Source organism: Kocuria turfanensis (genome assembly GCF_001580365.1).
In the GTDB taxonomy this organism is placed as follows: domain Bacteria; phylum Actinomycetota; class Actinomycetes; order Actinomycetales; family Micrococcaceae; genus Kocuria; species Kocuria turfanensis.
The window spans coordinates 2315461-2373131 of record NZ_CP014480.1 but is presented as its reverse complement, the minus strand read 5'-3'; the positions used below and the strand labels follow the sequence as shown (position 1 = coordinate 2373131).

Annotated in this window: 52 protein-coding genes and 3 tRNA genes (2 of these 55 only partly in view); 26 read left to right on the top strand and 29 right to left on the bottom strand. The window is 71.4% G+C overall.

Annotation, left to right across the window (positions count from 1 at the left end; translation table 11 throughout):
* Positions 1-271, top strand: the end of a protein-coding gene (gene istB, locus AYX06_RS10965) for an IS21-like element helper ATPase IstB (RefSeq protein ID WP_062733518.1). It extends 512 nt beyond the left edge of the window; 271 of the gene's 783 nt are visible here — the last part of the coding sequence; its start codon lies off the left edge, out of view; its stop codon occupies positions 269-271.
* A gap of 521 nt (positions 272-792) precedes the next feature.
* On the opposite strand, the gene AYX06_RS10960 is transcribed toward istB, so the two are convergent.
* The 6 genes from AYX06_RS10960 to dnaB all read right to left on the bottom strand — a co-directional run bounded on the left by AYX06_RS10960 (position 793) and on the right by dnaB (position 7689).
* Positions 793-865 (bottom strand) — tRNA-Gly (locus tag AYX06_RS10960).
* Between the two features lie 166 nt (positions 866-1031).
* Positions 1032-1283 (bottom strand): DUF6458 family protein, encoded by a 252-nt coding sequence (locus tag AYX06_RS10955; RefSeq protein ID WP_062735793.1) that lies wholly within the window; start codon positions 1281-1283, stop codon positions 1032-1034.
* A gap of 144 nt (positions 1284-1427) precedes the next feature.
* Positions 1428-2159, bottom strand: coding sequence for a hypothetical protein (locus tag AYX06_RS10950; RefSeq protein ID WP_062735792.1), 732 nt, complete (start codon positions 2157-2159; stop codon positions 1428-1430).
* Positions 2160-2220: 61 nt separating this feature from the next.
* Positions 2221-2964 (bottom strand): hypothetical protein, encoded by a 744-nt coding sequence (locus tag AYX06_RS10945; protein ID WP_062735791.1) that lies wholly within the window; start codon positions 2962-2964, stop codon positions 2221-2223.
* 16 nt (positions 2965-2980) lie between these two features.
* Positions 2981-5899 carry a VWA domain-containing protein gene (locus AYX06_RS10940; protein ID WP_261775411.1) on the bottom strand — a complete coding sequence of 973 codons (2919 nt, stop codon included), beginning with the start codon at positions 5897-5899 and terminating at the stop codon, positions 2981-2983.
* 434 nt (positions 5900-6333) lie between these two features.
* Positions 6334-7689: a replicative DNA helicase gene (gene dnaB, locus AYX06_RS10935; protein ID WP_047805125.1), complete on the bottom strand. Its 1356-nt coding sequence runs from the start codon at positions 7687-7689 to the stop codon at positions 6334-6336.
* A gap of 141 nt (positions 7690-7830) precedes the next feature.
* On the opposite strand from dnaB, the gene AYX06_RS10930 reads away from it, so the two are divergent.
* Complete coding sequence (locus tag AYX06_RS10930) at positions 7831-9261, top strand: amidase family protein (RefSeq protein WP_062735789.1); 1431 nt, start codon at positions 7831-7833, stop codon at positions 9259-9261.
* A gap of 11 nt (positions 9262-9272) precedes the next feature.
* Here AYX06_RS10930 and AYX06_RS20745 read toward each other — a convergent pair whose 3' ends face one another.
* Positions 9273-10352, bottom strand: a complete 1080-nt coding sequence (locus tag AYX06_RS20745) for a patatin-like phospholipase family protein (RefSeq protein ID WP_062735788.1) — start codon at positions 10350-10352, stop codon at positions 9273-9275.
* Between the two features lie 306 nt (positions 10353-10658).
* Positions 10659-10967, bottom strand: coding sequence for a hypothetical protein (locus AYX06_RS20215; protein WP_062735787.1), 309 nt, complete (start codon positions 10965-10967; stop codon positions 10659-10661).
* Positions 10968-11052: 85 nt separating this feature from the next.
* Here AYX06_RS20215 and AYX06_RS20210 point away from each other — a divergent pair, with 85 nt between their 5' ends.
* Positions 11053-11670 carry a class I SAM-dependent methyltransferase gene (locus AYX06_RS20210; protein WP_062735786.1) on the top strand — a complete coding sequence of 206 codons (618 nt, stop codon included), beginning with the start codon at positions 11053-11055 and terminating at the stop codon, positions 11668-11670.
* 74 nt (positions 11671-11744) lie between these two features.
* On the opposite strand, the gene rplI is transcribed toward AYX06_RS20210, so the two are convergent.
* From rplI to AYX06_RS10885, 6 genes are all read right to left on the bottom strand, one after another.
* A complete protein-coding gene (gene rplI / locus AYX06_RS10910) occupies positions 11745-12194 on the bottom strand; it encodes a 50S ribosomal protein L9 (protein ID WP_047805112.1) in 450 nt (149 codons plus the stop codon).
* A gap of 19 nt (positions 12195-12213) precedes the next feature.
* The gene (gene rpsR, locus AYX06_RS10905; RefSeq protein ID WP_017835048.1) at positions 12214-12450 is read right to left on the bottom strand and encodes a 30S ribosomal protein S18; all 237 of its coding nucleotides are present in this window, start codon (positions 12448-12450) and stop codon (positions 12214-12216) included.
* 81 nt (positions 12451-12531) lie between these two features.
* Positions 12532-13161 carry a single-stranded DNA-binding protein gene (locus AYX06_RS10900; RefSeq protein ID WP_062735785.1) on the bottom strand — a complete coding sequence of 210 codons (630 nt, stop codon included), beginning with the start codon at positions 13159-13161 and terminating at the stop codon, positions 12532-12534.
* Between the two features lie 112 nt (positions 13162-13273).
* Positions 13274-13579, bottom strand: a complete 306-nt coding sequence (gene rpsF / locus AYX06_RS10895; protein ID WP_047805110.1) for a 30S ribosomal protein S6 — start codon at positions 13577-13579, stop codon at positions 13274-13276.
* 186 nt (positions 13580-13765) lie between these two features.
* On the bottom strand, positions 13766-14224 hold the full coding sequence (locus AYX06_RS10890) for a TM2 domain-containing protein (protein WP_062735784.1): 459 nt from the start codon (positions 14222-14224) through the stop codon (positions 13766-13768).
* Between the two features lie 96 nt (positions 14225-14320).
* Positions 14321-14665 carry a GNAT family N-acetyltransferase gene (locus AYX06_RS10885; RefSeq protein WP_062735783.1) on the bottom strand — a complete coding sequence of 115 codons (345 nt, stop codon included), beginning with the start codon at positions 14663-14665 and terminating at the stop codon, positions 14321-14323.
* Positions 14666-14803: 138 nt separating this feature from the next.
* On the opposite strand from AYX06_RS10885, the gene AYX06_RS10880 reads away from it, so the two are divergent.
* Genes AYX06_RS10880 through AYX06_RS10865 form a run of 4 tightly spaced genes read left to right on the top strand, consistent with a single transcriptional unit; the run spans position 14804 to position 21342 of the window.
* Positions 14804-15832, top strand: coding sequence for an extracellular solute-binding protein (locus AYX06_RS10880; RefSeq protein WP_062735782.1), 1029 nt, complete (start codon positions 14804-14806; stop codon positions 15830-15832).
* On the top strand, positions 15829-17520 hold the full coding sequence (locus AYX06_RS10875; RefSeq protein ID WP_062735781.1) for an ABC transporter permease: 1692 nt from the start codon (positions 15829-15831) through the stop codon (positions 17518-17520). The genes AYX06_RS10880 and AYX06_RS10875 overlap by 4 nt, the downstream gene beginning before the upstream one ends.
* Positions 17517-18698, top strand: coding sequence for an ABC transporter ATP-binding protein (locus AYX06_RS10870; protein ID WP_062735780.1), 1182 nt, complete (start codon positions 17517-17519; stop codon positions 18696-18698). Before AYX06_RS10875 ends, AYX06_RS10870 begins: the two co-directional genes overlap by 4 nt.
* A gap of 22 nt (positions 18699-18720) precedes the next feature.
* Positions 18721-21342: an AMP-binding protein gene (locus tag AYX06_RS10865; RefSeq protein ID WP_084271578.1), complete on the top strand. Its 2622-nt coding sequence runs from the start codon at positions 18721-18723 to the stop codon at positions 21340-21342.
* Here the strand turns inward: AYX06_RS10865 and AYX06_RS10860 are convergent.
* The 6 genes from AYX06_RS10860 to AYX06_RS10835 all read right to left on the bottom strand — a co-directional run bounded on the left by AYX06_RS10860 (position 21323) and on the right by AYX06_RS10835 (position 27659).
* Positions 21323-22456 (bottom strand): hypothetical protein, encoded by a 1134-nt coding sequence (locus AYX06_RS10860; protein WP_062735779.1) that lies wholly within the window; start codon positions 22454-22456, stop codon positions 21323-21325. The genes AYX06_RS10865 and AYX06_RS10860 overlap by 20 nt on opposite strands.
* A 114-nt stretch (positions 22457-22570) precedes the next feature.
* Positions 22571-23587 (bottom strand): ABC transporter permease subunit, encoded by a 1017-nt coding sequence (locus AYX06_RS10855; RefSeq protein WP_062735778.1) that lies wholly within the window; start codon positions 23585-23587, stop codon positions 22571-22573.
* Complete coding sequence (locus AYX06_RS10850; RefSeq protein ID WP_062735777.1) at positions 23584-24549, bottom strand: ATP-binding cassette domain-containing protein; 966 nt, start codon at positions 24547-24549, stop codon at positions 23584-23586. The genes AYX06_RS10855 and AYX06_RS10850 overlap by 4 nt, the downstream gene beginning before the upstream one ends.
* A gap of 142 nt (positions 24550-24691) precedes the next feature.
* Entirely contained in the window at positions 24692-25915 is a 1224-nt protein-coding gene (locus AYX06_RS10845; protein WP_062737016.1) for a glycosyltransferase 87 family protein, read from the bottom strand.
* Positions 25912-26250 carry a hypothetical protein gene (locus AYX06_RS10840; RefSeq protein WP_062735776.1) on the bottom strand — a complete coding sequence of 113 codons (339 nt, stop codon included), beginning with the start codon at positions 26248-26250 and terminating at the stop codon, positions 25912-25914. The genes AYX06_RS10845 and AYX06_RS10840 overlap by 4 nt, the downstream gene beginning before the upstream one ends.
* The gene (locus tag AYX06_RS10835; protein WP_062737015.1) at positions 26247-27659 is read right to left on the bottom strand and encodes a CCA tRNA nucleotidyltransferase; all 1413 of its coding nucleotides are present in this window, start codon (positions 27657-27659) and stop codon (positions 26247-26249) included. The genes AYX06_RS10840 and AYX06_RS10835 overlap by 4 nt, the downstream gene beginning before the upstream one ends.
* Before the next feature lie 177 nt (positions 27660-27836).
* On the opposite strand from AYX06_RS10835, the gene AYX06_RS10830 reads away from it, so the two are divergent.
* The 6 genes from AYX06_RS10830 to AYX06_RS10805 all read left to right on the top strand — a co-directional run bounded on the left by AYX06_RS10830 (position 27837) and on the right by AYX06_RS10805 (position 34602).
* Positions 27837-28337, top strand: coding sequence for an NUDIX domain-containing protein (locus AYX06_RS10830; RefSeq protein WP_062735775.1), 501 nt, complete (start codon positions 27837-27839; stop codon positions 28335-28337).
* A 79-nt stretch (positions 28338-28416) separates the two neighbouring features.
* On the top strand, positions 28417-30039 hold the full coding sequence (gene murJ, locus AYX06_RS10825) for a murein biosynthesis integral membrane protein MurJ (protein WP_062737014.1): 1623 nt from the start codon (positions 28417-28419) through the stop codon (positions 30037-30039).
* Positions 30040-30192: 153 nt separating this feature from the next.
* Entirely contained in the window at positions 30193-31632 is a 1440-nt protein-coding gene (locus AYX06_RS10820) for a hypothetical protein (protein WP_147017556.1), read from the top strand.
* A 134-nt stretch (positions 31633-31766) separates the two neighbouring features.
* Entirely contained in the window at positions 31767-32798 is a 1032-nt protein-coding gene (gene trxB, locus AYX06_RS10815; protein ID WP_084271577.1) for a thioredoxin-disulfide reductase, read from the top strand.
* A 145-nt stretch (positions 32799-32943) separates the two neighbouring features.
* Positions 32944-33279: a thioredoxin gene (gene trxA / locus AYX06_RS10810; RefSeq protein WP_062735773.1), complete on the top strand. Its 336-nt coding sequence runs from the start codon at positions 32944-32946 to the stop codon at positions 33277-33279.
* 117 nt (positions 33280-33396) lie between these two features.
* Entirely contained in the window at positions 33397-34602 is a 1206-nt protein-coding gene (locus AYX06_RS10805) for an N-acetylmuramoyl-L-alanine amidase (protein ID WP_147017558.1), read from the top strand.
* An 86-nt stretch (positions 34603-34688) separates the two neighbouring features.
* Here the strand turns inward: AYX06_RS10805 and AYX06_RS10800 are convergent, their stop codons facing one another.
* The 8 genes from AYX06_RS10800 to rpmH all read right to left on the bottom strand — a co-directional run bounded on the left by AYX06_RS10800 (position 34689) and on the right by rpmH (position 42163).
* Positions 34689-35849 carry a ParB/RepB/Spo0J family partition protein gene (locus AYX06_RS10800; protein WP_371860065.1) on the bottom strand — a complete coding sequence of 387 codons (1161 nt, stop codon included), beginning with the start codon at positions 35847-35849 and terminating at the stop codon, positions 34689-34691.
* Positions 35850-37507: 1658 nt separating this feature from the next.
* Entirely contained in the window at positions 37508-38392 is an 885-nt protein-coding gene (locus AYX06_RS10795; protein ID WP_084271576.1) for a ParA family protein, read from the bottom strand.
* A gap of 335 nt (positions 38393-38727) precedes the next feature.
* On the bottom strand, positions 38728-39399 hold the full coding sequence (rsmG, locus tag AYX06_RS10790; RefSeq protein WP_084271575.1) for a 16S rRNA (guanine(527)-N(7))-methyltransferase RsmG: 672 nt from the start codon (positions 39397-39399) through the stop codon (positions 38728-38730).
* Positions 39399-40007: a Jag family protein gene (locus AYX06_RS10785; RefSeq protein ID WP_062735770.1), complete on the bottom strand. Its 609-nt coding sequence runs from the start codon at positions 40005-40007 to the stop codon at positions 39399-39401. The genes rsmG and AYX06_RS10785 overlap by 1 nt, the downstream gene beginning before the upstream one ends.
* An 82-nt stretch (positions 40008-40089) precedes the next feature.
* Positions 40090-41076: a membrane protein insertase YidC gene (gene yidC, locus AYX06_RS10780; RefSeq protein ID WP_062735769.1), complete on the bottom strand. Its 987-nt coding sequence runs from the start codon at positions 41074-41076 to the stop codon at positions 40090-40092.
* Positions 41073-41513 carry a membrane protein insertion efficiency factor YidD gene (yidD, locus tag AYX06_RS10775; RefSeq protein ID WP_062735768.1) on the bottom strand — a complete coding sequence of 147 codons (441 nt, stop codon included), beginning with the start codon at positions 41511-41513 and terminating at the stop codon, positions 41073-41075. Before yidD ends, yidC begins: the two co-directional genes overlap by 4 nt.
* Entirely contained in the window at positions 41510-41923 is a 414-nt protein-coding gene (gene rnpA / locus AYX06_RS10770; RefSeq protein ID WP_062735767.1) for a ribonuclease P protein component, read from the bottom strand. Before rnpA ends, yidD begins: the two co-directional genes overlap by 4 nt.
* A gap of 102 nt (positions 41924-42025) precedes the next feature.
* The gene (gene rpmH / locus AYX06_RS19305) at positions 42026-42163 is read right to left on the bottom strand and encodes a 50S ribosomal protein L34 (RefSeq protein ID WP_019181680.1); all 138 of its coding nucleotides are present in this window, start codon (positions 42161-42163) and stop codon (positions 42026-42028) included.
* 653 nt (positions 42164-42816) lie between these two features.
* Here rpmH and dnaA point away from each other — a divergent pair.
* The 10 genes from dnaA (at position 42817) to AYX06_RS10725 (ending at position 54278) form a co-directional block, all read left to right on the top strand.
* A complete protein-coding gene (gene dnaA, locus AYX06_RS10765; protein ID WP_062737010.1) occupies positions 42817-44364 on the top strand; it encodes a chromosomal replication initiator protein DnaA in 1548 nt (515 codons plus the stop codon).
* 620 nt (positions 44365-44984) lie between these two features.
* Positions 44985-46109, top strand: a complete 1125-nt coding sequence (gene dnaN, locus AYX06_RS10760; RefSeq protein WP_062735766.1) for a DNA polymerase III subunit beta — start codon at positions 44985-44987, stop codon at positions 46107-46109.
* 36 nt (positions 46110-46145) lie between these two features.
* Positions 46146-47366 carry a DNA replication/repair protein RecF gene (gene recF, locus AYX06_RS10755; RefSeq protein WP_062735765.1) on the top strand — a complete coding sequence of 407 codons (1221 nt, stop codon included), beginning with the start codon at positions 46146-46148 and terminating at the stop codon, positions 47364-47366.
* Positions 47363-48046 (top strand): DUF721 domain-containing protein, encoded by a 684-nt coding sequence (locus tag AYX06_RS10750; protein WP_371860064.1) that lies wholly within the window; start codon positions 47363-47365, stop codon positions 48044-48046. The genes recF and AYX06_RS10750 overlap by 4 nt, the downstream gene beginning before the upstream one ends.
* A gap of 347 nt (positions 48047-48393) precedes the next feature.
* Entirely contained in the window at positions 48394-50493 is a 2100-nt protein-coding gene (gene gyrB, locus AYX06_RS10745) for a DNA topoisomerase (ATP-hydrolyzing) subunit B (RefSeq protein WP_147017562.1), read from the top strand.
* An 89-nt stretch (positions 50494-50582) separates the two neighbouring features.
* Positions 50583-53276: a DNA gyrase subunit A gene (gyrA, locus tag AYX06_RS10740; RefSeq protein WP_062735763.1), complete on the top strand. Its 2694-nt coding sequence runs from the start codon at positions 50583-50585 to the stop codon at positions 53274-53276.
* Entirely contained in the window at positions 53273-53860 is a 588-nt protein-coding gene (locus AYX06_RS20495) for a DUF3566 domain-containing protein (RefSeq protein ID WP_062735762.1), read from the top strand. The genes gyrA and AYX06_RS20495 overlap by 4 nt, the downstream gene beginning before the upstream one ends.
* 101 nt (positions 53861-53961) lie before the next feature.
* Positions 53962-54035 (top strand) — tRNA-Ile (locus AYX06_RS10730).
* 32 nt (positions 54036-54067) lie between these two features.
* Entirely contained in the window at positions 54068-54190 is a 123-nt protein-coding gene (locus AYX06_RS20740) for a hypothetical protein (protein WP_261775410.1), read from the top strand.
* A 12-nt stretch (positions 54191-54202) separates the two neighbouring features.
* Positions 54203-54278, top strand: a tRNA-Ala gene (locus tag AYX06_RS10725).
* Between the two features lie 155 nt (positions 54279-54433).
* Here AYX06_RS10725 and AYX06_RS10720 read toward each other — a convergent pair.
* On the bottom strand, positions 54434-55306 hold the full coding sequence (locus AYX06_RS10720) for a hypothetical protein (RefSeq protein ID WP_062735761.1): 873 nt from the start codon (positions 55304-55306) through the stop codon (positions 54434-54436).
* A 158-nt stretch (positions 55307-55464) separates the two neighbouring features.
* On the opposite strand from AYX06_RS10720, the gene AYX06_RS10715 reads away from it, so the two are divergent.
* From AYX06_RS10715 to AYX06_RS10705, 3 genes are all read left to right on the top strand, one after another.
* Positions 55465-56010 carry a peptidylprolyl isomerase gene (locus tag AYX06_RS10715; protein ID WP_062735760.1) on the top strand — a complete coding sequence of 182 codons (546 nt, stop codon included), beginning with the start codon at positions 55465-55467 and terminating at the stop codon, positions 56008-56010.
* Positions 56011-56165: 155 nt separating this feature from the next.
* On the top strand, positions 56166-56960 hold the full coding sequence (locus AYX06_RS10710) for a rhomboid family intramembrane serine protease (protein ID WP_062735759.1): 795 nt from the start codon (positions 56166-56168) through the stop codon (positions 56958-56960).
* A gap of 308 nt (positions 56961-57268) precedes the next feature.
* Positions 57269-57671, top strand: partial view of a response regulator transcription factor gene (locus AYX06_RS10705; protein WP_062735758.1) — the 5' portion only. It continues 290 nt past the right edge of the window; 403 of the gene's 693 nt are visible here — the first part of the coding sequence; its start codon is at positions 57269-57271; its stop codon lies off the right edge, out of view.

Genomic DNA, 57671 nt, shown 5'->3' with positions numbered 1-57671 from the left:
GCTCATCGTCGTGGACGACATCGGGATGCTGCCCTCGGGCCAGGCCGCCGCCGAGGCCTTCTACCGTCTCGTCGATGCGACCTATGAACGCCGCAGCCTCGCGGTGACCAGCAACATCCATCCGGCAGGGTTCGACACGATCATGCCCAAGACCCTGGCCACCGCAGCCGTGGACCGGCTTCTGCACCACGCCCACGTGATCATCACCGAGGGCACCTCGCTGCGGCTCACCGAGGCCACCGCCGGACGCGGGGTGGTCCCCTTGACCTGATACCGCCGGAGGGAGATTAACTGACCGCGGACAGGGAGATCAGCTGTCCGCAGACGGGGAGATCACCTGACCGCCCACAGGGAAGTCCCGCTGACCGTTGACAGCAGGTCGGACGGTGGGGCACTGGCGGCATCCTCGTGCTGATCCGTGAGTCATCCAAGGATGTGGTGCCGGATCGATCCGGCACCATGCGCCGGCGCGAGCTTCCTACGGAGAGACGCCGGTCGGTCCCGACCGCATCCGTGGGCCATGTGATCTGTGGTGCCTGCTGGGTTGCTCGGCGACGTCGTCGGCCGTTGAGCTGGCCGCTGCCCGGGACAGGTGAGGCATCGCTGCGGGCGGGGCTGCAGCGGACGTGCTGCGGACGAGGAATCGAGTCGTGGTGATCGAGCGGCGCGCATCCGCGTGATCACGCGCCACCTCTGTGGCGAGGACATCTGCGGCCGGTGAATGCGTTCGACACCTGGACCCGTCGATGACGGGCAGGTCCTCCGTCTCGCCCTGCGAGAGGGGACGGGAAGAGCGGCAGACGGGAGTCGAACCCGCGACCTCCACCATGGCAAGGTGGCGCTCTACCAGCTGAGCTACTGCCGCATTCGTGGCTCCATCAGGAGCCACGGGAAGACATTACCCGATTCTTGCGGCGTGTGCGTCACGCCGGCCAGGAAGGCCCCGGGTGCGCTCCCCTTTTCCGTGGTCCCGGCCTGTGCCGTGACCGTGGCAATTACGCCTCAGGAGCGCAGGATCCGCCCGGCCGGACTCAGAGGTGCGAGTCGCGCTCGGTGACGGATTCCCGGCCGGTGGGGTCGACGTGTCGGGTCTGGGTGGTGGTGCGCCGCGGGATCAGGGAGATCACCAGCAGCACCGCGCCCACGACGGTGAGGATCCACCCCACCGTGACCAGGCTGATGGCGAAGGAGCCCAGGCTGATCGTGTTGCCGCTGGTGGCGAAGACCAGGATCAGTCCCAGAACGAGCGTGATGGCGGCACCGGCGGAGAAGTTGCGGTTCATGGCGGGCTCCTGGTCGTCGTGACAGAGGCATGTGCTTTGCGATTGCGATCATCCTACAGGTGGGTCAGCACGCTGATAAGTGCTGTCGGGTTCGGACACGGACCGGCCGGACCGCCGATACCTCCCACGGACCGAACCGCCGGCTCAGGGCCAGCGGTCGCGGGGGACGCGGTCGAGAGGCTCGACCGGGCGATGGATGAGGACGGCTCGGGGGCCGTAGAACTGCGCGTTGAACGGGTCGATGCCCATGGCTCGGCAGTAAGTGGCCACTCGCTCCGGGGTGAGGCGGCCGGGGATCCGCTCGAGTTCATAGGCGGCAGGGTCCTCGAAGTCCAGGTACTCGCCCTCGTCGGTGAACTCCCACTGGTCGTAGGCGTACTCGGCGCGCAGCTGCCGTAGGTAGAAGTCCGGTGGGCCGGCGGCCGGGTCGGTGATCGAGAACCCGGTCGCCCCTGCCCCGCCGAGGACGTCCTCGTCCAGGTACTGGCCTTCGGTGTCGATCTCCTCCTCCTCGGTTCTTACGGGGTGCGGGCGCCAGGCTGCGACCACACCCCTCACCCCCAGCTGTTCGCTGAGCACGCCCACGGCGGGCTCCACCTGTGGGCCGGCCGCCGAGGAGTCGAAGAAGGCGGTCCACTGCCGGCCACCGGCCTCCACCAGCAGTTCCATGGTCGCCTCGGGACCGATGTCCAGCGGGTCCAGTCGCCCCAGCAGCTCGGTCAGGTCCCCGTTCAGCCACTCCAGGGCCACGGTGCCAGGCCCGTGGACGCGCTCCCGCCAAGCCACGAGAGCCTGAGCAGCAGTCGCCAGATCGGCCTGCAGGAACCCGATGGCCTCGGTCGTCGGGGCGTACTGACCGTTCAACAACAGCTCCACAGGCGTTCCTTCGTGATTCGTTCCGTCATGAAACCCTGAGGCAGGCAGGGCGAGGTGGCGCTCAGCCCGGCAGGCCGGCCGCTTCACCGGGGACTATCCCGGCCTCGGCCTGGACCTGCGCCAGCGACTTCTGCACCAACGGATTCACCTCCTGACGGCCTTGAAGGTACGCCGCAGACTGGTCCAACAGCAGCCCGCGAGGTCCGTAGAAGTCCTCTTCGAAGGGGTAGAGGCCTAGAGCCGCGCAGTAGTCGGCGATCTTCTGGCTGGTGAGTCGGTCGCGGATCCGTCGGGCTTTGTAGGTCTCGGGCTGCTCGAAGGATTGGAGTTCCCCGACATTCGTGAATATCCACCGCTCGTCGTCGCCGACCTGCGCGGCGACGATTCGTATCCCATCCCCGTTCTCCCCGTGCATCGAAAAAACCATGTTCCCGAAGCGGCCCGTGCCGTCCCGACGGCGGGTGTGCGGAGAGGTGGCCATCACCAGCCCGGGTACGCCCAGATGTCGGCAGTACCCGCGCACTGCCCCTTCGGCGGATGACTCCGTGCCCCGGACGTGTCCGGCGAAGTAGACCGACCACTCCGGCTCGCGTGTCTGCACCCACAGCTTGCGCACGGTGGCGGGCATCGAGAGCGGCTCCAGGTGTGGAAGCAGCTCCCGCAACCCACCGGTCAGCTCAGTGAGAATCGCTGGCTGGAGCCGCTCTCTCGTGGACTCGTATGTCTTGATGCGTTCCAGGGGAGCATTGACGAACACCGCATACGAGGTGATGGGAGCGAACTGTTCGTCCAGGACAGTGAGCATTCCAGCCTTTCCAGAGTCATCCAACGGTGATCAGTTCAATGATGGCATTGGGATCATTGACCTTGATCCGAAGGTAATGCTCCAGGGCACGGTTCGAAGAGGGAGTGTCATACTCCCGGTAGTACCTTTGATTGCCAATCAGGTACTGAAGATCCGGGCGGTTCTTGCCAGCCTGAGTTCCATTTGCCAGTACTTGTTGCTGATCCATTCGGATGTCATTCAAGTCATCGCCATAGGTGTCGATCAACTGATCCAGATCTTTCTTGAAGTGGGCGTTCTGGATCTTGTTGCGGCTGATGTAGTTCGCCACTGTCCGCCGGTCTACGGACAACGGAGCCGTGGCGGTCCTGCCTGCCACCTGCGCGTCGCGGGCAAGGGGCTTGACCAGACCCACTGTGACGGCTTCGTCGACGAGCTTCATGAAGTCCGCTTGCCGGTCCTTGAAGGCGCCGCTCTTGGCCAGGGCGGCGAGCATGCCGTACGCCTTGTCCGGGTGCTTGCCCAGTTGGGTCAAGATGTTGTCGGTCGACTTCGCTGCGTCCCCGCCGATCGGGATGAACGCGACTGCGGAGAGCGCGGCAGCTCCGAACTGCCCGGTGCCGAGCCCGTACAGCACGTCGCGGACATCACCGACCACGAGCACACCGCTGGCTATCCACCCGAGCAGGTACCAGGACGAGGACTCCAGCTCGTCGGTCAGGCCGACCGCGTCGGCGGCCCAGCTGTCCCCGGCGTCGCCGAAGACCAGGCCGCCGAGGAAGGCCGCGACCTTTTCGGAGGTCTCCAGGTCGTAGACCTCAGGGTCCGTGCCCTGGGCGTCCTCGACCGCGTCGTTCATGCCGTCGCCGTCGCCGTCGGCGGCCTCGGGGTCGTAGCCGGCGTCGACCTCGGTGAAGTCGTCGAGCCCGTCCCCGTCGGTGTCGCGGTTGCGGGGGTCGGGGCCGATGCCGGCCTCGTCGGAGTCGGGCAGATCGTCACCGTCGGTGTCGGCCCGCGTCGGATCGGTCGGCACGGGATAGTAGGTCTTCTCCCCCGCAGTCCCGTCCTCGCGGAGCTCGCCCGCTTCCTCTCCGTCGCTGAGCCCGTCCCCGTCGGTGTCGGGGTTGTCCGGGTCGGTCTTGTAGGTTGTGCCGACGCCGTCGCGGAAGCCCTCCGTCTCGTGCCGGTCGGCGATCCCGTCCCCGTCGCTGTCCTTGAGGTTGACCTCGTCCTCGATGCTGTCGAAGATTCCCGGCAGCTCAGCGGCACGGTTGACCTTGTAGTACGTTCCCCCCGTCTGCGCGGCGATGTCTCCGAGCAGTCCGTCGTCGACGGAGTCCCCGAGCCCGACGGTGTAGACCCGCACCCCCATGGACGCGGCCCGGCTGGTCAGACCCGGGTCGTAGGCGCCCTCGCCGTCGGTCAGCAGCACGACCACCTGCTGGCTGTCTGCCCGTCCGGCCCGGGTGAGCTCGTTGAGGGCACTTCGCAGCCCGGCGCCGATGTCGGTGCCGCCGAAGGCATCGATGCGCTGGACGGCGCGCTTGGCGGCCGCGAAGTCACCGGTGAGCTGCTGACGCAGGTAGGCGAAGGAGTCGAAGTCCACGACTCCCACACGGTCCCCGTCGAGCAGCGAGTCGATCAGCTGAACGGCCGCTTCCTTGCGGATCCCGCTCGGGTCGTTCCACACCATGGAGCCCGACGAGTCGAGGGAGAGGACCGCGTCGACCGCTGTACGCTCCTCGCTGCCCTCCCGCGGAGCCGACAGCTCACTGTTCCAGACCTTCTGGAACTCCTCGAGGTCGACGAGGACGAAGGGTGAGAAGTCGTCGGCGGTGACCGTCGCCGTGCCCGCCCTCAGGTCCACCGTCTGGTCCGCGGGGATCTCGAAGACCGCCCGCGCCGCATCCCAGTGCAGGATCGTCAGTTCTGCACCGCCGGCCACGGCGCCGGGGTCGAAAGTGAAGGACAGGGTTCCACGCGTGATCCCGGGATCCACGACCGCGTCCACGGCAGACCCGACCTGGCCGGGGACGGTACGCAGGCGTTCATCGCCCGGTTCCTGGAGGCTGGTGTCCAGCACGGTCGCGCCCGGACCCACCACGGACAACGAGACCGCGGAGTCCTTGGTGGACACCGTCTTGTCGTAGGACTCGTCCGCATCGGAGAGGCCGTCACCGTCGGTGTCCGGGGAGGTGGGAGAGGTGCCCAGCTGGTGCTCCTGGCCGTCCGTGAGGCCATCGGCGTCCGTGTCGGAGGTCGCGGCCGAGGACCCGTACTGGCGCTCCTGGCTGTCGTCGAGGCCGTCGCGGTCCGCATCGGCGGACACCGGGCTCGAGCCCAGATCCAGCTCCGTGCGGTTGGACAGTCCGTCCCCGTCCGTGTCGGAGTCACCGTCGCGCCGGCCGTCGCCGTCCGAGTCCGCCTGGTGCGGATCCGTGGTCGAGGCCAATTCCTCGGCATCGTCCAGTCCGTCCCCGTCGACATCGGACTCGAGAGGATGAGATCCGAAGCGCTCTTCCACCCATAGCGGCAGGCTGTCGCCGTCGGGGTCCGCCGCGGCACCCGGTTTGCCGTCCTCGACCGACAACCCCGCCGGCTCGGCGGACTCGCAGCCGGACAGCACGTCGCCGTCGGAGACGCCATCGCACTCGTCCTTGGCGTTGCCGCCGTCGACGGTGTCCCGGCCGGTGCCGCCAATCAGCAGATCCTTGCCGTTTCCGCCCTCCAGGACATCTGCCCCCGGGCCGCCGAAAAGGACGTCCTGCCCATTGCCGCCGACCACGGTGTCGTTGCCGCCACCGCCGAAGATGAAGTCATCCCCCTGTTCCCCGCAGATGACATCGTCCTGGGTGGTCCCCACGAGACGGTCCGCGCCGCTGGTGCCCTGGATCGTGCACTCTGCTCCATGGCGCGGAGCCGCGAACACGGGTTGGTGCGGTGCCAGCCCCAACATCAGGGACACTGCAGTCAGAAGACTGAGCACCAGGGGAAGAGGGCGTCGATCAGGGGCGAGGTCCGACATGGCAGTTCTCCGTCATCAGGAATCAGGCATCTTCCCTGCGGACGGGTGAGGGGCAACCGCAGGAAGCGTTCCGAGCGGGTTGCTGCGCGCACCGGTCATGCTGATTACAGCCATGTGCCAATGCAAATACAAGAAGGCGGTCGGCTCGCCTCACCGACGGTGTGCTGATCGACGCCTACGGAGAGCGAATGCCCAGGTGGTCATCGCGCTGCGGTGCACGAGGACGCAGAATGACGCGGCGCACGGACGGATCCAGTCATCCTCCGGGACGCCGGATGTACCTCCGGCGAGGGACCCCGGCAAGCGGCCCGTATGCGGTGGGCACCGAGATCCGGCCTCGCGTCCGGCCGGACGCCGGACGCGCTCTACAGCCCCTCGTGGGCCATGTTGGCGAACCGGGAGTAGTGGCCCTGGAACGCCACCACGATCGTCTTCGTGGGACCGTTGCGGTGCTTGGCCACGATCACGTCGGCCTCGCCCGCGCGCGGGGACTCCTTGTCGTAGACGTCGTCGCGGTGCAGCAGGATCACCATGTCGGCGTCCTGCTCGATCGAGCCCGACTCACGGAGGTCCGAGACCATCGGCTTCTTGTCCTGGCGCTGCTCGGAGCCACGGTTCAGCTGGGACAGCGCGATGACCGGCACCTCGAGCTCCTTGGCCAGCAGCTTCAGGGCACGGGAGAACTCCGAGACCTCCTGCTGACGGGACTCGACCTTCTTGCCCGAGCTCATCAGCTGGAGGTAGTCCAGCACCACGAGCTTGAGGTCGTGCTTCTGCTTGAGCCGGCGGCACTTCGCCCGGATCTCCATCAGCGACATGTTCGGGGAGTCGTCGATGAACAGCGGGGCAGAATCCATCTTGCCCATCGTGGTGGCGATCTTCGCCCACTGCTCGTCCTGCAGGCGCCCCTTGCGCAGGTCCTGCATGTTCAACGTCGCCTCGGCGGAGAGCAGACGCATGGCGATCTCGTTGCGGCTCATCTCGAGGGAGAAGATCACCGTGGTCTGGTTGTGCTTGATCGCCGCGGACCGCGCGACGTCGAGGGCCAGCGTTGATTTGCCCATCGCCGGCCGCGCCGCGATGACGATCATCTGGCCGCCCTGGAAGCCCTGGGTCAGCTCGTCGAGCTCGATGAAGCCGGTGGGCACGCCGCGCATGCCCTCACCGCGGGAGCCGGCGGCCTCGATCTCGTCGACGGTGGACTCGATGACCTCCTTGAGCACCGTGTAGTCCTCGGAGGAGCGCCGCTCGGCCACCTGGTAGATCTCGGCCTGGGCGGCGTTGACGATGTCGTCGACCTCGCCGTCGGAGCTGTAGCCCAGCTGCACGATCTTGGTGCCGGCCTCCACGAGGCGGCGCAGCACCCCGCGCTCGCGCACGATCTCGGCGTAGAACCCGGCGTTGGCGGCGGTCGGGACGGAGGAGATGAGGGTGTGCAGGTACGCGGGTCCGCCCACGCGCTCGATCTCGCCGCGCTTGGTCAGCTCGTCGGCCACCGTGATGGCGTCGGCGGGCTCGCCGCGCCCGTACAGGGAGATGACGGCCTCGTAGATGGACTCGTGGGCCGGCTTGTAGAAGTCGACGCCGCGCAGCACCTCCACGACGTCCGCGATCGCGTCCTTGGACAGCATCATGCCGCCGAGCACCGACTGCTCCGCGACGTTGTCCTGCGGCGGGGTCCGTCCGAACTCCCGATCGCCCCCGGACGACTGCTCCGACACGTGCCCACCTCTCCCCTGCGCCCGCGCGGGGGCACGGACGACCGAACGACGACGCCGCCTCGTCTGCGGGCGGCCCCACCATTCTCGCACCGACCGCGGACACCGCTTGCCGCCCGGCGGCGCCCGTGGACACCATGGACCATGACGCTCACCACAGACCTCAGCGGTCCCTGTTCGTGGGACATCCGGACCACCCGGGAGGCGCTGGCCGCGGGCCGGATCAGCCACGTGGAGCACCTCGACGCCCTGCTGGAGCGCCTGCCGCCGGCCCAGCGGCTCGGGGCCGTGATCAGCGCGGACCCGGAGCTGGCGCGCGCCTTCGCCCACGCCCTGGACCGCCGGGAGACCTGGGGCCCCCTGACGGGGATCCCCGTGGCCGTCGAGGACATCGTGGACGTGGCCGGGTTCCCCACCACCGGTGGCACGCGGGCACTGGAGGACCAGGTGGTGGGCCGGGACGCCCCCGCGGTGCGGCGTCTGCGGGAGGCCGGCGCCATCCTGTTCCTGAAGACCAACCTGCACGAGCTGTCCTTCGGCACCACTTCGAACAACGGCTCCTCCGGCCCGGTGCACCACCCGCTGGACCCCGCGCTGGCCGCCGGGGGCAGCAGCGGGGGCTCGGCGGTGGCCGTGGCGGTCGGCCTGGTCCCGGCGGCGGTCGCCGCGGACACGGGCGGTTCCTCCCGCATCCCCGCGGCCCTCTGCGGGATCGTGGGGTTCCGGCCCACCCTGGGCCGCTATCCGTCGTCGGGGGTCCTGCCGATCGCCCACTCCCGGGACACGATCGGCCCCATGGCCCGGACCGTGGACGACGTCGTCCTGCTCGACGCGCTGCTGGCCGGGGAGCGCCCGAGCGGCCCGCCCCGCGCCCGGCACCTGGAGGTCCACGACGAGGGTCCCGGTCCGCTGCACGGTCTCCGGCTGGGCGTCCCCGAGCTGTTCCTCCGGGACCTGGAGCCCGGGGTGGACTCGGTCTTCGGCGCGGCCCTGCGAGCGCTCGAGGCCGCCGGCGCGGAACTGGTCGAGGTGGACATCTCCCCGGCCCAGGACCACGCGGCCGCCGCCGGGATGGCGGTCGCCCTGCACGAGTTCCTGCCGGATCTGGAGGCGTACCTGGCGGACCGGGGCGGCGGGCCCTCCCTGGAGCAGATCCGGCGCGGGATCGGCAGCCCGGACGTCCGGCGGATCTGGGAGCTGGCCGAGGTGTTCCGCGCCGCCGACGACGAGTACCGGGCCGCCCAGCAGGCGCGCCGGCTGGCCCTGCGGCTGTACAGCGGGGCGCTGGAGGCCCGGGGCGTCACGGCCGTGGTGCAGCCGACCTGCCCGGTGACGGCCCGCCCGCTCGGTGACGACCAGACGGTGGAGCTCAACGGCCGCCGCGTGCCCACGTCCGAGACCTTCACCCGCCACTCCGGCCTCGCCGGCATCATCGGCACGCCGGGGATCAGCCTTCCCGCCGGGCGCACCGCGGAGGGGCTGCCCGTGGGTCTGGAACTGGCGGCCGGCCCGGGCTCGGACGCCGTGCTGCTGGACCTCGCCCGGACGGTGGAGGCGCTGCTGCGGGAGCAGTGACCCGGCCGCTCCTACGGGTCGGCGCGCGGACCGGGCCGCGGGGGCGGGAAGCCCTCGGCGCGGTCGAGGGCCTCCTTGGTCGCCCGGCGCCCGAAGGCGATGAGCTCCCCGGCGCGGTGGAAGTCCAGGAGGCGGCCGGTCTGCTTGGGCACCGTGATGAGCAGGTCGGGAGGGTAGCCGGCCAGCCGGTAGCGCAGCACCATGGACTGCAGCGCCTCGAGGGACAGCTGCATGACGTCGAGGGTGCGCAGGCCGGCGGGGAGGGCCCCGAGCACGTCCTCGGCCGCCTCTTCGAGGAGCTCGGCGTCGAGCACCTGCGGGAGCTCCTCCGGGACCTCCCCGGGGAGGCCCTCCCCGAACCTGCGGGCGCGGGCGTCGGCACCGCGGCCGCGCGTCTCCGCGATGCGCTCCATGACGGTGCGCGTCAGCTCCCGGTCCAGGAGGTGGGCGGCGCTGCGGCGGAACCGCTCCGCCCGCTCCTCCGCGGGGCGCGCCGCGGCCGTCTCCCGGGCCGGCACCCTGCCCTCGCCGGGCATCCGCTCCCCCGACAGGGAGACCGCCACGGTGACGTCCGCGCGGGAGGCGACGGTCGCGGCGATGGGCACGGGATTCAGGATGCCGCCGTCGGCGAGCAGGCGGCCGTTGATCATGACGGGGGTGATGATGCTGGGCAGGGCGATCGACGCCCGCACGGCGACGTCGACCGGACCCTCCTGGAACCAGACCTCCTTGCGGGCCAGCAGGTCGGTGGCCACGGCGGTGAAGGGCACGGGCAGGTCCTCGATCAGCGCGCCGTCCAGCAGCTCGCGCACCTTGGCCATGATCTTCTCGGCCCGGATCACCCCGGGCGACGACGGCGAGGGGTCGAGCAGCCGGAGCACGTCCCGCTGGGTCAGTCCCTGCACCCACTGCGCGTAGGGATCCAGGCGTCCCGCCGCGTGCAGCCCGCCGACGAGCGCCCCCATGGAGCTGCCCGCAATGGTCACGATCTCGTAGCCCCGCTCCTCGAGCACCTCGATCACGCCGATGTGGGCATAGCCGCGGGCACCTCCGCTGCCCAGTGCCAGGGCCACGCGCGTGGTGCTGCTCATCGGCCGTTCCTTCCCGGGCAGCCGGGCTGCCCGTGCGGGTCTCCCGCCCAGCCTGGCAGCATCCTCCGCGGGAGGGAAGGACGGCGTCCACGGACCTCGACAGCGCCACAGAGTTTTCCACCCTGTGGACAACCGGTGGAAAACGCCGTGCGCGGCTGTGCACAGGGTGGGGGAAACCCTGTGGAAAGTTGTCCACAGGAGGTCGCCGTTCCCGTTGTGACTAGGTCAAATGGATGCTCACAGGCTGTGCAGGACCGCTCGGGACACCACCGGTGTCATCCACAGCACAGGCGCGCCCGGACACCCTCAGAGCACCGTGGAGACCACGCCCAGCCACAGCAGCGGGTGGCACAGCACGGACAGCACCAGCAGCACCAGGAAGCGGGCCCGGGCGTCCGCGAACCCGACGGCTCCGGCCAGCGCGACCACCGCCGTCACGGTGGCCCCCACCGCCGCGGCCACGAAGCCGACCACGAAGACCGTCATCGCGGTCTCGGCTCCCCCGGAGTTGCCTCCCAGGAAAGCGACGACGAAAGCCAGTACGGTGAAGAGCAGGCACCCCACGCCGAACCAGTACAGGGCGGACGGTGTGACACGCGACATCAGGGACGGCATGCATCCATTGTCCCCGAGGATCCGCGCGGCACCGGCACACCGCTCCAGGAGCGCCCCCGGGCGCCCGAGCCGCCGAGGAGGCCCCGTGGACGACAGCCAGCGCATGTGGGAGGACCGGTACGCCTCCGGGGAGGACTCCCCGGACGGCACCCGGCCGCACCCGGAGGTCGCCGCCCTCCTGGAGCGGACGGCCGGGGAGCACGCGGGCCGCACCCCGGCCGCGCTCGACCTCGGGGCGGGCACGGGCCGGCACACTCTCGCCCTGGCCCTGGCGGGCTACGACCCCACGGCCGTGGACTTCTCCCCCAGCGCCGCGCGCGTCCTCGCCGACGCGCTGGCCGAGCGGGGTCTGCCCGGCCGTGCCCTGGTGGCGGACCTGCGGACCTGGACCCCCGAGCAGGAGCAGCTCTCCGGGCCCGAGGTGGTGCCCCGGCAGTTCGACCTGGTGCTCGCCGTCTACTTCCAGCACGATCTCTCGCTGCTGCGCCGCGCGGCCGAGTGGCTCGTGCCCGGCGGCCGGCTGCTGTGGATCACCCACGCCCCCGGCAGCGTGGAGGGCCCGCCGCCGACCGTCCCGCGCCCGGACCTGGAGGAGACGGTGGCCGTGCTCGAGGGCAAGGGCCTGGACCTGCTGCGCGCCGAGCAGGTCCGCACGACGCCGACCGCGCTCGACGTCGTCGTCGAAGGGACCCGGCCCCGCTGAGGCGCCCCGGACACGCGGAAGGGCCCCCGCGGAACACCGCGGGGGCCCTTCTGCCGTGCAGGACCGGGAACCGGTCAGGCGGGGACGACCTCGAACTCGACGTTCGCGTTGACGTCCTCGTGCAGGCGCACGGAGGCCTGGTACACACCGGTGGTCTTGATGTGCTGGTTGAGCTCGACCTTGCGCTTGTCCACGGAGCCGAGGCCGGCGGCCTCGACGGCGTGGGCGACGTCCTCGGCCTTGACGGTGCCGAAGAGACGCCCCTCGGCGCCGGCCTTGACCGGGATGGTCACGGTGGCGGAGGTCAGCTTCTGGGCCAGGGCCTGGGCGTCCTCGAGCGAGGCGACCTCGCGCGCGGCGCGGGCGGCCTTGATGCTCTCGATCTGCTTCTCGCCGCCGCGGGACCACGGGGTCGCGAAGCCGCGCGGGAAGAGGTAGTTGCGGGCGTACCCGTTCTTGACCTCGACCACGTCACCGGCAGCGCCGAGGCCGGTGACCTCGGTCGTCAGGATGATCTTTGCCATGAGTATCTGTCCTCTCTGATCAGCGGCCGGCGCCGGAGTAGGGCAGCAGCGCGACCTCACGGGCGTTCTTGATCGCCAGAGCGATCTTGCGCTGCTCCTGCACGGTCACACCGGTGACGCGGCGGGCGCGGATCTTGCCGCGATCGGAGATGAACTTGCGCAGCAGCGCAACGTCCTTGTAGTCGATCTCAGTGACTTTGGCAGCCTTGAGCGGGTTCTGCTTTGGTTTGGGCTTACGAAGTTCAGCCTTGGCCATCGTGGTGCTCCTTGTTCTTCAAGTGGAGCCCGCGGCTGGTCACCGCGGGATGGGGTGTGTGTCGGGAAAAGCGGGGAAGGCCTAGAACGGCGGCTCGTCGTCCTGTCCGCTGCCCCAGTCGTAGTTGCCGCCGGAGGACTGGCTCCAGGGATCGTTCTGGGGCGCGGCCTGCGGAGCGGGCTGACGCCCGCCGCCGCCACCGCGGCCGCCGCCGAAGCCGCCGCCCTGCTGGCCGCCGCCGAACCCGGAGTCGCCCCCGAATCCGCCGCCGCCCTGCGGGGCGCCGCCGCCGAAGCCGCCGCCCTGCTGGCCGCCGCCGCCGAAGCCGCCGCCCTGCCCGCCGGAGCGGGCGTTGCGGTTGACCTTGGCGGACGCGTAGCGCAGCGAGGGACCGACCTCGTCGACGTCGAGCTCCGTGACAGTGCGCCGCTCGCCTTCCTTGGTCTCGTACGAGCGCGACTTGAGCCGACCCTGGACGATGACGCGCATGCCCTTCTGCAGGGACTCCGCCACGTTCTCGGCCGCCTCGCGCCACACGGAGCAGCGCAGGAACAGGGTCTCCCCGTCCTTCCACTCGTTGGACTGGCGGTCGAAGGTGCGGGGCGTGGACGCAACGGTGAAGTTGGCCACGGCCGCACCCGACGGGGTGAAGCGCAGCTCGGGGTCAGCGGTCAGGTTGCCGATTACGGTGATGACGGTGTCACCAGCCATGTGGACCTCCCGGGTCGAAGAAGTTCGCGGTCGTACGGGACGTGCTGGGGATTTCCAGCATCTCACCGGTGGGCCCTCGGAGGGCACCCTCGGCGATCAGCCTGTGAAGTCCTTACTCGGCGGAGATCTTCTGCTCTTCCGGGCGGATGATCTTGGTGCGCATGATCGCCTCGTTGAGGTTCAGCACACGGTCGAGCTCCTGGGCAGTCTGCGGGGTCGCGGTGAAGCGGACCACGGCGTAGATGCCCTCGGACTTCTTCTGGATCTCGTAGGCGAGGCGACGGCGGCCCCAGATGTCGACGTTGTCGACGGTGCCGTTGTCCTTGGTGACGACCTCGAGGAACTTCTTGAGAGTCGGCTCCACGGCACGATCCTCGACCTCGGGGTTGATGATCACCATCAGTTCGTATTCACGCATGTTCGAACCCACCTCCTTCGGGCTGAGCGGCTGCGGTCCTTCCGCAGCAGGAGGTTCTGTAGCGTCGTCCGCGCGCCGGCGCCGCACGTCGGGCGGCGGGCACACAGACCTCACAACACTACTACATCCGCGGCTCCGCGCCGAACGGGGCGCCCGGCCCGGGGGCACCGGCGCCCGGCGGGACGCTCACCGGCGGTAGGCGCTCCGGGCGATCGAGGCGTTCACGAAGGCGGTGCGGAACGGCATGGTGAAGATGTCCAGGAACATCAGCAGCCCCCACGGCACGAGGAACAGCAGGCCGATGCCGATGCCCACCGTGCTCCAGCCCAGACCGCCCAGGAACAGGTAGATCAGGCCCCAGACGGGCTGGCGGAGGTAGAACTTGTGCACTCCCAGCGAGCCCAGGAAGAACCACAGGACGTAGGCCAGGAGCAGGGACTTGCCGCCCACCACGTTCACCACGGGCGCCCCGCCGGGCACGCCGTGCCCGCTCCCGTACGGCTGCCCGTACGGCGCGCGGGAATACCCGGTGGGCACCTGGTGACCGGTCCCGAACGGCTGGCCGTAGGGCGCGCCGCGGTACCCCGCGCGGCCGGGATCGTCGTTCAGCGGAACGGGGCGGTAGTACTCGGGCTCGGGAGCCACGGGAGTCCTTTCGGGGCGGGCCGTCGGGGCGGACGGGGATGTCGGGGGACCGTCCGGAGGACGGCCTCGACCAGCACAACGACCGGCCGGTGAGCGCTATTCCGGGCGGCGGACCGCCGCGAGGTGCCCGGGCCGCACCGGCCCCACGTGCCCGGCGAACTCCTCGCGCCCGCGCAGCCAGGCCGCGATGAACGGGCACACGGGCACGATCGTCAGCCCTGCGGCCACGGTGTCCTCGAGCGCGGCGGCGGCCAGCCGGCTGCCCAGGCCCTCACCCTCCCGGTCGTCGTCCACCGTGGTGTGGAAGAAGATCCGCTGGGGTCCGGCCGGGGTGCCGAAGGGGCGGTAGTGGGCCTCCCCGACGACCGTGCCGCCGTCGAGCAGCTCGTAGCGGTGCCGGTCCGGGGCGTGGCGGACGGCGATCGAGTCATCCTGCGGCACGGGTGCTCCTGTCGGGTCGGTGGCGGGGTCCCCGCGGGACCGGCCGCGGCACGGGGGTATTCCGATTAGGCTACGCTTTTCTTGTCAAATGATCGTCGTGCGGTCTCCCGGATCGCCGCACCCGAGGAAGAGGCCCCGATGCGCCGTCGCCCCCTGTACGTCACCACCGGCATCCTGACCGCGATGACGGCGGTCGTCACGGGCTGCGGCACCCTCGGCCTGGGCGAGCAGCCCGCCGACCTGCAGATCTACTCGGCACGGCACTACGACCTCGAGGGCGCGTTCGGCCAGTTCACGGACGAGACCGGGATCACGGTGGAGTTCATCAGCGGCGACGACGCCGAGCTCCTCGAGCGGCTCAAGGCCGAGGGCGACGACACCCCGGCGGACGTGTTCATGACCGTCGACGCGGGCAACCTCTGGAACGCCGCCCGGCAGGACGAGCTCGCCGCGATTTCCTCCCCCGCCCTGGACGAGGCGGTGCCCGAGGACCTCCGGGACCCCCAGGACCGCTGGTTCGGCCTGGCGATGCGGGCGCGCACGCTCACCTACAACCCGGACAACGTCGACCCCGCCGAGTTCGACACCCAGGAGAGCTACGCCGGGCTGGCCGACCCGAAGTGGAAGGGGCGGCTGTGCATGCGGGACGCCACCTCCGCCTACACCCAGTCCCTGGTCGCGAGCCTGATCGACCTGCACGGCCGGGAGAAGGCCCTGGAGATCGTGGAGGGCTGGGTGGCCAACGACGTGGAGATCATGAGCAACGACGTCCTGCTGCTCGAGTCGATCGACGCCGGCACCTGCGACGTGGGGATCAACAACCACTACTACCTGGCCCGCACCCTCGAGGAGAACCCGGAGCTGAACGTCGACCTGTTCTGGGCCAGCCAGGACGGCGCCGGCACCCATGTGAACATCTCCGGGGCGGGCGTGGTCGACGGGGCCGACAACGCCGAGGACGCGCAGCGGCTCATCGAGTGGCTGGCCACCGACGGCCAGAACGCGTTCGTCGACGCCAACCACGAGTTCCCCGTCAACCCCGCCGTGGAGCCCGAGCCGACGATCGCCGCCTTCGGGGAGTTCGAGCGCATGCCGCTCAACGCGGAGGCCTACGGGGACCTCAACGCCGAGGCGGTCGATCTGCTGGCCGAGGCCGGATACCGGTGACCGAGACGGCCGTCCTCGCCGAGGCCCGGCCCCCCGTCCCGCGCCCGCGCCGGGGCGCGGGCACGGGCCGTCCGTGGTGGACGGCCCTCGTCGTCCTCGTCGCGGTCCTCGTCGCGACCCCCGTCCTGGCCGTGGTGGCCGACGGCCTCGGCAGCCTGGGCGAGGGCAGCCCGCCGCGCGGGCTCGGCCGGATGGTGCTCACCACCCTGACGCTCATGCTCGGCGTCGGGGCCGGGACGCTGGTCGTGGGCGGGGGGCTGGCGTGGCTGGTCACCGCCTACCGCTTCCCGCTGCGCGACGTCCTGGTGTGGCTGCTGGTCCTGCCGCTGGCCATGCCGGCCTACATCCTCGGCTTCGTCTTCCTGTCCACCTTCGACGTCTCCGGGCCGGTGCAGTCCGCCCTGCGGGCGGTGCTGGGCACGGACGTGTGGATGCCCGAAGTGCGCTCGCTGCCCGCCGCGATCCTGGTGATGACCCTGACCCTCTACCCCTACGTCTACCTCCTGGCGCGGGCTGCGCTGGTCGAGCAGACGGCGGGCACCCACGACGCGGCGCGGACGCTGGGCGCCGGCCGGGGCCGGGCGCTGCGCCGCGTCCTGCTGCCCCTGGCCCGCCCCTCCCTGGCGGCCGGACTGGCCCTGGTGATGATGGAGACGCTCACCGACTTCGCCACCGTGCAGTACTTCAACGTGCAGACGGTCTCGGTGGGGGTCTACCTGGTGTGGAAGGGCAGCTTCGACTTCCACGCGGCGACCCAGCTGGCCGTGCTCGTGCTGCTCTTCGCGGTGGCCGTCCTGGCCGGCGAGCGCCTGCTCCGCGGCCGGGCCCGGTTCCACCAGCGGGGCGGCCGCGGCCAGGGGCTGCAGCCGGAGCGGCTCTCCGGGTGGCGGGCCTGGGGCGCCGCGCTCCTCGGCGTCGCCGCCCTGTCCGCGGGCTTCCTCCTGCCCGTCCTCCAGCTGCTCGCGTGGGCCCTCGGCGAGGTGCTCGGCGATCCCGCCACCCTGACCGACCCCCGCTTCGCGGACCACCTGACCAACAGCCTCGTGGTCGCGGCGATCGCGGCCGCGGCCTGCGTGGTGCTCTCCCTGGCGATCGCGCACGGCGTGCGGATGAGCGGCGGGCGGCTGGCGGCCTCCGCGGCCCAGCTCACGACGTTCGGCTACGCCGTCCCGGGCGCGGTGGTGGGCATCGGCGTCCTCATCGCCTTCGCCGGGCTCGACACCGCCCTGGAACGCGCGGGCGTCCCGGGCGGCACCGGGCTGCTGGTGACGGGCTCGGTCCTGGGGATCCTCTACGCGTACGTGATCCGCTTCCTCGCCCCGGCCTACCAGGCCGTGGACGCGAGCCTGGGCAAGATCTCCCCGACGATCACCTCCTCCGCGCTCAGCCTGGGCGCCTCCCCGCTGCGGGTCATGGCCCGGGTGCACCTGCCCCTGGCCCGCCCCGGCGTGGCGGTGGCCCTGGTGCTCGTGCTCATCGACGCGGTCAAGGAGCTGCCCATCGTGCTGCTGCTGCGCCCGTTCGGGTTCACCACCACGTCCGTGTGGGTCTACGAGCTCGCCCGCGAGAACTTCTGGGAACGGGCGGCCCTGCCGGCGCTGGTGATCGTGGCGGCCGCGGTCGTGCCCGTGTTCGTCCTGGTCCGGCAGACGCGCCGGGCCGAGCACCACGGAAAGGTGGGCCGATGACCGTGCAGACCGTGAGCGCGGACCGCGCACCCCGCGCCGAGCAGGCGCCCCCCGCCCTGGTCCTCGACCGGGTCAGCAAGCACTACGGGGACTCCGTCGGCGCGAGCGCCCTGGACCTGACGGTGGCGCCCGGGGAGCTGGTGACGCTGATCGGGCCCTCCGGCTGCGGGAAGTCCACGACGCTGCGGCTCGTGGCCGGGCTCGAACGGCCCGACGAGGGGACGATCCGCATCGCGGGGGAGGTGGTGGCGGACGGGCGCCGGTTCCAGGAGCCCGAGCACCGCCGGGTCGGCCTGGTCTTCCAGGACCACGCCCTGTTCCCGCACCTGACGGTCGCGAAGAACGTCGCGTTCGGGCTGGACCGGTCCCCGCGGGCCGAGCGCCGGGCCCGGGTCGGGGAGGTCCTCGAGCTCGTGCGGCTGAGCCACCTCGCCGACCGCTACCCGCACGAGCTCTCCGGGGGCGAGCAGCAGCGCGTGGCCCTGGCCCGGGCGCTGGCGCCCCGGCCGGCCGTCGTCCTGCTCGACGAGCCGTTCTCGAGCCTCGACGAGTCCCTCCGCGCCCAGGTGCGCCGCGACACCACGGCCACGCTGCGCGAGACCGGCACCACCGCGGTGCTGGTCACCCACGACCAGACGGAGGCCCTCTCCGTGGGCCACCGCGTGGTGGTCATGCACGACGGGGTGATCGAGCAGGCCGACACCCCGGAGAAGGTCTTCGAGCAGCCCAGCACCCGGTTCGTCGCCTCGTTCATGGGCGACGCGGACTTCCTCCCGGCGCGGGTGCACCGGGCGCTGCTGACCTGCGAGATCGGCATCGTCTCCACGGTCCCGGGCTGGGCCGACAGCGACGTGGCGGTGGACGTGGTGCTGCGCCCGCACGAGGTGGCCCTGCGCCCGGACCCGGGCTCCCCCGCACGGGTGTCGGCGGTCGAGTACCACGGCGCGTTCGTGCTCCACCACGTGCGCCTGGCCTCGGGCCGGACGCTGCGCTCCTGGCAGCCCCACAACGTCCGCCACCCCGTGGGGACCCCCGTCGCCGTGACGGTGACCGCGGGCACCACCCCGACGCTGCTGGTCGACGACCGGGCGGTCACCGCTCCGCCGCGGACCCGGTCGGGGGCACCGGTGGGGCGTTCACCCATGTCGGACGAATTGGACAAGACTTTTCTTCGCTAATCGATTCTTCTAAGGTGGCGCAGTGACCACGCAACCGGATCTGGCCCGCATCCCCTTCGTGGCCGGGCTCGCCCGGCACGGGGACCGTCCTGCCGTCCTCACCCGGGACGGGACGCTGAGCTACCGGGACCTGGCCGAGCGCGTCGACGCCGTCGCCGCCCGCCTGGGCGGAGGACGCCGGCTGGCGGTCCTGGCCGCGGCCAACGACCTCGACTCCCTCGTCGCCTATCTCGCCGCCCTCAGCGCGGGCCACCCCCTGCTGCTGGTCCCGGCGGACAAGCCGGAGGCCCTGGCCTCCCTCGTGGCCGCCTACGACCCCGACGTCGTGCTCCGGTCCGGGGACGGCTCCCCCGTGGTGGAGGAACGGCGCCGCGGCACCTGCCACGACCTGCACCCCGATCTGGCGCTGCTGCTGAGCACCTCCGGCTCGACCGGCTCCCCGAAGCTCGTGCGCCTCTCGCACGAGAACCTGGCCGCCAACGCCGAGGCGATCGCCGAGTACCTGGCCATCGGTCCCGGCGACCGCGCCGCGACCACGCTGCCGATGTCCTACTGCTACGGGCTGTCGGTGATCAACAGCCACCTGCTGCGCGGGGCCGGGCTCGTGCTGACCGACCTGTCGGTGGTCGACCCCTGCTTCTGGGAGCTGTTCCGCGAGCACGGGGCGACGTCCTTCGCCGCGGTGCCCTACACCTTCGAGCTGCTGGAGCGCGTGGGCTTCGCCGAGATGGACCTGCCCCGGCTGCGCTGCGTCACCCAGGCCGGCGGGCGGCTGGCCCCCGAGAAGGTCCGCCACTACGCCGAACTCGGCCGGCGCCGCGGCTGGGACCTGTTCGTCATGTACGGGGCCACGGAGGCCACCGCCCGGATGGCCTATCTGCCCCCGGACCTGGCGGCCGAGCGCCCCGGGTGCATCGGCGTCCCCGTGCCCGGCGGGGCCTTCCGCCTCGAACCGGTGGAGGGCCTGGCCGACGGCGAGCTCGTCTACACCGGTCCCAACGTCATGCTCGGCTACGCCGAGCGCCCGGCCGACCTCGCCGCCGGGCGCACCGTCGAGGAGCTGCGCACCGGCGACCTGGCCCGCCGGCACCCCGACGGGCTGTACGAGGTCGTGGGGCGGCGCAGCCGCTTCGTGAAGATCGTGGGCCTGCGCGTGGACCTCGGGCAGGTCGAGCGCACCCTCGCCGAGCTCGGCGTGACGGCGGCGGCCGCCGGCTCGGGTCCGGGCTCGGACGAAGGCCTCGTGGTCGCCGTCGAGGGCGACCACGAACCGCGGCTGCTGGGCAAGGTCCTCGCCCAGAGCGTGGGGCTGCCCCGCACCGCCGTCGCGGTGCACGCCGTGGAACGGCTGCCCCGCCTGGCCACCGGGAAGGTGGACTACCCGGCCGTCGCCGCGCTCGCCGCCCCCCGGACCGTTCCGGCCCCGCCCGCGGAGGGCGCGGCGCAGGGACCGCAGGACGTCAAGCGGATCTTCGCGGAGGTGCTGGACCGCCCCGACGCCGGCGACGACGACACGTTCGTCTCCCTCGAGGGCGACTCGCTGTCCTACGTGGCGGCCTCGGTCCGGCTGGAGCAGGCCCTCGGGCACCTGCCGCCGGACTGGCACGTCACGCCCGTCCGGGACCTGGTCCCCCGGCCGGCCCGGCCCCGGCGGCGCCTGGTGTCGTTCCTGGAGACCGGCATCGTCCTCCGGGCGGTCGCGATCGTGTGCATCGTCTGCACCCACGTGGAGCTGTTCACGTTCCAGACCGCCCACCTGCTGTTCGCGGTGGCCGGCTACAACTTCGCCCGGTTCCAGCTCACCGGGCGGCGCCTGCCCCGGCTGCGGCGCCACGTGCGCAGCCTGGGCCGCATCGTGGTCCCCTCCGTGGCCTTCATCGCCGTGGCCCACCTGCTCACCGACGACTACACGGCGGCCAACGTGGTGCTGCTCAACGGGATCGTGGGCCCGCAGGAGCTGACGAGCCAGTGGCACTTCTGGTTCGTCGAGATGCTCGTCTACGTCCTGGTGGCCGTCACGGCCCTCATGGCGCTGCCCTGGGCCGACCGGGCCGAACGACGCCTCCCGTTCGTCTTCCCGCTGCTCCTGCTCGGCGTGGGGCTGCTCAGCCGCTACGACCTGGTGGACCCCGGCCTGCCCAAACCGGCCCCGGTGTTCTGGATCTTCGCCCTCGGCTGGGCGGCCGCCCGGTCCCGGACCACGCTGCAGCGGTGCCTGGTGTCGGCCCTCACGGTGCTGAGCATCCCCGGGTACTTCGACAGCGCGCTGCGGGAGGGCACGCTCGCCGTGGGCATCCTCCTGCTCCTGTGGGCGCCGACGCTGCCCGTGCCGGCGGGGCTGCGGCGCCTGACCGGCCGGCTGGCCGCGGCGTCCCTGTACATCTACCTGACGCACTGGCTGGTCTATCCCGTGCTTCTGCCGGTGCACCCGGTCCTGGCCGTGGTCGCCTCGCTCGCCGCGGGCGTGGCCTACTGGCTCCTGGCCGAACGGGTGCTCCGCAGCCGGATGCTCCGCAGCGGGATGCTCGCGGGCGGACTCCCCGGGGGCGGGGCGCTCGGCGGCCGCGCGCCGGGACGCCGTCGGCGGCCCCGGGCGGGCACACCGGAGCCGGTCGGGCCCGCGGCTACTCCAGGCCCACGCTGATCTCCGCGCTCTGCCCGGTGGAGCGCACGGTGGCGAGCACCGGGAACTCCACGCGCTCCGTGACCGGCTCGCCGTCCTGCAGGTAGCTCAGCCGCGCCTCGGCGGGCCGGTACGGGTCCGCGACCCAGCGCAGGGGGTCCTCCGGCGAGCCGACCAGCACCAGGGCGGGCCGGGAGACGAGCCGCCAGCGGACGTCGGTGATTCCCGGGCCCGCCGCCTCGTCCCCGTCGGGAAGACCCGCGGCGGCGTCCGGGGACTCCCCCGGGCCGGTGCGGCGCGTCGAGGCCGGACAGCCCTCGGGGGCGAGCTCCTCCGAGGCCATGCAGGTGCGCAGCCACTGGGTGATCCGCTCCTCGGTCTCCTGCCACATCCGCGGGGAGGGCTCGATCCGCAGGTCCACGGACGCCGGGCGCGGATCGCGGAAGGCCACCCGCACCGGGGGCAGGGGCACGGGCACCCGGTAGTAGGAGTTGCCGGGCAGCCCGATCGCGTAGTCCCCGGGCAGGGCCTCGAAGCGCCACGCGCCCCCGGGGCCGGTGGGGTCCGGCACGCGCTCGTCCGGGTCCGGGCGGATGCTCTCCCCGTTGACGGAGATCTCGTCCAGGGGTGCCGGGAGGTGGACGGCCAGGGGCGCCACGTCCGGGGAGTCCAGCTCCCAGTGGTCGTTGAAGGGACCGCTGCGCTCCACCCGGTGCACGCCGTAGGTGTGCACCTCCTCCCGGACGCGCTCCCCGCCCCCGGGCCCGTCCCACCACACGCGCGCCCGGATCTCGGCACGGTCGCCCTGCACGTCCACGCGCAGCACCTCGTGGCCGCTGATCCGCCCGGCCGCGTTGCGGTAGACCCGGTTGGCGAAGATGTTGAGCGTGGGATCCGCGACCACGGCCTCCGCCCGGGACAGCAGCTGCCGCGAGCGCCCGTCCTCGAGGCCGGCCAGCCAGGTGTGCACGGGGTCCTGGGGGGCGCGGTCCACGAAGAACCAGTTGAACGCCGAGCTCAGCCCGGTGACCAGGACCACGACCGCCGCCAGCCAGGTCAGCAGCGTCCGGCGCAGCCCGTGGGCGTCCTCGGCGGTGAGGACCGCGCCGGGCTCCCGTTCCCGTGGCACCGTCACCGCAGCCTCCCCGTCCGACGCCAGCTCGTCCGGCGCGCGCCGGTGCTCCGGGCCGCGCGGCGGCCCACCGGCTCACATCGTAGATCCGGCGCCGCGGCGGTGGGCGGAGGAGGACTACAGTGCGCGTTTCTTCGTCACGAGGATCCCGGCGAGCACGACGAGCAGACCCCAGGCGCCGTAGACCAGACCGGACTCCACGTGGTTGAGCACGGCGTCCGAAGGCTGGTACACCGTGGTCAGCTGGGTGCTCGCCGCCCCCGGGGAGTAGGGCTTGGCGTCCTCGAGCCACTCGAAGGACAGGGCGAAGAGGACGAACTCCAGGACCAGCAGCAGCACCACGAGCACCACGATCCCCCACGTGGTGGACTTCAGCAGGGCGCCCAGTCCGAAGCCCAGCCACGCGGTGATCATGTAGAACAGGCCCACGGCGAGGATGTTGAGCAGGATCGCCTCCTGCCACACGTCGTATCCCAGGTCCCCGCCGGCCAGGATCGGCTGGACCAGCAGGTGGCACAGGAACGCGCTGAGCACGCCGAAGAGGAACGCGACCACGGAGAGCACCACCGTCTTGGCGAGCATCACCGGGGTGCGCCGCGGCACTGCCGTCATGGTGGTGCGGACGGCGCCGGTGGAGTACTCGGAGCCGATGAACAGCACGGCCAGCGCGCCCAGGAGCAGCATGACCAGCTGCAGGCCGCCGTTGGCGCTGGTCATGGCCAGGTACTCGCTGAAGCCCATTCCCTCCGGCAGGGCGACGCCGGACTGCTCGGCGAGCTGCTGGTCGGACTCGGCGACGATCGCGTCCCGCTGCTGCTGGACTTCCTCCTCGGTGAGCCCGAGCTCCTCCGGGGAGCGGCCGTCCAGCGTGGCGTCGAACTGCTCCTGCGCGGCCTGATCGTTGAAGCTCTGCAGGGACGTGGTGCTCCAGGCGCTCAGCGCCCCGAAGCCCAGCGACAGCAGGAGGGCGACGGCGAGCAGGATCCAGTGGGAGCGCAGGGAGCGGAACTTGATCCACTCCGAGCGCAGGACCCGGCCGAAGCCCAGCCGGGCGTCGAACGCGGGGCCGGCGTGCCCGGTGGGTCCGGGGGTGGTGGTCTCCGGGTGGGGCGCGGTCGAGGTGCTGGTGCTCATGCTCGGTCTCCGGTTCGTGCGGCGGGGCCCGCCCAGGGCGCCCGGGTGGTCTCGACGGGGGCGCCGCCGGAGCGGTACTCGACCTCGTCCTGCGTCATGGCCATGTAGACGTCCTCGAGGGTGTCGGTCTGCGGGGTGAGCTCGTAGAGCAGCACCCCGGCGGACAGGGCGGCCTCGGCGATCCGCCGCGGCGCGGGCCCGGTGACCAGGGCCCCGTCGTCGTCGAACTCCGTGATCTCGGCGTGCTCCTCCCGCAGGGCCCGGCGCAGGGCCTCGCGGTCGGTGGTGCGCACGCGGGTGCGGGTGCGCTCCCCGGCCAGGAGCTCCCCGATGGGCGCGTCGGCGAGGATCCGGCCGCGGCCGATCACCACGAGGTGGTCGGCCGTCTGGGCCATCTCCGACATCAGGTGGGAGGAGAGGAAGACGGTGCGGCCCTCCGCGGCGAGATACCGGGCGAGGTGGCGCACCCACACGACGCCCTCGGGGTCGAGGCCGTTGACGGGCTCGTCGAGGACCACGGTGTGCGGGTCGCCGATCAGGGCCGCGGCGATGCCCAGCCGCTGGCCCATGCCCAGGGAGAAGCCGCCCACCCGCTTGTCCGCCGCAGCGCCGAGCCCGGTGAGGTCCACGACCTCCTGGACGCGGGAGCGGGGGATGCCGTGGGTCGCGGCGAGCGCGGCCAGGTGGGCCCGGGCCGTGCGCCGGGGGTGGACGGCCTTGGCGTCGAGGAGCACGCCGACCTCCGAGAGCGGGGCGCGGTGCTCGGCGTACGGGCGGCCGTTGACGCGGGCGTGCCCGCTCGTGGCCGACTCCAGGCCCACCAGCAGGCGCATGGTGGTCGACTTGCCGGCGCCGTTGGGCCCCAGGAACCCCGTGACCCGGCCCGGACGGACGGTGAAGCTGACGTCGTCCACCGCCGTCTTGCCACCGTAGGTCTTCGTCAGGTTCTCGATCTCGATCACCGGCGCTCCTCCCGAGCACTCGTCATTGCGGTCCACCCTCAACCTACGGGACCCGGGACACCGTCCGGGACCCTCGGAAGGATGAGCTCGGCGGCCCTCCGCGGACCCGGTCTCCCTCTTCCGGCGGAGGAGGCGCCGGCGTTCACTCCGCCTCGGGAACGCCGATCTGCATCGCCCGGCGTCCGCGCAGGACGTCGACGGCCACCACGACCAGGAACCAGACCAGGAACAGCACCCGCACGGCTGCCAGCAGGTCCTGGGCGTCCCAGCCGGTGCGGCCGGTCCACGGCAGCACCGGCCACGCCGCCTCCGGCAGCACCAGCGTGGTCCACCACAGCACCTCGACGAGCTGCCAGGCCGCGAACTCGATCCAGTTGCGCCGGCTGAGCACCACCAGCGGGGCGAGCCACAGCGCGTGGACCAGCGAGTAGCCCGGGCCGGTGAGCACCAGCACGGTGAGCAGCAGGAACGCGACCTGGACGACGCTGGGCTCCTGGCGGGTGAGCAGCGTGAGCACCAGCACCGCCGCGCAGCCGAGCACGAGGGCCAGGACCACGTGCTGCCCGGTCTCCGCCGCCCCGGGCACGGCGTCCGCACGGCCCCAGACGCTCCACAGGGAGGAGCCTGCCACCGGGCGGTCGGCCGCCGCCCGGAACCGGCCGAGCCACTGCTCCCACGCCGCGATCATGAACGGGCCGTTGACCAGCAGCCAGGCGGCCAGGGTCCCGGCCAGGACCACCGCGAAGTCCCGGAACTGGCGGTACCGGGCGGCGAGGAACAGCACGGCCAGCAGGACCACCAGGGGGAACAGCGCCACGGACGCCCCCAGGCCGAGGAACACCCCGGCCGGTCCCGGGCGGCCGCGCACGTGGAGGAGCAGCGCCAGCACCATGAGCAGCACCGCCCACAGGTCCCACGTGGTGAAGCCCACCAGCGCCGCCACCGGGGCCAGGGCCAGGACGAAGGCGTCGGCCCGGCGGCGGCCGGAGAGCCCGGAGACCACGGCGACCGTGGCCAGCCACAGGAGGGCCAGCAGCACCACGGACAGGTTCGCGAACACGCCGCCGCCCACGTCCGTGCCGAGCAGCGCGGAGAGCCGGGCCGCGATCCACCCGAGCACCGTGGTGATCATCCCGACCAGGGCGGGCTGGTCCCCGGCGGGGCCTCCCGTGAAGAACCCGTCCAGCGTCCCGGCCGTGGCCGCCGGGGTCACCTCGGTGGCGCACAGCGCGGGGAGCTGCTCGGCGGCCGCCCCACCGGGCACCCGGCAGGGCAGCCGCAGCAGGTAGGCCACCATGACCGTGTAGAGGCACAGGCCGGCCAGCTGCAGCCCGTGTCCGCCGAGGCGCCCGCCCAGCCGGCTCATCCGGTCCACCGCCGTCCGCGCAGCGCGTCCGCCGCGACCCGGGCCCCCGGAGAGGCCACCGCCACCGGGTGCAGGGCGACGTCGCCCCGGACGCCCTCCGGAAGCAGGGCATGGAGGCCGCGGTATATGCCTTGACCGACATGTCCGTCGGTCGTCGCCGCAGCACCGGACGCCAGGCCGCCGGTGGCGCCCGTCTGCGGCACCGGGTGCTCCAGCAGCGCGGCGCAGAGCGCGAACCCGGCCGGCGTCCTCGGGCCGATCCGCAGCGCGGGGTGCCGCCCCGGGTCCGGGGCGGTGCGGGGGGCGTCCGGGACGGACTCCGCCCGGGTGCTCACAGAGTGTCCGCCGCCCAGGCCCGCAGCCGCCGCTCCGCCTCCTCGGGGCCCAGCTCCCCCTCGTCGAGACGCAGGTCCAGCAGGAACCGGTAGGCCTGCCCGACCACGGGACCCGGGGGGACGCCGAGCACGGCCATGATCTGCTGACCGTCCAGCTCGGGCCGCACCGCGTCGAGCTCCTCCCGCGCGGAGAGCTCGGTGATGCGCTGCTCCAGGTCGTCGTAGGCGGCGGACAGCCGCGCCACCTTCCGCCGGTTCCGGGAGGTCACGTCCGCCCGCGTGAGCCGGTGCAGCCGCTCGAGGCACTCCCCCGCGTCCCGGACGTAGCGGCGCACGGCGGAGTCGGTCCACCCGGCGTCCCCGTAGCCGTAGAAGCGCATGTGCAGCTCCACCAGCCGGCTCACGGTGCGGATCGTGTCGTTGTCGAAGCGCAGCGCCCGCATCCGCTTCGCGGTGAGCTTGGCGCCCACCACCTCGTGGTGGCGGAAACTCACCGCGCCGTCGGCCCCGAAGCGGCGGGTCGCGGGCTTGCCGACGTCGTGCATGAGGGCCGCGAAGCGCAGGGCGAAGTCGGGCGCGGGCACGGGACCGTCCGGGCCGGACTCGAGCTCCGCCGCCTGCTCGAGGACGGTGAGGGAGTGCTGGTAGACGTCCTTGTGCCGGTGGTGCTCGTCCGTCTCGAGCTGCAGGGCGGGCACCTCGGGCAGCACGACCGCGGCGAGCCCCGTCCCCACGAGGAGATCGACCCCCTGCCGGGGCCGGCGCCCGCAGATCAGCTTGACGAGCTCGTCCCGGACGCGCTCGGCCGAGACGATCGCGATCCGCTCCGCCATGTCGGTCATGGCCGCGCGCACCTCCGGGGCCACCTCGACGTCGAGCTGGGAGGCGAAGCGGGCGGCGCGCATCATCCGCAGGGGGTCGTCCGAGAACGAGTCCTCCGGGGCGCCGGGGGTGCGCAGCACCCGGGCGTGCAGGTCCTTGACCCCGCCGTGCGGGTCGACGAGCTCGAGCCCGGGCAGTCGCAGCGCCATCGCGTTGATCGTGAAGTCCCGGCGGAACAGGTCGTCGTCCAGGGAGGTGCCGAAGGCCACCTGCGGTTTGCGGGAGTCCGCGTCGTACGCCTCGGCCCGGTAGGTGGTGACCTCGAGCTGCACGTCGCCCCGGCGCATCCCGATGGTCCCGAAGTCCCGGCCGATCTCCCACACCGCGTCGGCCCAGCCCGCGACCACGCCGAGGGTCTGGTCGGGCGTGGCGTCGGTGGTGAAGTCCAGGTCCAGGGCGGGCCGGCCGAGGAAGAGGTCGCGCACGGGCCCGCCCACGAGCGAGAGCTCGTGGCCGGCGTCGGCGAACCGCCGCCCCAGGTCGAGGGCGGCGGGATGGATCGCGTCGATGTCGGGGAGCTGCGTCATGGTGCCGCCCATTGTTCCAGACCCGGGACCGCCGGCCCGTCCGGGCGGGACCCTGGCGGGCCGGGAACCGGGCCGCGGGCCCGGTCGCGGACGGGTGCACCGGCGCACCGAGGGGCCCCTGCGCGGGCCCTCCGGTGCTCGGGCGGGAGCCGGGAGGATTGTGGCAAGGTAGGAGACATGGCTTTCCCCGTCCCCAGCGCACCGAAGAAGCGGCCCACCGCGCCGGCCGCCGCGCTGCCCACGGTCGAGGAAGTCTCCGCCGGGGGGATCGTCGTCGACCTCGCCACGCCCTCCCACCCGGTGGCCATCATCGCCCGGATCAACCGGGGCGGACGCCTCGAGTGGTGCCTGCCCAAGGGCCACCCCGAGGGCGAGGAGACGAACGAGGAAGCCGCGATCCGCGAGATCGAGGAGGAGACCGGCATCGCCGGGGAGGTGCTGAGCCCGCTGGGCAGCATCGACTACTGGTTCACGGTCTCCGGGCACCGCGTGCACAAGACGGTGCACCACTTCCTGCTCCGCGCCACCGGCGGGCACCTCACCACGGACAACGACCCCGACCACGAGGCCGTGGACGTCGCGTGGGTGGACATCGACGACCTCGGCCGGAAGCTCTCCTTCCCCAACGAGCGGCGCATCGCCGACATCGCCCGTGAATACATCATCCACCAGCTCTGAGACCGTGCGCTCCCCCGGCGAGCGCCAGGACGCACCCCCCGCCCCGGCCCGGCGCTCGGGTGCGGCCTCCAGCGCCATCATGGCCTCCGGCACGCTCGTCTCCCGCGCCCTGGGGTTCGTCAAGACCGTGCTCATCACGGTGGCCATCGGCTCGGTCACCACCGTCTCCGACGTCTTCGAGCTGGCGAACACGCTGCCGAACCTGATCTACGTCCTCGTGGCCGGCGGCATCTTCAACGCCGTCCTGGTGCCCCAGATCATCAAGGCATCCAGGACCGCCGACGACGGCGGGGCCGACTACATCTCCCGCCTGCTCACCCTGGCCGTGCTCGCGCTGCTGGGGGTCACGGCGGTCGTGGTGGCCCTGGCGGGACCCATCGTGCGGACCATGGGCACCGACTGGACCGAGGCGCAGCTCTCGCTCGGCCTGACCTTCGCGCTGTTCACGTTCCCGCAGATCTTCTTCTACGGCCTCTACACCGTGGTGGGGCAGGTGCTCAACGCCCGCGGCGCCTTCGGCTGGTACATGTGGGCGCCGGTGGTCAACAACGTGGTGGCCATCGCGGCGCTGCTCGTGTTCATCCAGCAGTTCGGGGCGTTCGCCGAGGCGGAGCACTCCCTGGACGACTGGACGCCGGCCAAGACGTTCTGGTTGGCGGCCATGGCCACCGTGGGCGTCGCCACCCAGGCCCTCGTGCTCTTCTGGCCGCTGGGCCGGCTGGGACTGCGGCTGCGCCCCCGCTTCGGCTGGCGCGGCATCGGGCTCTCCACCGCCGCGCGACTGGCCGGCTGGACGCTGGCCACGGGGATCATCGCCAACCTGGCGTTCCTGGCCCTGACCAAGGTCGCCGCGATCCCCACCGGCTACCGCCCGGAGTACCTCGCCATGGACCCGCCGCAGCAGATCGCGGGCGTCGCGGCGCTCAACCAGGCCTCGATGCTGTACTCCCTGCCGCACGGGGTGATCGGGCTGTCCATCGCCACGGTGCTGTTCAACCGGATGGCCGCCGCCTCCACGGACGGGGACCGGGCCGGCATGGTCGCGTCCCTGTCCTCGAGCCTGCGGATCACGGGCGTGGCCACGGTCTTCGCCACCGTCGCCCTCGTCGTCTTCGCGGGACCCCTCGGCATGCTCTTCAGCGGCGGCGTGCCCTCCGCCGGAGCCGTGATCGGCCAGGTGGTCACGGTGATCGCGATCGGCGCGCCCTTCATGTCCACCTCCTTCATGCTCGGCCGGGCCTTCTACGCGCAGGAGGACGCCCGCACCCCGTTCCTGGTGCAGGTGGGCGTGGCCCTCTTCACCGTCGCCTGCGCACTGCTGATCGCGTCCCTGGCCCCGCCGCACCTCGTCATCTTCGCGGTCGCCGGGTGCTACGCGGCCCAGAACATCCTGAGCACGCTCATCTACCACCTGGTCCTGGTCCGCCGGATCGGGGACTACGACCTCGCCCGGATCATGGACTCCCACGCCCGGATCCTCGTGGCCTCCCTGCTCGCCGGGGTGGTGGGCGCCGTGGCCCTGTTCCTGCTCGGCGGCTACGACCCGGACGGCTTCCCCTGGACCAACCAGCTGACCGCGATCGCGACCGTCGCCGTGGGCGGGACCGTCATGGGGATCGCCTATCTGGGCGCCCTCAGGCTCTGCCGCGTCCGGGAGCTCGACAGCCTCGTGCGCCCGGTCCTGGCCCGGCTCGCCCGCTGACCGTGTGACACGGCTCTCCGCCGCGGGCCGCCGGGACCGGTAAAGTGCTGAGTGGTCGGTGACGTGGGTCAGGAACACCCCTTCTGCCCCACCGGCCACCCCCGCCCGCGAATTCCGGCCCCTCCGCGAATTCCCGACCCCCAGGGAGCCAACGTGCCCGCACCGATGAAGCTCGGTTCCGTCCTCGGCGGCCGCTACAAGGTGGTCACCGACGTGCTGGCCACCGCCGAGGGCGACCACGTGCTCGAGGGCCATGACCAGATCCTGGGCCGCCGCGTCTCGATCCTGCTGCCCGCGGAGCGGCACACCTCCCTGCTCGTGGAGAACGCCCGCTCGATGGCCAACGGCAGCATCGGCGCCCCGTTCCAGATCCTCGACCTGGGGCAGGCGGAGGCCCAGACCTACCTCGTGACCTCGCACACCCCAGCCGCGGACATGCTGGACTCCCTGCTCGTGGAGCCCGACGAGATCGAGGACGAGTCGCTCAGCGACGACATCTTCGGCGCACCGCGCGGCACCGGCAGCGCCTCGTACGTCTACGACGAGCCGGACCCCACGAGCCCGACGCCGGTGGTCGCCACCGAGCCCTCGGACGACCTCGGCACCGCGGCCCCGGGGCCCAAGGTCACCCGGTGGAGGGACGACGACTCCTACGACGACGCCGCGCCCGCGCCCTCGGTGCGCACCCGCCTCGGCCGGCCGGTGCGGGTCAGCGCCACCTCGACCCGCTCCACGCTCTTCGACCGGGCGGCCGCGAGCGGCACCGCCGCCGTGGCCGGCCGCACCGCCGGCACCGACATCGATCCCGGCTACGACGGCGACAACCGCTACGACAGCTACTACGACGAGCACCGGGAGGCCCCCCACCGCGAGCCGGAGACGGCCGTCGGGCCGCCGCCGCGCGGCAAGGACACCGCTGCGCGCACCCAGAGGGGCGGCAAGGGCCTCCTCCTGCTGGTGGTGGTGCTGCTGGCCCTGCTGATCGGGGCCGTGGTGTTCAGCTTCGACCGCCTGGGCGGGCTCTTCGGCGGGGCGAACGCCCCCGATCCGGCCGCCAGCGCCCCCGCCGGGGAGGACGAGGGGGCGGAGCAGTCCCGGCCGAGCGCGGAGGCCGAGCCGGAGGCCCCGGAGGCGGACCCGCAGCCCACGGCCGTGACCCGGGTCGTGCCCGGCAACGCGAACTTCATGGCCGACCAGGACGCCCAGCTGGGTCAGGCCGTGGACGGGAACCCCTCCACCTACTGGATCAGCTACGGGTTCTCCGACCAGAACTTCAGCAACCAGGCGCCCAGCGTGGGTCTGGCCGTCCAGCTCCAGGAGGCCGCACCGGTGGAGACCCTGCGGCTCAGCCAGTCCGCCGGGTCCGGCGGCATGTTCGACGTCTACGTCAACGACGCCCCGACCCTGGACGGCGCCCAGCAGGTGGGCTCCGGCTCCTTCACCGGCCCGGAGATCACCGTCCCGCTGGCCGCCGGGGCCCGGGAGGAGAGCCACCAGTACGTGATCGTCAACTGGACCCAGCTGCCGCAGCTGACCAACCCCATCGCCGGGTTCAACTACGGCCTGCGGGTCGGCGAGATCCAGCTGGACTGAACGGGCGCGCGCCCCCGGCGGCCGCGGCCGGGGCCGCGCGCCACCGGAATATCCGCCGGGCGCCCCCCGTTGTGCCAGTGGTCCCCGCGGCCGGACCCGTCCGGCCGCTCCCTGTACGGAAGGTCAGCAGAACAGTGAGCCCCGACTTCGGTCCCGTGATCAACGCCCTGGATCTCACCCCGCGCGGCGGCGAGCCGACGTCCGCCCCCGAGGACGAGGTCGTCCACGAGGTGATCGTCGTCGGCTCCGGCCCCGCCGGGTACACCGCCGCGATCTACGCCGCGCGCGCCAACCTCCACCCCGTCGTGTTCGCGGGCTCCGTGACCGCCGGCGGCGAGCTGATGAACACCACCGAGGTCGAGAACTACCCCGGGTTCATCGACGGCATCCAGGGTCCGGAACTGATGTCCAACATGCAGCAGCAGGCCGAGCGCTTCGGCGCCGACATCCGCTACGAGGACGTCGTCGCCCTGGAGCTCGAGGGCGAGGTCAAGACCGTGACCCTCGAGGACGGCTCGGTGCACCGGGCGCACGCCGTGATCATCGCGACCGGCTCCGCATACCGGGAGCTCGGCCTGCCGGACGAGAAGCGGCTCTCCGGCCACGGCGTGAGCTGGTGCGCCACCTGCGACGGCTTCTTCTTCAAGGAGCAGCAGATCGCGGTCGTCGGCGGCGGGGACTCCGCCCTCGAGGAGGCCACCTTCCTCTCCCGCTTCGCCTCGAAGGTGACCATCATCCACCGGCGGGACAGCTTCCGCGCCTCCGAGATCATGCAGCAGCGGGCCTTCGAGGACCCGAAGATCGAGGTGCTGTGGAACGCCGAGGTCGTGGCCATCAACGGGGAGGAGAAGGTCCGATCCGTCACCGTGCGGGACACCGAGTCCCGGGAGACCTCGGAGCTGCCCGTGACGGGGCTGTTCGTCGCGATCGGCTCCGACCCGCGCACCGCGCTGGTCGCCGACCAGCTCGAGCTCACCGTCGACGGCACGATCCAGGTGGACGGACGCAGCTCCACCACGAGCCTCGCCGGAGTCTTCGCCGCCGGCGACGTCGTGGACGCGACGTACCGCCAGGCCATCACCGCCGCCGGCTCCGGGTGCGTGGCCGCGGTCGACGCCGAGCACTACCTCGCCGCCCTGCACGACCGCTCGGTGCTGCACAGCTGAGCGTCCCCGGCCCCGCGGCCGGCTGGGACGGCTCGCACCGCCCCGCCCGGCATGGACCATAATCGAACCAGTTCCGCCCTCGCACCAGTTGCACAGAGCGCGCCGAGCACGCCACGAGCGTGCCGGCGCCCGGACAAGGAGAAACATGAGCGCCGCCAAGAACGTCACCGACGCCGACTTCCGGACCGAGGTCCTCGAGTCGGACAAGCCCGTCATCGTCGACTTCTGGGCCGAGTGGTGCGGCCCCTGCCGCATGGTCGGCCCCGTCCTGGACGCGATCGCCGCCGAGCACGCCGAGGCCATCGAGGTCGTCAAGCTGAACGTGGACGAGAACCCCGCAGTGGCCTCCCAGTACGGCATCACCTCGATCCCCGCGATCTACCTGTTCTCGGGCGGCGAGGTCGTCAGGAAGGCCATCGGGGCCAAGCCGAAGAGCGCCCTCGAGAAGGAGTTCGCCGACTACCTGACCCCCGGCGCCTGATCGGTCGTACCGACATCCTGGCCGCATCGCGCTCATCCGTCCTCTCCCCCGAGCGGGAGGGGACGGATGAGCCGTTGTACTGGCACTGACGACGACCCGACGACCCGTGGGACACCTGTGAAACTCGACGACACCGAACCGATGCTGCGCCGGACCATGACGAACCGGCGCGTGGTGGGCCTCCGGGAGCGTCTGCTCCGGGCCGGCGTCACCGTGGCCTACCTCGCGCCGCAGGACGTGAACAACCCCTCCTACTTCGACGACCACGTCGACGCCGCCGTGCGGGCCTTCCAGCAGGAGCGCGGCCTGATCGTCGACGGCCTGGTCGGCCCCGAGACGGACCGCTGCCTCAACGAGGCCCAGTACGCACTGGGCGACCGCTCCCTCTCTCTGGACGAGGACCGCCCGATGCGCGGCGACGACGTCACCAGACTGCAGCACAACCTGTCCAGGTTGGGTTTCTACTACGGGCACCTCAACGGCGTCTTCACACGCAGCACGCACCATGCCGTGCTGGAGCTGCAGCAGAGCCTCGGCGTGGCCGTCACCGGAGTGGTGGATCTCGAGACCATCGCCGCCCTCGCCCGGATCAACAAGAACATCACCTCCTCGAAGGCCTTCTCCCTGCGGGACTACCACCGCCTGGAGCGCGCCACCTCGGCGCTCCGGGGGCGGTCCGTGGTCCTCGTGCCGTCGCGCGCCGCCGGCCAGCAGCCACCGGCCTCGGCCGCCCCGGATTTCGCCGAGCGCGCGGACGAGGTCACCACCGACGTCGCCGTCCTGGCCTTCGGCCTGCTGCAGGAGATCGGCGCCGACCCGGCGATCGTGGCCCCGGAACCCACGCTCAGGGACCGCCGCGGTGAGCAGGTCCGGTGCGTGCCCTCGGTGCACGACGCCACCGGGGGCCGTCCCGACTCCGTGGTCGTGTCCCTGCACTGCGACTGGAACGCCTCCCCCGCCGCGGCGGGTCTCGCGTCGTACTACTGGGGCGAGCAGGACCACTCGGAGGTCTACTCCCCCATCGGCGAGCGGGCCGCCGGGCTCGTGCTCAAGGAGATGGTGGCCCGCACCGGCGCCCTCGATCTCGGCAGCCACGCCCGGCAGTGGGAGCTGCTGCGCACCCACGACGCCCCCACCGTCTGGCTGGACCTCGGCTATCTCTCCAGCGCCACGGACCGCGCCGCCCTCGCGGATCCCGAGCACCGCAGCCATCTCGCGGAAGCCGTCGTGTTCGGTCTGCAGCGTATGTTCCTGCTCGCGGAGGACGACGTGCCCACGGGGACCATGCGTCTGGACGACGTGGCGGAGTTCAACGGCCGCTGAGGTCAGCCCTCCACAGCACGGAGCCCCGGTGTTTCACGTGAAACACCGGGGCTTCGTCGTGCGCGCACCCGTCGGGCGCGGCTTCCTCAGGAACGCTCGATCCCCGGATCCAGGACCTCGATGATCCGGTTCAGGTCCTCGACAGAGGCGAACTCGATGGTCATCTTGCCCTTCCGTGCCCCGAGCGCGATCTTGACGCTGGTGTCCAGTCGATCGGCGAAGGCTTCCGCGATGTAGTCCAGTCGTTCCTTGTGCCGGCCGGCCGGCGCCGCGGCGCGCGGGGTCTTCCGTTCGGTCCCCTCGGTCAGCGCCACGGCCTCCTCGGTGGCCCGGACGGAGAGCCCTTCGGCGACGATGCGCTGCGCAAGCCGCTCCATCTCCGCGGGGTCGGCCAGGGACAGGAGCGCGCGGGCGTGCCCTGACGAGAGCACACCGGCCGCGACCCGGCGCTGGACGAGCGGAGGCAGCCGGAGCAGGCGGATCGTGTTGCTGATCTGAGGGCGGGACCGCCCGATGCGGCGCGAGAGCTCCTCCTGCGTCGTGCCGAACTCCTCCATGAGCTGCTGGTACGCAGCGGCCTCCTCCAGGGGGTTCAGCTGGCTGCGGTGCAGGTTCTCCAGCAGCGCGTCACGGAGCAGGTCGTCGTCGGAGGTCTCCCGGACGATCGCCGGGATCGTGCTGAGGCCGGCGCGCCGGGTCGCCCGCCAGCGTCGCTCCCCCATCACCAGCTCGTACGAGGTCTCGCCGTCCTCCCGGCTGGGACGCACCACGATCGGCTGCAGCACGCCGAGCTCGCCGATGGAGTACGCCAGTTCCGCGAGCTCCTCCTCGTCGAAGACCTGGCGCGGCTGCTTCCGGTTCGGATGGATCGCGCCGACAGCGATCTCCGCGAACCTGGCTCCGGGGACCGCCGTCAGTCCTTCGGCCAAAGCCTCCGTTTCACGTGAAACATGGCTGTCGGCGTCCACGCCGCCATCAAATTCCGGGTCGACACCATCGCTCGGCGAGGACGCCTGTGCGTTGGGTGCGGGAGGGCGCTGCCCGCGGTGCGGAGATGTTTCACGTGAAACGTCGTCCGCCGGGGACGCCGGCTCATCGGCATGGGTCCGGGATCCATCGCCGCGCGTGTCCGCGGCGCCGTCCGCTGTGTCCGCCGCTCCACCCGTGACGGTCTCACCCGCAGGTCGACCACTGGGCGCCCCGGGGTCCGAGGGTCCGGTCGGCGCGCCCGAGGGCAGGAAGAACATGTCGGACGGACGGCTGACCAGGGTCGTGTTGCGCAGCGCCTCGCCCATGTCCATCCGGGCCTTCATGGCTTTCTGGCGCGCCGCCGGGCTCACGGACCGGCCGCGCGGCCCGGCGCCGGCGCGAGCGGTCGGCGCGGGGGTGTCGTCGGCTCGGCTCGACGCCGCGTCGTCCGCGCGGGACGCGGACCCCGGCGACCCGGCGCTCTGGGAGGAGTCGGCGTCGACGGGGCCACGGTCGGCGGTGTTCTGGGCAGCATCCCGCTCGGCCGCACTCGGCATCGGCTCCGCGGTCTTCGCGGATGCTGGTTCGGTGGTGGCCGCGGAACGGGTCGCCGCCGAGGTCGCCGAACCGGTCGAGCGCTTGTCCGGGGCCCTGCCGGTTCCCGGGCTGTGCCCTGCTGACCCGTTGCCCCCGGAATCGGGCGGGATGGAGGAGGCTGTTGTTTCACGTGAAACGTCCGCGGGGTCGGCGTCGCGGACCGGGGGAGTGAGCGATTGCTCCCCGGCCGGCGACACCGGCTCGACCGGGGCTTCCGTCGGTGCCGCTGCGGCCGGAGCGCTCGGAATGAGCGCCCCCAGTCCCCGACCCAGACCACGTCGTCGTTCGCTCACGGTGTTCCTTTCCTCGCGCGGCAATCCGGTCAATTCTAGCGGAGGGGGCGCCGTCATCCCGTCGCTCCACACCCCTGGACGCACCATCGGACATGCGCGGGCCGTGCGCCGGAGAGCAGACTGCCGACCACGGAGGCAGTAATCGCTCCTCAGGACGTGCACCCTCCGCCGTGCTTCACACCCCTCGAGGCCCCACCGCAGATGTGCGGATCGTGCGCCCGGGAGTAGACCGCCGACCACAGTGGGAGCGACCTGTCCTCCGGGCGAGCACCGTCCGCCGTGCGCCACGCTCCTCGTGGCACCACCGGAGAGGTGCGGACGGCCCCCCTGGGGGACCGGGCCGCCGGCCACGGCGGAGCGGACTGTCCTGCGCACCTGCACCGCTCACCGTGCTCCGTGCCGCGTCTCCGCCCGCCAGCCGATGCGCTCACGGTCGATCCGAACGGTGGGCCGGGTCCGGCATCCGGGCGTCGCGCCGCGGGAGACTGTCTTCCGGGCTTCACGTCGACCTGATCGTCAATGACGGCGTCGCGTGCTTTCACCGTGTAAGCAACGGGCCCGGTGGTACCCGTCCGCCGCGCGTACCACCGACCCAGCACTCCGCATCAGCTGCAATGGCCACGGGCTCGAGCACGCCGGGACACTGCTGACGTCACGGGCGGCGCGCCCTCGATAGGGGACCCGCTCACGCTCCCGATAGGCCGCCTCCACCGTGGAAGCCACGGACGCGGCCACGCGCACCCGTTCCACAGGCCATGTCGCCCCGAGGGCGACCGGTCGGGGCCGGGTCAGCACCGTGAAGCGTCGGTGCGGGGCAGCCGGCGCCGACTTCGAGTCTCGTGCGGAGGGCGTCCGGCCGGTGGGTGAGATGCGGATCGCGTGCCGAGTCCACGGCGTCCTCTCGGCCGGGCGCATTGCACGCCCAACGGCTGCGTTACACGTGAAACATCTGAGCGTCTCGACACCGGGGTCACCCGTTGTCCTGGTGGGCACACAGCGAAGCGCCCGCCTCCGGTGGAGGCGGGCGCTCGGGGGAGGGGCAGCGATCAGCGCGCGGCGCGCTGCGCGATCTCGGCGGCGGCCTCGAGATAGGACAGGGCACCGGTCGAGCTGGGGTCGTAGCTGATGACGCTCTGCTGGTAGCTCGGCGCCTCGGAGATCCGCACCGAGCGGGGGATCATGGTCTCCAGGACCTCGGCGGGGAAGTGGGTCCGGACCTCCTCGGCCACCTGGGACGCCAGGTTGGTCCGGCCGTCGTACATCGTGAGCAGGATGGTCGACACCGAGAGCTCCGGGTTCAGGTGCTTCTGGATCATCTCGATGTTCTTCAGCAGCTGGCTCAGTCCCTCCAGTGCGTAGTACTCGCACTGGATGGGAATGAGCACCTCGGTGGCCGCGACGAACGCGTTGAGGGTCAGCAGGCCCAGGCTGGGCGGGCAGTCGATGAAGACGTAGTCCAGCCGCTCCAGGCCGTCCGCCTCGCGCTGCCGTGCGTAGGCCTCCAGGGCCCGCCGCAGCCGGTGCTCCCGCGCCACCATGGAGACCAGCTCGATCTCCGCGCCGGCGAGGTCGATGGTCGCGGGCACCACCCACAGGTTCTCGGCCTCGACGGAGGTCTTAACCACGTCGGCGATCGGCATCTCGTCGATCAGGACGTCGTAGGTGCTGTCCACCTCGGAGCTGTGCTCCACACCGAGCGCGGTCGAGGCGTTGCCCTGTGGGTCGTTGTCGATCACCAGGACGTTCTGGCCCTGCCGCGCCAGGGCGACGGCGAGGTTGACCGAGGTGCTCGTCTTGCCGACGCCGCCCTTCTGGTTGCTGATGGTGAAGACCCGCGTCGCGGCGGGCTTCTCCAGCTGGACCTTCTTCAGCCTGGCGCGTCGCCTGGTCTCTTCCACGAGCGTCCTCCCCAGCGGCGTGTCGTCCGCCATCGTCGTCATCTTGGACAGCTGTCCGTCTGTTTCACGTGAAACACGGGTGCCTCGGTCAGGAACAACCTTTACAGATTGATCTGCCGGGTCCGGCGGGAACTCCTCGCCGAAACCCACCGGGCTTTCCTCGCCGTCGTCGATCGGCATCTGACTGCGCACCTTCCCGGTTCGTCTGGATGTGGTTCCGTCCGGGCACAGCCTCCCCGCGGGAGGGCGTCCGGGTCCGGCCGCGGGGCGGGGGAGCGAGGACCATCCCGGGGAACGGCCACGGCGCCACGCCCGCGGCACACGCCCCCCAGCCTACCGTCGCCGCACGTCGCCGACGGCGGGACCGCTCAGAGTCGCACACGGACCACCGTGGTCGGCTCGGCGAGCAGGGCGTCGCCCACGGTGAGGACCTCGGTGGAGCGGGCGCCGTGGCGGGCCAGCTTCTTCTGCGCCTTCTCGATCTCCTGCGCGGCGGAGCGGCCCTTGAGCGCAAGGAGCTCGCCCGTGCCGCGCAGCAGCGGGAGCGTGATGTCGAGCAGGCCCACGAGGGCGGAGACCGCGCGGGCCGTGACGACGTCGACCTCGCCCACCTCGTCCTTCGCCTGCTCGGCACGAGCGCGCAGCACCCGGACGTTGGTCAGCCCCAGGTCGGCCACGACCTCGTCGAGCCACTGCACCCGGCGCTCCAGCGGCTCGATCAGCGTGAGCCGCAGATCGGGCCGGGCCAGTGCCAGGCACAGCCCCGGCAGACCCGCCCCGGAGCCGACGTCGGCCACGCGCGCGTCCGGCGGGAGGAGCTCCTCCACCACGGCGCAGTTGAGCACGTGGCGGCTCCAGAGCCGCGGCACCTCGCGAGGACCGATGAGCCCGCGCACGATTCCCGAGGACGCCAGGTGTGCGACGTAGCGTTCCGCGAGGGCCAGCCGGTCCCCGAACAGCCGCTCGGCGGCCAGACGCTCCTGGGGGTCCGGCAGCGGGGGCTCCTGCGCCGTGGGGGAGGGGCGGGGGTCGCCGGCCATCAGGCCTGCTCGGCGGAGACGACGATGTGCCGTCCCGCCCCCTCGCCCTCGGACTCGCTGAGCAGACCCTGCTCCGCGACCACGTCGTGCACGATCTTGCGCTCGTAGGCGGACAGGGGCTCGAGGTGCACCCGCTCCCCGGTCTCCTGCGCCTCCCGCACGGCGGCGAGGGCCATCTCCTGCAGCGCGGACGACCGGCGCCGCCGGTAGCCCCCGATGTCGAGGACGAGCCGGGAGCGGCGTCCGGTCGCGGACAGGACGGAGAGCCGCACGAGCTCCTGCAGCGCCTCCAGGACCTCTGCGTCCTCGCCGACGAGCACGGACAGGCTCTCGTCGTCGTCACCCTCCGCGACGACGGACAGGTAGGTGCGGCCGTCGCGGACCTCGATGTCGATGTCCCCGTCGAGGTCCGCCGTGTCCAGCAGCTCCTCGAGGTAGTCGGCCGCGACCTCGCCCTCCTCCTCGAGGTGATCGAGCGTGGGATCCGTTCCCGGGTCCTGGTCCTGACCGGTCCGCTCGGCGGCGTCCGCCGGCGCGTCGCCCTCGACGGGGTGGGGGGTCGGCTGCGCCTCGTCGGCGTCCTGGGTGGTCTGCCGGATGTCGCTCATGTCGTCTCCTGGGGCCGTGGAAGCACGGGGCCGGGCATCCCGGCCCCGTGCGGGGAGGAAGTCGCGGGGTGACCCGCAGCGGTCATCGCGCCTGTTTCTTCTTCGTCTGCTGCCGCTGCCGCTTCTTGCCGACGGGCTGCTGGCGCTGCCCGGCGGCGGCGCGGGCACGCTGTTCCTCGACCTCCGCCTCGTGCTCCTCGCGGGTCTTGCCGAACGGGGGCAGGCCCTTGGCGGCGCGGCGCTCGTTGAGCTCCTGCTCGGCCTGGGAACCGGGGGTCGGGTTGTTGCGGATGACCCACCACTGCTGGCCCATGGACCACACGTTGGAGACGGTCCAGTAGATGAGGACGCCGATGGGGAAGTTGATGCCGCCGATCGCGAAGACGAGCGGGAACAGGTAGAGCATCATCTGCTGCTGGCGGTACATGGGGGAGGCCTTGGCGGTCTCGCTCATGTTCTTGGCCGTCAGCTGCTTCTGGGTGAAGAACTGCGAGGCGGACATCGCGATGATCATCACGACGGCCAGGATGATGGTGGCCACGTGGTTGCCGTCGCCCGGGTTGAGCAGGGTGGAGAAGAGCGGGGCGCCGAAGAACGTGGCCTCGTTGAAGGACTGCACGGTGGCGGCGTTGAGCACGTGCACGCCCTCCCCGGCCGCCGCCGACTTGGGCACTCCGTTGAGGACCTGGAACAGACCGAAGAAGATCGGCATCTGCACCAGGATCGGCAGGCAGGCCGAGAACGGGTTGGAGCCGTGGCTCTTGTAGAGCTCCATCTGCTCCTGGGCCATGGCCTGGCGGGAGAGCTGGTCCTTCTTGCCCTTGTACTTGGCCTGCAGCTTGGCCATCTCGGGCTGCAGCTCCTGCATGCCGCGCATGGACTTGATCTGCTTGAGGAACAGCGGGATGGTCAGCGTGCGCATGACCAGGGTGAGGCCCACGATGCACAGCACCCAGGTGATGCCCGCGGCGGGATCCATCCCGACGGCCGTCAGCAGCTCGTGGAAGACCCACAGCACGGCGGAGACGACCCACCTGAAGGGGAAGAGGATCAGTTCGAACAGATTCATGGGGAAGGCTCTCCTTGGGCCGCGGAGCCGGTGCCTCCGGCGGGGTGGTGCTGGTGGCGCTCGGCAAGGGTGGGGTGGTTCAGCAGGACGATCTTGGGCAGGGACGCGAAGTCGGGAAAGCTCCGACCGCCGTCCGGGACCCTGTCGATCCCACCGGCCGCCCAGGGGTGGCAGCGCAGGAGCCGGCGGACGCTGAGGCCGAGACCGCGCACGGCGCCGTGCACCGTGACGGACTCGAGGGCGTAGGCCGAGCAGGAGGGGAAGTACCGGCAGACGTCCCCGTACAGGGGGGAGACGATGGTCCGGTAGAGCTTCAGGCCCGCGATGAGCGCGTTCTGCGGCAGGAACCAGAGAGCCTGCCACGCCGACGCCGGGCGGACGTACTCGTGGGGAGCCGCGGCGAGGAGGTCCTCGTGCCCATGGGCGTGCTCGCTCATGACGCTGGCTCCTCCCGTCCGGATCGGTGGTCTTCTGCCGGGGGCGTCCCGGTCGCGGCGCGGGGGACGCCCGCGCGCGCGGACGCCGTCCGCCAGGCCTTGGCGTAGTCGGCGGCCAGCTCCGCCCAGTCCGCGGCGGAGGCGGGCGGGAGCGCGCGGACGACCACGTCATAACCGTACGGGACCTGCCTGACCGTGGTCTGGGCGAGTTCCCGCAGGCGCCGCTTCACCTTGTTGCGCCGGACGGCGTTGCCCACCGCCTTCGAGACGACGAACCCGAAGCGCGCCGGGCGGTCCTCGGCGGTGGGGCGCACATATACGACGACGTTCCGGCGCCCGTTGCGGGCGCCGGAACGCGTGGTGGCCGAGAACTGGGCCGAGGTCCGGATCCGGTGCTGCTCAGGCAGCACGGTCCGGCTCCTGTCGGGCCCGGTGCTCCGGCGGTCCCGGCACGGATGCCGCCACCCGAGAAGGGGTGGTCGTCCGGAACGCCGGTGCCGACATGGGCCGGCTCAGGCCGAGAGTTCGGTGCGGCCCTTGCTGCGGCGGGCGGCGAGGATGGCGCGGCCGGCACGGGTGCGCATCCGGGCGCGGAAGCCGTGCTTCTTGGCGCGACGGCGGTTATTCGGCTGAAAAGTCCGCTTGCTCACTGGTTACTCCAAAGGCGTCGGGGTGTGCGCCGCGTGGTCCTCGGCGCACCGGGTCGGTACGGCGAAGGGGCGGGCGCAGCAGTGCTGGTGGATGCGTCCGAGCATGCGGAAGGGCATGACAGGGGACACAAGAGACTACCTCACCCTAGACAACAGGCCGGGGACGGTCAAATCCGCGGACGACGACGCACCGGGGCGCAGGCTCCTCCGAGCGCCCCCGAGCGTGCACCGGAGGGGACGGACACGCCCGGCGCGGCCTCCGGAAACCGGCCGGTGCTGTGCAGTGCACATCCTACCCACAGCTGTGCACGGATCTTGCTCACATCCTGTGGAAAACCCGTGCGCTCCCGGCCGCGGAACGGCGCGGATCAGGGGCTGAACTACACCTCTGTAGTTCCCGGGACCCCAGCAGATCAGCTATGAACAGTTTCGAAGCATGTTCTAGGCTGGCACTCGCGGCCGGCCCCCGAACAGCTTTTCCACCGTTGTGAACAACTCTGTGGAAAAGGCCGCCGCAGCAGGGCCGGGACGACCCGTCAACCGCCTCGTCATCCCGACGACATCTCGATGACATCCCGACGACAGCAGGAGTACGCGTGGGCACGCAGGACAATCAGGCGCTCAGCGCGCAGTGGGCCGAATGCGTGCAGTACATGTACGAGGACCCCATGACCACGGGCCGCTACCGGGGGTTCATCTCCCTGGCCCAGCCGCAGGGGCTCATCGGCACCACGCTGCTCGTCGCGGTCCCCAACGAGCTGACCCGGGAGTTCTTCCAGAACCAGATGGCCTCGGTCCTGCGCTCCTCCGTGGGACGCGCCTTCAGTCCGGAGACGCTCGTGGCGTTCGTCGTCGACGCCGACCTCGAGGCCGCTCCCGCCCCGGAGCCGGGACCGCAGACGGCAGCGCTGCCCCCGATCGGTGAGCTCGAGGCCGAGCGCAACCGCACCGACGGGCCCACCCGGACCGATGCCGGTGACACCGCACACGCCATGGGGATCGACCAGCGCATGCTGGACCTCGCCGCGGTGCGCCCGGAGCCGGTCGCACCGGCCGCCGGCAATCGCACCCTGCCTCCGCCGCGGGACCCGCAGGCCGCCCCGCCCCGCCGCCCCGTGCAGGACACCGGCACCGCCCCCGCCGTGGTGGGGGAGTGGGACAGCTCCGCGCGGCTGAACCCGAAGTACGTCTTCGACTCCTTCGTGATCGGGCAGTCCAACCGGTTCGCCCACGCCGCGGCGTTCGCGGTGGCCGAGACCCCTGCCAAGGCGTACAACCCGCTGTTCATCTACGGGGAGTCCGGCCTGGGCAAGACGCACCTGCTGCACGCCATCGGTCACTACGCCAAGCGGCTGTACCCGCAGGTGCGCGTGCGCTACGTGAACTCGGAGGAGTTCACCAACGACTTCATCAACTCGATCCGCGACGACGAGGGCTCCTCCTTCAAGGAGATCTACCGCAACGTGGACATGCTGCTGATCGACGACATCCAGTTCCTGGCGGGCAAGGAGCACACGCAGGAGGAGTTCTTCCACACCTTCAACGCGCTGCACAACCACGAGAAGCAGATCGTGATCACCTCGGACATGCCGCCCAAGCAGCTCACCGGCTTCGCCGAGCGCATGCGCTCCCGGTTCGAGTGGGGTCTGATCACCGACGTGCAGCCTCCGGAGCTGGAGACCCGCATCGCGATCCTGCGCAAGAAGGCCACCAGCGAGGGCATGGACGCCCCCGACGACGTGCTGGAGTACATCGCCTCGCACATCTCCACCAACATCCGTGAGCTCGAGGGCGCCCTGATCCGCGTCACCGCCTTCGCCTCGCTGAACAAGCAGGCCGTGGACCTGCCCCTGGCCGAGCTGGTGCTCAAGGACCTCATCACCGACGACGGCGCGCAGGAGATCACCGCGGCCTCGATCCTGGCGCAGACGGCGGTCTACTTCGACATCACCCTCGAGGAGCTCAAGAGCAAGTCCCGCACCCGCACCCTGGTCACGGCGCGGCAGATCGCCATGTACCTGCTGCGCGAGCTCACCGACATGTCCCTGCCGAAGATCGGCCAGGAGCTGGGCGGCCGCGACCACACCACGGTGATGCACGCCGACCGGAAGATCCGCACCCTGATGGCCGAGCGCCGGCAGATCTTCAACCAGGTCACCGAGCTGACGAACCGCATCAAGCAGCAGCAGCGCGAGGGCTGAGCACCGCCCACCCGTCACCGACGGGCTCGCCGGGACACCGGCGGGCCCGTTTTCTTGTGATTCGTCCACAGGCCGCCACCGCGCCGTTCCGGGGTGGCCGACCCTCTTCTGCACAGGACACGGCCCCTTGTGGAGCACCTGTGCACAGGACAGAACCCACACCTGTGGATAAAATTGTGGAATACCGCCGGGCTCCGGTGGAGAACCTCGGCACAACTGCCGGTCGGGCTGTGGAACCCGCGGAACCGCGCGGATCTTGTCCACCGGGAGAGGCCCTTCCGGTGGACCGCGAATCACAGGAACTCAACAGGGCGTTGCCGCCCGGCGCCTGGCCGAGAGGCAGTTATCCACAGATTCCACAGTGGTTATTAACACTCCCGTCCTTAAAGAGATCTCCGGCCAAACAACAAGAATCCGGGACTCCGGGCCCCCGCCGAGCCCTCCGGGACCGGCGAACCACAAGAAGTCCGCCACGGTCGGCCGAATGGCCGTCCGCCGAAACGGACGGATACGATGCAGGGGGCGAAGACCCGGTCGGCCGCACCTCGCGGCGCGGCGGACGCCGTCCTCCGGGCGCGGGCTCCGCCGCCCGTGCTCAGACTGAAAGGCAGCAACCTCTCGTGAAGTTCTCCGTCGAACGCGATGTTCTCGCCGAGGCCGTGACCTGGACCGCCCGGTCCCTCTCTCCTCGGCCCCCGGTCCCCGTGCTGTCCGGTCTGCTCATCCGGGCGGAGGGCGGGTCGCTGTCCATCGCCAGCTTCGACTACGAGATCTCGGCACGGCTGTCGATCAGCGCCGACGTCCAGGAGGAGGGCACCACGCTCGTCTCCGGGCGGCTCCTGGCGGACATCTGCCGGTCGCTGCCGTCCGCGCCGGTCGAGGTCCAGGCCGACGAGGGCAAGGTCACGCTGACCTGCCGGTCCTCGCGGTTCAACCTCGCCGCGATGCCCGTGGGCGACTACCCGGAGCTCCCGGCCCTGCCGGACGTCTCCGGCGTGGTCGCCGGCGACGACTTCGCCCTCGCCGTGTCCCAGGTCAACATCGCGGCCAGCAAGGACGACACCCTTCCGATCCTCACCGGCGTGCGCGTGGAGATCGAGGGCGAGAAGATGACCCTCCTGGCCACCGACCGGTACCGGCTCGCCATGCGGGAGCTGACGTGGAGGCCGACCTCCCACGACATCTCCACGGCCGCGCTGATCAAGGCCCGTACGCTCAACGACATCGCCAAGACCCTCGGACCGGCCGGGGACATCAACATCGCGCTGTCCGACTCCGCCGAGCTCGTCGGCTTCGAGTCCGGCGGCCGCCGGACCACGAGCCTGCTCATCGACGGCGAGTACCCCAAGATCCGGTCGCTGTTCCCCGAGCACACCCCGATCACGGCTGCGGTGCGCACCACCGAGCTCGTCGAGGCGGTCCGCCGCGTCTCGCTCGTGGCCGAGCGCAACACGCCCGTCCGCCTCGCCTTCACCCAGGGCCAGGTGGCCCTGGACGCCGGGACCGGCGAGGACGCCCAGGCCTCGGAGGTCCTGGACGCCCACCTGACCGGGGACGACATCACCGTGGCCTTCAACCCCACGTACCTGTCCGAGGGCCTGCACGCCTTCTCCTCGGACTACGTGCGGTTCTCCTTCACCGCCCCGCCCAAGCCGGCGGTGCTCTCCGCGCAGGCCGAGCCGGAGGGCGAGGACCGGGACGACTACAAGTACCTGCTGATGCCGGTCCGGCTCCCGAGCCAGTGACCGGCCGGCGCGGAAGCGGAAGCTGCTGATCCGGGCGTGTTCGTCGACCACCTCTCCCTGCTGGACTACCGGACGTATGCCCTGCTGGACATACGTCTGGGACCCGGGACCACCGTGTTCCTGGGCCCCAACGGCGTGGGCAAGACGAACATCGTCGAAGCCCTGGACTACACGGCGGGGCTCTCCTCGCACCGCGTGTCCTCGGACGCGCCGCTGATCCGCTTCGGCGCCGAGCGGGCGATCGTCCGGGTGCGCGTGCGGCGCGGCGGCCAGCAGACCGTCCTCGAGCTCGAGCTCAACGACGGCCGCGCCAACCGGGTGCGCATCAACCGGGCCGCCCCCGTCCGTGCCAGGGACGCCCTCGGCATCGTGCGCACGGTCCTGTTCTCCCCGGAGGACCTCTCCCTGGTGAAGGGCGACCCCTCGCACCGGCGACGGTTCCTGGACGACCTCGCCCGGTCCATGCGCCCGGTCCTCGCCGGCACCATGGCCGACTACGAGAAGGTGCTCAAGCAGCGCAACGCGCTGCTGAAGTCGGCCCGCCGCAGCGGCCGCTTCACCGAGACCCACCGCTCGACGCTGGCCGCGTGGAACGACCAGTTCGCCCGCACCGGGGCCGTGATCCTGCACGCGCGGCTGCAGCTGATCGACGCCCTCGCCCCGCAGGTGGCCACCGCCTACGACCAGCTCACCGACGGCACGAAGTCCACCACGCTGCGCTACGTGTCCTCGGTCCTGCCGGAGAGCGCCGGTGGGGACGTGGGGCAGCTGCGCGACTTCACCCCGGCGGACCTGCACCGGCTGATCCTCGAGGCGTGCGAGGACGCCGAGCAGCGCGAGCTCGAGCGGGGCCTGACGCTGATCGGCCCGCACCGCGACGAGCTCGAGCTGCTGCTGGGTCCGGCCCCCGCCCGCGGCTACGCCTCGCACGGGGAGACCTGGTCCTACGCCCTCGCCCTCCGGCTGGGCTCCTGGTACGTCCACCTCGCGGACGACCCCACCGAGGGCGCGGCGCCGATCCTGCTGCTCGACGACGTGTTCGCGGAGCTCGACGCCCGGCGCCGGAGCCGCCTGGCCGCGATCGTGGCCTCCGCGGAGCAGGTCCTGGTCACCGCCGCGGTCGAGGAGGACCTGCCCACCGAGCTCGTCGCCGGCCCGCACGACGTGGTGCGGGTGGGGCCGGGGACGGCTGTGCGCGACGACGAGCGCCCGCCCGCCGGGACCGGCCCGGAGGCGGGGGAGGCTGCGTCGTCGTGAGCGGGCCCGAGCGCGGGGACCGGCTCCCCGATCCCCCGGACGACCTCCCGGCGGACCCCTCGGCGGCCCCGCCGGCCCCGGAGGAGAACGTCGTGCGGATCGAGGACGAGATCGATGCGCCCGCGGCGCTGCTGACCCGGATGCGCCACGCCGCCGAGGCCCGCGGGGACGGGCGCCTCTACGGGGCGGCCGCGCGGCGCAACCTCAAGAACTTCGGGGCGGCGATGGAGTCGGCCACCGCGTCCCCCGCCGAACGCCTGGGGCGGCGCGGCAACGACGTGGACCCCCGGGCGCTCGGCGGGTACTCCGGGGCGGGCCGCTCCGCCCGCGACCCCCGGGGCGTGGGCTCGGTGCTGGACGCCCTCGTGTCGGGACGGGGCTGGAAGTCCCCGGTCGCCGTCGGGTCGGTGCTCTCCCGCTGGGACGAGCTCGTGGGCCCGGGGATCGCCGGGCACTGCCGGCCGGAGAGCTTCGACGAGACGGTGGTGCGGGTCCGCTGCGACTCGACCGCCTACGCCGCCAACCTGCGGCTCATGGTCCCGCAGCTGCTGCGCATGTTCGACGAGCACCTGGGGGAGGGCATCGTCACCCGGATCGAGATCCTCGGCCCGGCAGCGCCGAGCTGGAAGCGCGGCCGCCGGTCGGTGCAGGGCCGGGGCCCCCGGGACACCTACGGGTGAGGCCGGTGCCGCGGAGCGCTGAGCGGCCTCGTGGCGCGCTGGGCCCCCCCGGGAACGAACAGCCGGTGGTGGAGACCAGAAAAATTCGTTCTGAGGGCCTTTTCCGGCCGCTCAGGGGCATCTGCGGGCACCCCTGGCCCGTCGTTTTCCGATAGAATCGGTGCCAGACAGGAATTGACGGACCGGGCCCCCCACGGCCGATCGCGGCACCCGCCCGCGGCGCGGACGCCCGGAGTCGTCGAACCGTTCCGACCCTGCACGAGCCGATGAGTCGTCGAACGTCTCATCGGCGTTCTCTTGTGCTGTCCGGAGCGGCCCGAACGCCCAACAGGAGGAGCCAGGAACCCGTGGCAACAGAGGATCCGCAGAAGCGCGAGTACGGTGCCGGTGACATCACCGTCCTGGAGGGGCTCGAGGCCGTCCGGAAACGGCCCGGCATGTACATCGGCTCGACCGGCCCGCGCGGGCTGCACCACCTCGTGTACGAAGTGGTCGACAACTCGGTCGACGAGGCGCTGGCCGGCTACTGCGACCACATCGAGGTGACGCTGCAGGCCGACGGCGGGGTGCGGGTCGTCGACAACGGCCGCGGCATCCCCGTGGACATCCACCCGACCGAGGGCCGGCCGACCGTCGAGGTCGTCATGACGATCCTGCACGCGGGCGGCAAGTTCGGCGGCGGCGGCTACGCCGTCTCCGGCGGTCTGCACGGCGTGGGCATCTCCGTGGTCAACGCCCTGTCCCGCCGCGTGGAGACCGAGGTGCGCCGCCAGGGCCACGTCTGGCGGATGGTCTTCGCCGAGGGCGGCCGGCCGCAGGGAGAGCTGGTCCGGGGCGAGGAGACCGCGGAGACCGGCACGACCCAGGTCTTCTACCCGGACCCCGAGATCTTCGAGACCGTGGACTTCGACTTCGAGACACTGCGGGCGCGCTTCCAGCAGATGGCGTTCCTCAACAAGGGCCTGAAGATCAGCCTGACGGACGAGCGCGTGGCCGAGGAGTCCGGCGAGGAGATCGCCGGCTCCGCCTCCGACCACTCGGGGGCCCGTGCGGCGACCGGCGCGGCCGCGGAGCCGGTCGAGGGCCGCGACGGCGGCACGGACGTCCCCCGGCTCAACCACGAGGACGAGAACGACTCCGGCCACCGCCGGGTCGTCTACAAGTACGACCACGGCCTGCTCGACTACGTCACCTTCCTGAACACGTCCAAGAAGGCCGACCTCGTCCACGACGACGTCATCGCGATCGAGACCGAGGACGCCGACCGGAAGATGTCCCTCGAGCTCGCCATGCAGTGGACCACCGCCTACACCGAGTCGGTGCACACCTACGCGAACACGATCAACACCCACGAGGGCGGCACCCACGAGGAGGGCTTCCGCTCGGCCATGACCTCGCTGGTGAACCGGTACGCCCGGGAGAACAAGCTGCTGCGGGACAAGGACGAGAACCTCACCGGCGACGACGTGCGGGAGGGCCTGACCGCCGTCATCTCGATCAAGCTCGCCGAGCCGCAGTTCGAGGGCCAGACCAAGACCAAGCTCGGCAACTCCGAGGCGAAGACCTTCGTCCAGCGCGAGGTCAACGACCGGTTCGGTGACTGGCTCGAGCGCAACCCGGCCGCGGCGCGGGAGATCATCCGCAAGGCCATCAACGCCTCGCAGGCGCGGCTCGCCGCCCGGAAGGCGCGCGAGACCACTCGCCGCAAGGGCCTGCTCGAGTCGGGCGGGATGCCGGGCAAGCTCAAGGACTGCTCCTCCAAGGACCCGTCCCTGTCCGAGATCTACATCGTGGAGGGCGACTCCGCGGGCGGCTCCGCGGTGCAGGGCCGCGATCCCGCCCACCAGGCGATCCTGCCCCTGCGCGGCAAGATCCTCAACGTGGAACGGGCGCGGCTGGACCGGGCGCTGTCCAACGCCGAGGTCCAGTCGATGATCACCGCCTTCGGCGCGGGCATCGGCGACGACTTCGACATCGAGAAGGCCCGCTACCACAAGATCGTGCTCATGGCCGACGCCGACGTGGACGGCCAGCACATCACCACCCTGCTGCTGACGCTGCTGTTCCGCTTCATGCGCCCGCTCATCGAGCACGGCTTCGTCTACCTGGCCCAGCCGCCGCTGTACCGGATCAAGTGGTCCAACGCACCGCACGACTACGTCTACTCGGACGCCGAGCGGGACCAGGCCCTCGCTCGGGGCCTGGCCAACAACCAGCGCATTCCCAAGGACAACGGGATCCAGCGCTACAAGGGTCTCGGCGAGATGGACTACACCGAGCTCTGGGACACCACGATGGACCCCGAGCACCGCACGCTGCTCCAGGTGACCATGGAGGACGCCGCGGCCGCGGACCAGGTCTTCTCCGTGCTCATGGGCGAGGACGTCGAGTCCCGCCGCGAGTTCATCCAGCAGAACGCCAAGGACATCCGGTTCCTCGACATCTGATCCGCGACATATGACCGGTCCGGCATATGCAGCCGGGGCCGGGACGGCGGCAGGACCCCGAGAACCAGCAGACAGAACGGAAAGACCGTATGAGTGACGAGATCCAGGACGGACAGACCCCGGAGGACGCCGGCCTCACCGGCGACCTCGAGAACTCGCCCGTGCTGACCGACCGCGTGGAGCAGGTGGACCTGCAGACCGAGATGCAGCGGTCCTACCTCGACTACGCCATGGCCGTCATCGTCGGCCGAGCCCTCCCGGACGTCCGGGACGGGCTCAAGCCGGTGCACCGCCGGGTCCTCTACGCGATGTACGACGGCGGCTACCGCCCGGACCGGTCCTTCAACAAGTGCGCCCGCGTGGTGGGCGAGGTCATGGGCCAGTACCACCCGCACGGCGACTCCGCGATCTACGACGCCCTGGTGCGCCTGATCCAGCACTGGGTGATGCGCTACCCGCTCGCGCTGGGCCAGGGCAACTTCGGCTCCCCGGGCAACGACGGCGCGGCGGCCCCGCGGTACACCGAGACCAAGATGGCGCCCATCGCCATGGAGATGGTCCGGGACATCCACGAGGAGACCGTGGACTTCCAGGACAACTACGACGGCAAGAACCAGGAGCCGTCGGTGCTGCCGTCCCGGTTCCCGAACCTGCTGGTCAACGGGTCCTCCGGCATCGCGGTGGGCATGGCCACCAACATCCCGCCGCACAACCTGCGCGAGGTCGCCGACGGCGTGCAGTGGTACCTCCGGAACCCGGACGTCTCCAACGAGGAGCTGCTCGAGGAGCTGCTGCAGCGGATCAAGGGCCCGGACTTCCCGACCGGGGCGCAGATCCTCGGCCACAAGGGCATCGAGGAGGCCTACCGGACCGGGCGCGGCTCGATCCCGATGCGCGCCGTGGTCAACGTCGAGGAGATCCACGGCCGCACGTGCCTGGTGGTCACGGAGCTGCCCTACCAGGCGAACCCGGACAACCTCGCGATGAAGATCGCGGACCTCGTCAAGGACGGCCGGATCACCGGCATCGCCGACATCCGGGACGAGACCTCCGGGCGCACCGGCCAGCGCCTGGTGATCGTGCTCAAGCGGGACGCCGTGGCCAAGGTGGTGCTCAACAACCTCTACAAGCACACGCAGCTGCAGGACAACTTCTCCGCCAACATGCTCGCCCTGGTGGACGGGGTGCCCCGCACCCTGAGCCTCGACGCCTTCATCCGGCACTGGGTCACCCACCAGATGGACGTCATCGTGCGGCGCACCCGGTACCGGCTGCGCCAGGCCGAGGCGGAGGCCCACATCCTGCGGGGCCTGCTCAAGGCCCTCGACGCCCTCGACGAGGTCATCGCGCTCATCCGCCGCTCCCCGACGGCCGACGACGCCCGCACCGGGCTCATGGAGCTGCTGCAGATCGACGAGGACCAGGCGCAGGCCATCCTCAACATGCAGCTGCGCCGGCTCGCCGCCCTCGAGCGGCAGAAGATCCAGGACCGGCACGCGGAGCTGGAGCGGCTGATCGCCGAGTACACCGAGATCATCGCCTCCGAGGCGCGCCAGCGCGACATCATCTCGACCGAGCTCGAGGAGATCGTGGGCCGCTACGGCGACGACCGCCGCTCCGAGATCCAGTACGGCTACGACGGCGACATGTCGATGGAGGACCTGATCCCCGAGGAGGAGATGGTCGTGACCATCACCCGCGGCGGATACGTCAAGCGCACCCGCTCGGACCAGTACCGGTCCCAGCGCCGCGGCGGCAAAGGGGTCCGGGGCGCGCAGCTGCGCGCGGACGACGTCGTCGAGCACTTCTTCGTGACCACCACGCACAACTGGATCCTGTTCTTCACGAACCTGGGCCGGGTCTACCGGACCAAGGCCTACGAGCTGCTCGAGGCCGGCCGGGACGCCAAGGGCCAGCACGTGGCCAACCTGATGGCCTTCCAGCCGGGGGAGCGGATCGCCCAGGTCATGGAGCTGCGCTCCTACGACGACGCCCCGTACCTCGTCCTCGCCACCCGCAACGGGCTGGTGAAGAAGACCCGGCTGCTGGACTACGACACCAACCGCTCGGCCGGCGTGATCGCGATCAACCTGCGCGAGGACGACGAGCTGGTCTCGGCGCAGCTGGCCTCGGCGGCGGACGACCTGCTGCTCATCTCCCGCAACGGGATGTCCCTGCGCTTCACCGCCTCGGACGACGTGCTGCGCCCCATGGGCCGGGCCACCTCGGGGGTCACCGGCATGAAGTTCCGCGACGGCGACGAGCTGCTCTCGGCCAACGTGGTGACCGACGACGCCTACGTCTTCGTCGTCACCGAGGGCGGCTACGCCAAGCGCACCAAGGTGGAGGAGTACCGGGTGCAGGGCCGCGGCGGGCTCGGCATCAAGGTGGCGAAGCTCGCGGAGCAGCGCGGCCGGCTGGTCGGCGGGCTGATCGTGGGCGAGGAGGACGAGGTCCTCGTGGTCATGGAGTCCGGGAAGGTCGTGCGCACCGGGGCCTCCGAGGTGCCGGCCAAGGGCCGGGACACGATGGGCGTGATCTTCGCCAAGCCGTCCGCGGGCGACTCGATCACGGGCGTGGCCCACAACGCCGACCGCGAGATCGCGCAGGAGGTCGACGCCGAGGCCGTGGCCGAGATCGACGTCCAGCAGGACGAGTCCATGGAGACGGCCGACGTGCAGCAGGCCGAGGACACCGGTGAGCTCGATTCCGTCCCCGGAACCGGGGACACGGCGGACGATGAAGTAGCGTTGGACGCGAACAACAACGGAGGTAACGCATGAGCTCGAGTTCCGGCTCCAACGCCGCCGGCAAGTCCGGACGCGCCCCCCTCGCGTCCGCGCCCCGGCCCGGTGCCGCGGCGAAGCCGGGCCCGGCCACGTCCGCGAAGTCCGGGACGACCCCCCGCACCGCCCCCCGGCCGGTGAAGTCCGCCCCGGCCCCGGCCAAGAACAGCCGGCCGGCCGGCTCCACGAAGGGCCTGGTTCGCCCCGCCCCGCGCCCGAGGGTGCGCCGGGCGCGGCTCGTGGTCTCGAAGGTGGACACCTGGTCGGTGCTCAAGCTCGCGTTCCTGCTCTCGGTGGCGCTCGGGATCATCACCGTGGTCGCCTCCGTGGTGCTGTGGATCGTCCTGGACCTCACCGGGATGTTCGACGGCATCAACGAGCTGCTCGGCATGCTGGGCGGCGCGGGCGGGGCGCTGAACGTGAAGGACTTCCTCTCCCTGGGTCAGATCGCGATCTTCGCGACCATCGTCTCGGTGGTCAACGTGATCCTCCTGACCGCTCTCTCGGTGCTCGCGGCACTGCTCTACAACATCGCCGCGGCCCTGGTGGGCGGGGTCGGTCTCACCCTCACGGACGACTGACCCGGCACGGCACGATCACCGGACGCCGGCCCGTGCCGGGCTGGATTTGGCACGGGTCGGCAACTCCGGTATCGTTTCTTCTCGGTCCGCAAGGGCCGGAAGGGCGTATAGCTCAGACGGTTAGAGCGCTTCGCTGATAACGAAGAGGTCCCAGGTTCAATTCCTGGTACGCCCACGGTTCCCTTTTTCGCATGTCAGGAGGCAGGCGTGAACAGGAAAGTGACTGCGGTTCTCGCCCTGGTCGGAGCGTCGGTCGCGGTGCTCTCCAAGCTCCGGGAGACCGATGCCGACCGTACCGCGTGGGCGGACGCCACCGACGAGGTGGAGTAGTCCGGACACTGCGGGGGCGTGGCGCAATTGGTAGCGCATCTGCTTTGCAAGCAGAGGGTTAGGGGTTCGAGTCCCCTCGCCTCCACCACCTGAGATCCCGATCGAGCACCTGCTCGGTCGGGATTCTTTCGTGCCCGGCCGCCGGTCACGCACCGTCCCGGTGCCGCACCCCCGATCCTGCTCCACGGCAGAGGCCCCCGCTCCCTGGGCGGGAGCGGGGGCCTCTGCGGCGGGAGCGGGGGCTCAGGACTCGTTGTCGTCCTTCTTGCCCTGGATCTGCTCCTTGACCTCGTGGATCGTGGCCTTGGCGTCCTCGCCCACGGACTGGGCGTTGTCCTTGACCTCGGAGGCGGCCTCCGAGACACCGCCGGACTGGCCGGCCGGGGTGGTGGCGTCCTTGACGTCGTCGACCTGCACGCCGGTGCCGGCGGCCACCGTGGTCTGCTGGGCGACCGGGGAGGCCGTCACCCGCGGGGACGTGGCCGCAGGGGTCTTCCAGGGGTCCTCGACCGGGCGGGACGCCTTCCAGGCGGCCACACCGGCGACGCCACCGGCGACCAGCAGGCCCAGCACCAGCAGGCCCTTGTGCGAGCTCTCGGCCTTCTTCTGCTGCTTGGCGTAGTCCTTGGCGACCTTCGCGGCGGCCTTCTTCGCGTTGGCCACGGCCTTCTTGTCACCGGTCAGCTTGGCGACGATGGCCTCGAGCTGTTCCGGGGTGTCCGCGTCCGCGAACTTGCCCGCGAGCAGGGCGGCGGCACCGGCGTACTTCGCCTGCATCGCGGCGCGGCTCTCGGCGGCGCGGTCGGCGGCCTTCGCGGCGACGGGGGCCGCGGCCTTGGACGCCTTCGCGGCGACCGGTGCGGTGACGGCGGCAGCCTTCAGCTTCGCGGAGCCGGAGAGGTCGTGGGCGCGGCCGAGGCTCTCCTGGACCTTCGGTCCGGCGGTCGCCACGCCACCGGCGAGGGCGGCGGCACCCGCCTCGACACTGTGCTGGAGCCGGGGTGCCAGCTCGCCGATCTCCTTGGACGCCCACTTGCCGGCGTCGAGCACCTTGCTCTCCGCGGCCTTCTGCGCCGCGGCGGCCTTCTTCTCGCTCTTGGACTTCGTGAAGCTCATGAATCCATCCCTCCTCGGGTCGTGACAATCCATGGTCAGCATACGTGCAGAGCCCGCCCGGATGGAGGCCCTCCCGCGTGATGCCGGGGCTTTTCACTGTGCGCTGAACCCCACGGGACGCCACGGAGCGGCCTCCGCCCGCGTGCAAGAATGGCCCCATGACTTCTGCCATCCCCACTGCCAAGGCGACGATCCACACGAACCACGGTGACATCGTCGTGAACCTGTTCGGCAACCACGCCCCGAAGACCGTCAAGAACTTCATCGGCCTCGCGGACGGCACCCAGGAGTGGAGCGACCCGCGCACCGGCGAGAAGCAGACCGGTCCCCTGTACCAGGACGTGGTCTTCCACCGCATCATCCGCGACTTCATGATCCAGGGCGGGGACCCCCTGGGCCAGGGCATCGGCGGGCCGGGCTACGAGTTCGACGACGAGATCCACCCCGAGCTCAACTTCAACGAGCCCTACATCCTCGCCATGGCGAACGCGGGCAAGCGCAACGGCCGGGGCACCAACGGGTCCCAGTTCTTCATCACCACGGCCCCCACCACCTGGCTGCAGGGCAAGCACACCATCTTCGGCGAGGTCGCCGACGACGCGTCGCGGAAGGTCGTCGACGAGCTGAACAACGTCCGCACCGGCGGCATGGACCGCCCGGTCGAGGACTGCGTCATCACCTCGATCGACGTCGAGCAGCTCTAGGCCCCAGCAGGACCCCGCCCCGGCCTCGCCGGGGCCACGGCGCAGGCCCGTCCGGAGCGATCCGGGCGGGCCTGCGCCGTTCTCGTACACCGAACCCTTTTCACCGAATCCTTTTCACCGATCCCGGCCCGCGGGCCGGCCCACGAGGAGTTCCAGTGAGCGGCGAGCGACCGCAGTACGGCGCGTCCACCGGGGGAGAGGTCCCCGTGTGCCCGCGCCACCCCGACCGCCCCAGCTACGTCACCTGCCAGCGGTGCGGCCGCCCGGTGTGCCCCGAGTGCCAGCGCACGGCCGCGGTGGGCGTGCACTGCGTCGACTGCGTGCAGCAGGCCTCGCGCCGCCGCCCCGCCCTGCGCACCGGACTGGGCGGCCGGGCGCCGCGGGGCTCGCCGATGCTCGTCACATGGTGGCTCATCGGCGCCAACGCCGCGGTCTACGCCCTGCAGTGGCTGGTCCAGGCCGCGGGCGTGAGCCTGCTCCAGATGTTCGCCTACGCCCCCATGATGACCACCTCCGAGCCGTGGCGGATGCTCACGAGCGGATTCCTGCACTCGATGTCCAGCCCACTCCACCTGCTCCTGAACATGTACATGCTGTACCTGTTCGGACGGATGCTGGAGCCCGCGCTGGGCCGCACCCGGTTCCTGCTGCTGTTCCTGCTCTCCGTCCTCGGGGGGTCGGTGGGCGTCCTGCTGCTCTCGCACCCGCTGAGCCTGGTGGTCGGCGCCTCGGGCGGCGTCTTCGGGCTCTTCGGCGCCCTCTTCGTCCTCCAGCGGCACCTGGGGCAGTCGATCACGCCCATCGCCGTGCTCATCGGCGTCAACATCGTCTTCGGCTTCCTCTTCCCCGGCATCGCCTGGCAGGCGCACCTCGGCGGACTGCTCACCGGCGCCCTCGTGGCCTTCGGCTACACCGCGGCCGCACGACGGCGCGCCGGCCGCCGGCGCTGATCCGCACGGGCCGTGCCACAAGGTTCTCCACAGGCTCTGTCCCCAGCTGTCGACAAGTTACAGCGGTGGAATTCCACACCTGTGACCCGCGCTGTGGACGGCGCCACGGCGGCGTCCACACCTGTTAATAACGCTGTGGAGAGACGGCTGTGCACACGGTTCTCCACACCTGTGGACAACGTTGTGCACCGGTTGGGGAGAAGGCGGCAGCGGAGCGGGCGCGCCGTCCTCAACGGATCCTCAGCACGGTGCGGGACACTGGAGGCGGGCCGCACGGCCCCGTGACGGCCGGCGAGGAGGGAGGACGCGTGCGCGTGCTGCTGGTGGACGACGAGGTGGACCTCGCGGAGTCGGTGCGCCGCGGCCTGACGAACGAGGGCTTCGTGGTCGACGTGGCCCACGACGGCGTCACCGGGGCGTGGCTGGCCCGGGAGAACCCCTACGACGTCGTGGTCCTGGACCTCATGCTGCCCGGCAGGAACGGCTACGCCGTCCTCGAGGAGATGCGCGCCGCCGAGAACTGGGTCCCGGTCCTGATGCTCACCGCGAAGGACGGCGAGTACGACCAGACCGACGCGTTCGACCTCGGCGCCGACGACTACCTGACCAAGCCCTTCAGCTTCCTCGTCCTCGTCGCCCGGCTGCGGGCGCTCATCCGCCGGGGCGCCCCCGAGCGGCCGGTGGTGCTCGCCGCCGGCTCCCTGGAGCTGG

Coding starts and splice junctions, on each gene's coding strand:
- AYX06_RS10955 (WP_062735793.1), bottom strand. CDS start 1,283: ATGAACCGCAACTTCTCCGCCGGTGCCGCCATCACGCTCGTTCTGGGA.
- AYX06_RS10945 (WP_062735791.1), bottom strand. CDS start 2,964: ATGCTCACTGTCCTGGACGAACAGTTCGCTCCCATCACCTCGTATGCG.
- AYX06_RS10940 (WP_261775411.1), bottom strand. CDS start 5,899: ATGTTGGGGCTGGCACCGCACCAACCCGTGTTCGCGGCTCCGCGCCAT.
- AYX06_RS10930 (WP_062735789.1), top strand. CDS start 7,831: ATGACGCTCACCACAGACCTCAGCGGTCCCTGTTCGTGGGACATCCGG.
- AYX06_RS20745 (WP_062735788.1), bottom strand. CDS start 10,352: ATGAGCAGCACCACGCGCGTGGCCCTGGCACTGGGCAGCGGAGGTGCC.
- AYX06_RS20215 (WP_062735787.1), bottom strand. CDS start 10,967: ATGCCGTCCCTGATGTCGCGTGTCACACCGTCCGCCCTGTACTGGTTC.
- rplI (WP_047805112.1), bottom strand. CDS start 12,194: ATGGCAAAGATCATCCTGACGACCGAGGTCACCGGCCTCGGCGCTGCC.
- rpsR (WP_017835048.1), bottom strand. CDS start 12,450: ATGGCCAAGGCTGAACTTCGTAAGCCCAAACCAAAGCAGAACCCGCTC.
- AYX06_RS10900 (WP_062735785.1), bottom strand. CDS start 13,161: ATGGCTGGTGACACCGTCATCACCGTAATCGGCAACCTGACCGCTGAC.
- rpsF (WP_047805110.1), bottom strand. CDS start 13,579: ATGCGTGAATACGAACTGATGGTGATCATCAACCCCGAGGTCGAGGAT.
- AYX06_RS10880 (WP_062735782.1), top strand. CDS start 14,804: ATGCGCCGTCGCCCCCTGTACGTCACCACCGGCATCCTGACCGCGATG.
- AYX06_RS10870 (WP_062735780.1), top strand. CDS start 17,517: ATGACCGTGCAGACCGTGAGCGCGGACCGCGCACCCCGCGCCGAGCAG.
- AYX06_RS10855 (WP_062735778.1), bottom strand. CDS start 23,587: ATGAGCACCAGCACCTCGACCGCGCCCCACCCGGAGACCACCACCCCC.
- AYX06_RS10845 (WP_062737016.1), bottom strand. CDS start 25,915: ATGAGCCGGCTGGGCGGGCGCCTCGGCGGACACGGGCTGCAGCTGGCC.
- AYX06_RS10835 (WP_062737015.1), bottom strand. CDS start 27,659: ATGACGCAGCTCCCCGACATCGACGCGATCCATCCCGCCGCCCTCGAC.
- AYX06_RS10830 (WP_062735775.1), top strand. CDS start 27,837: ATGGCTTTCCCCGTCCCCAGCGCACCGAAGAAGCGGCCCACCGCGCCG.
- murJ (WP_062737014.1), top strand. CDS start 28,417: ATGGCCTCCGGCACGCTCGTCTCCCGCGCCCTGGGGTTCGTCAAGACC.
- trxA (WP_062735773.1), top strand. CDS start 32,944: ATGAGCGCCGCCAAGAACGTCACCGACGCCGACTTCCGGACCGAGGTC.
- AYX06_RS10800 (WP_371860065.1), bottom strand. CDS start 35,849: ATGTTCTTCCTGCCCTCGGGCGCGCCGACCGGACCCTCGGACCCCGGG.
- AYX06_RS10795 (WP_084271576.1), bottom strand. CDS start 38,392: ATGGCGGACGACACGCCGCTGGGGAGGACGCTCGTGGAAGAGACCAGG.
- rsmG (WP_084271575.1), bottom strand. CDS start 39,399: ATGGCCGGCGACCCCCGCCCCTCCCCCACGGCGCAGGAGCCCCCGCTG.
- AYX06_RS10785 (WP_062735770.1), bottom strand. CDS start 40,007: ATGAGCGACATCCGGCAGACCACCCAGGACGCCGACGAGGCGCAGCCG.
- yidC (WP_062735769.1), bottom strand. CDS start 41,076: ATGAATCTGTTCGAACTGATCCTCTTCCCCTTCAGGTGGGTCGTCTCC.
- yidD (WP_062735768.1), bottom strand. CDS start 41,513: ATGAGCGAGCACGCCCATGGGCACGAGGACCTCCTCGCCGCGGCTCCC.
- dnaA (WP_062737010.1), top strand. CDS start 42,817: ATGTACGAGGACCCCATGACCACGGGCCGCTACCGGGGGTTCATCTCC.
- gyrA (WP_062735763.1), top strand. CDS start 50,583: ATGAGTGACGAGATCCAGGACGGACAGACCCCGGAGGACGCCGGCCTC.
- AYX06_RS20495 (WP_062735762.1), top strand. CDS start 53,273: ATGAGCTCGAGTTCCGGCTCCAACGCCGCCGGCAAGTCCGGACGCGCC.
- AYX06_RS10720 (WP_062735761.1), bottom strand. CDS start 55,306: ATGAGCTTCACGAAGTCCAAGAGCGAGAAGAAGGCCGCCGCGGCGCAG.
- AYX06_RS10715 (WP_062735760.1), top strand. CDS start 55,465: ATGACTTCTGCCATCCCCACTGCCAAGGCGACGATCCACACGAACCAC.